This window comes from Roseburia lenta, assembly GCF_014287435.1.
Lineage (GTDB): Bacteria > Bacillota > Clostridia > Lachnospirales > Lachnospiraceae > Pararoseburia > Pararoseburia lenta.
The window spans coordinates 519,043-576,713 of record NZ_JACOPG010000002.1 but is presented as its reverse complement, the minus strand read 5'-3'; the positions used below and the strand labels follow the sequence as shown (position 1 = coordinate 576,713).

The following is a 57,671-nucleotide window of genomic DNA, read 5'->3' as shown; positions in this document are numbered from 1 at the left end:
AGAAAGACCGCTATGGCAATGAATTTCAGGCATACGGCGGTGACTTTGGTGAGCGCCCGTGTGATTACAATTTCAGTGGCAACGGCATCTGCTATGGCAAGGACAGAGATCCATCGCCAAAGATGCAGGAAGTCAAGTATAACTATCAGCCGATGGCGATCGAGATCCATGACCGGATCGCGACCATCCACAACAAAAATCTCTTTACCAACACGAATGTATATGATGCGATCGTGACGCTGGAAAAAGAGGGGCAGTTTGTGGATCAGCAGGTCATGACCATTGATGTAGAGCCATTGGGAAAGAAGAAGATCGAATTGGACGTTTCGGTTCCGACAGACGGCGAATATGTATTGACCTTATCCTTTGTATTGCGCGAGGATACCCCTTGGGCAAAGAGAGGACATGAGGTGGCATACGGACAGGAAGTGCTCGGGCATATGCCGGAGGCAGTACCGTCCGACAGACCATATCAGGTGACAAGAGGCTGGCATAATGTTGGTGTTAAGGGACAGGATTTTGAAGTTTTATTCTCTATCTTACACGGAGGACTTGTTTCCTACCGTTATGGTGGCGTAGAGTTGTTCAAGTCCATTCCAAAGCCAAACTTCTGGCGTGCCCTGACTGATAATGATGTAGCAAATCTCCTGCCATTTCGGGCAGGACAGTGGAAGATTGCAAGTATGTATTCTTCCTTTAAATATGAACACGGACGTGCAGCAACCGACTGCACGATCGATGAGGCAGAGAATCATGTGACCATCACCTATACCTACCATTTGCCGGTCAAACCACAGATGGATTGTCAGGTGGCATACAGTGTCTATGGTGACGGCGAGGTCAAGGTTGCAATGACTATGGATCCATCCGCTGAAGTTGGCGAGTTGCCGGAGTACAGCATGCTCTTTACCATGGATGCAGATTATGACAATCTGACATGGTACGGCTTGGGACCGGAAGAGACCTATGTCGACAAGTGCCATGCAAAATTGGGACTTTATAGCAATAAAGTGGCTGACAATATGGCAAAATATCTGGTTCCGCAGGAATGTGGCAACAAAGTCGGTGTCCGCTATGCAAAGGTGACAGACGAAAAAGGCAGAGGACTTTTATTCCGGGGCGATAAGTTACATTTTTCAGCCCTGCCGTACTCGCCGCATGAGTTGGACAATGCCCTGCATGCGACAGAACTTCCACTGGTACATTACACCTTTATCCGTGTCGGCTTGGAGCAGATGGGTATTGCGGGAGACGATACCTGGGGCGCATTGACGCATCCGGAATATCTGATCGACAACAGCAAAAAATTAATATTGACATTCTCTTTCCGAGGCATATAGAAAAGAGAGTTTTCAGCAAATGCTCTCACGAAGGTGGGGGCATTTGTCTTTTGGGAGAAGGAGGAATTTATGGACTTGGACAAGGTTTTATACGGAGGAGATTACAATCCGGAGCAGTGGCTAGACCGACCGGATATCTTGGAAGAAGATATCGCCATGATGCAGGAGGCGCATATCAATACGGTAACGCTGGGAGTGTTCTCCTGGTCGACCTTAGAGCCGGAAGAAGGAAAATACAACTTTGGCTGGCTGGATACCATTATGGATCGTCTGGATCAGGCTGGCATATCGGTCATTTTGGCAACGCCATCCGGTGCCAGACCACAGTGGATGGCAGAGAAATACCCAGAGGTGCTCCGTGTGAATGAGAGGCGTGAGCGTGCTCATTATGGCTATCGCCACAATCACTGTTATACCTCCCCGATCTATCGTCAGAAAGTGCGTGCCATCAATATGGAACTGGCAAAGCGCTATGGCAAAAGAAAGCAGGTCATTCTCTGGCATATTTCCAATGAGTATGGTGGGGAGTGCCATTGCCCACTCTGTCAGGAGGCTTTTCGTAACTGGGTAAAGGACAAATATAAGACCGTGGAGGCACTCAATCAGGCATGGAGTACGACTTTTTGGAGTCACACTTACCAGTCTTTTGACCAGGTGGAGAGTCCGTCTCCACTGGGCGAGACCATGTTACACGGCTTAAATCTGGACTGGAAGCGCTTTGTCAGCGAACAGACCGGAGATTTTATTGCGGAGGAGATCAAGGCGATCCGTGATGCGGGATCGGATATTCCTACTACCATCAATATGATGCATGATTTTTATGGGCTCAACTATCACCAACTGGCAAAACTGATCGATGTAGTGTCCTGGGACACTTATCCGACCTGGCACAAAGAACCGGAGATCCTGACCGCTACGGACAATGGATTTTGGCATGATTTCATGCGTTCTTTGAAGAATCAGCCATACCTGATGATGGAATCCTGCCCGTCCAGCACCAACTGGCAGTCGGTCAGCAAACTGAAAAGACCGGGCATGCTGGATGCGCAATCCATGCAGGCGATCGCGCATGGATCTGACAGTGTGCTTTATTTCCAGATCCGCCAGAGCCGGGGAGCATCTGAGAAGTTCCATGGTGCTGTGATCGATCACTATGGCGGCAGGGATACCCGCGTCTTTAAAGAAGTGACCAAGGTGGGTGAGGAATTGGGAGCCATCCGCGAACTGGTCGGATCGACCACCCATGCGGATGTAGCCGTGATCTATGATATTGAGAACCGCTGGGCAATGGAAGATGCACAGGGACCTAGAAACAAGGGGCTCCACTATGTAGAAGCCGTGCAAAAGTCCTATTATGCTTTCCGCAAACTTGGCTTAAATGTAGATGTGATCAATATGGATCATGCCTTTAAGGGATACAAGATCTTAGCGGCACCAATGGCATATATGTTCCGCGAGGGCTTTGCTGAAAGAGTCCGTGATTTTGTGGCACAGGGAGGTATCTTCATTACGACTTATCATTCCGGCATTGTGGATGCGACCGACCGCTGCTATCTGGGAGCAACACCGGCAGGACTTACAGATTTGCTTGGACTGCGCCAGACCGAGATCGACGGCTTGTATGATGGAGAGACCAATCAACTGGTGCCGGAGGACCGCAGTATTTTTGCAAACCAGATCTCATACGAGAGCAAGTATCTGTGCCAGTTGATCGATGTGACCAGCGCGCGTGTGCTGATGACCTATGGCACGGATTTTTACCAGGGACAGCCGGCTGTGACTTTCCAGCCTTATGGCATGGGCTATGGCTACTATATTGGGGCGGATGTGGAGCAGTCATGCTACGACGATCTCTACAAGCGTATCGTGGAACTTTCCCGCGTGTGCAAGCCGTTTAACTACATCCCGGAGGGCGTGGAAGTGACAACGCGCAGCAAGGAAGGATGCGATTATGTGATCCTGCAGAACTTTTCTGCCATGAATCAACATGTGGAACTTGGCGAGGGCGAGTTGCTTTTGGGTAGTCGGAGTGGTAAAATATCACCTTACGAGACTATTATCTTACGGAGGGATAAAAAGTGATCTACCAGGATGTATATATAGAAAAATCTGTCCATAGAAAGGCACCGGCGGTTACCAAGATCTACAATGTGCTTATGATCATGATCACGATCTTTATGGCACTCAATTTTGTTTTTGTAGATTACAGGGTGTTTGGTATTCCCTTGATCGTTATGATCATCGCCTGCTATTTTGTGACGCAGAATACCAAGATAGATTTTGACTATACCTATACCAATGGTATTTTGGAGATCACCAAGATCAAACGTAAGACCAAGCGACAGGAGTTGATCTCCTGCGAGATGAAGGACCTGGTTGTGGTTGCCCGTTCCAAGACAGAGCCGGTACAGCCATACATCGGACGAAATATGAAGACTTACGATTGTCTTTCCCATGACCCGGCGGTGACTTATTATACGATGATCATCCGGGATCCGGATATGGGAAATGAGATCAAGGTCTTGTTTGAGCCGGGAGAGGATCTACTGGAAGCAATGCAGCGGATCTCACCCGACAAGGTACATATATAGGCATATGAAATAAAAGCAAATGGAAGGAGAAAAAGGCATGGACGCAAAGGATTTGCGAGCAAAATTTGTAGAGATCTACGGAGACGGTGGAGATATCCGCGAGTATTTTGCACCGGGACGTGTAAATCTGATCGGAGAGCATACAGACTATAATGGAGGTCACGTTTTTCCATGTGCCCTTACCATCGGTACTTATGGTGTAGCAAGAAAGAGAGAGGACGATAAGATCCACTTCTTCTCAGCAAATCTGGAGGATTGCGAGGTTGTGGAAGTATCTTTGTCAGACCTTAGTTACCAGAAAAGATACAGTTGGGCAAACTATCCGCTGGGCGTTGTCTGGGCATTTGACGGCAAGGGCAAGAAGATGACACAAGGCTTTGATATGGCGATCCGGGGCAATATCCCAAACGGATCCGGACTTTCTTCTTCTGCATCCTTAGAGGTATTGACCGGAACCATCCTGCGTGATCTTTATGGATTTGCTGATCTTTCTATGACAGATCTGGCTTTGATCGGTCAGTATTCTGAGAATAATTTCAATGGTTGTAACTGCGGTATCATGGATCAGTTTGCCGTTGCCATGGGCAAAAAGGATTGTGCGATCTTCCTTGATACGAGCGACCTTTCCTATGAATATGCCAAGATCGCATTGCCGGATGCCAAGATCGTCATTACCAACAGCAAGGTAAAGCATAGTCTGGTGGACGGACAGTACAATAAGCGCCGTGAGGAATGTGCAGAAGCCTTGGCACAGTTGCAGACGGTCGTTGACATCCAGAGTCTGGGCGAATTGGATAACGAAGGCTTTGAAAAATACAAGGATGTTATCACTGATGAAGAATGTAAAAAGCGTGCCCGCCATGCGGTTGCAGAGAACCAGCGTACCATTGAGGCAGTTGCTGCTTTAAAAGATAACGACGTAGAAAAGTTCGGCAAACTTATGAATGCATCCCATGTATCTCTGCGCGATGATTACAAGGTATCCTGCGAGGAGATCGATATCTTGGTAGATCTGGCATGGTCTATCGACGGTGTGGTTGGATCCCGTATCACCGGAGGTGGCTTTGGTGGCTGTACCGTCAGCATTGTCAAGAATGATGCAGTAGACGCCTTTATGGAAAAAGTTGGTGCCGGATATAAGGAAAAGACCGGTATTGATGCAGAATTTTATGTGGTAGACATCGGCGACGGTGCCAGAAGAACCGTATAAAAAATTACATAGAAACTATAGAAATCCCGGACAGGTTCTTTGCCTTGTCCGGGATTTTTTAACTATATGTTTACTGATCGCTCTTATGTATGAGATAGGTGGAGATCATGAGCGCCATTTTACAGATGACGGCATCATCAAACTTGCGGATATCCAGTCCGGTCAATTGCTCGATCTTGTCCAGGCGGTAGATCAGGGTATTGCGGTGGAGATAGAGATTTCTGGCGCACTCTGCAATGCTAAGACCCGAGTCCAGAAAGGTATGGATGGTGTGCAGGGTCTCATCATCAATATCCGTCAGGTGGAGCCCGTGGAAATGATCGTGCAGATATTCTTCACAGGTCTCGACCGGCAGTTGATAGACCAGTTTGCCAAGCCCCAGATCCTGCGCCCAGTGGATGTGCTCCGTATCGGAGAAAATATTGCCGATCTCCATAGCGGAGGAGATATTGAGAAAAATACCCGGCAACTGGTCTAAGGATGTGGCGATACGGTCATAGGCAAAATGCAGGGAGATCATGGCTTCTGCCTCCAGAGTGCCCTGCATATCAAAGAGCATCTGGCGCAGTGTCTCCTGGGAGGATTCCTGCGGTAACTGGCGGATGAGCGCTATATGACATTCATCGGTCTGGATCAGAGTATCCGCACCGGAGGAGAAGAACTGGGCAAAGATAGACTGCTCCATGGATGAGATCGGTTGTCTGGTCTCCATGAGGACCGGGAAAAAGTAGCCGTTCTTTTCCAGATGAAAGCGGTGGATCCCCTCAGCGATCTCCTGATCAGATAAAAGCCCCAGCAAAAGTCCGCGCAAAAAGCCCTCCTTGGATGTACTGCTGTGCCCGGCACGGAGCATATTTTTTAAAGTGATGAGCAATTCTTCATCATCGATCTGGCTATCCGTAATGGAAAAACGGATGCCTGTCTGATTTTGTATCTGGTCTAATAATTCCTCGATATTTTCTGCGCTTGTCATGATCTCTCCTCGTTCAAAATCCTCTGTATTTTTATAGATATTTTAACGTTTGTGCAAGCACTTCGTCAACCAAGTTAAAGTGACGAACATCCCTTGTTTATTTTGGTTAGTTTAACGATGACAGGTGGAAGGGGATTTCCTATAATAAGTTCATGAGTTGGCGAATAGTGCTTATACCAATCAGAAAGGAGATTTCGTATGACTTCAGTTACTGTTAATATCAATTCTATTGACAAGGTAAAGCGCTTTGTCAGTGCAATCACATCTTTTGACAATGATTTCGATCTGGTATGCGATCGTTATGTGATTGATGCAAAGTCTATCATGGGTATCTTCAGTTTGGATCTTTCCAAGAACCTGACACTGAATATCCAGAAGGATGACAATCTGGATGCTGTTTTGGCAGCCATCGATGAGTTCATCGTAAAATAATGACAGAAGATTTTTAGTATTGAAGAGAGGTTTTTATTATGGCAAGCATTTCATTAAAGAACATCAACAAAGTATATCCAAATGGATTCCATGCGGTTAAGGATTTCAACCTTGATATCGAGGACAAGGAATTTATCATTTTCGTAGGACCATCTGGATGTGGTAAGTCTACTACCCTTCGTATGGTAGCAGGTCTTGAGGATATTTCCAGCGGTGATCTTTTGATCGACGGCAAGCGTATGAATGACGTAGAGCCAAAGGATCGTGATATTGCAATGGTATTCCAGAACTACGCTTTGTATCCACATATGACCGTATATGACAACATGGCATTCGGCCTGAAACTTCGTAAATTACCAAAGGCTGAGATCGATCAAAAGGTTCGTGAAGCAGCCAAGATCCTGGATCTGGAAGGTCTCTTAGACCGTAAGCCAAAGGCTCTTTCCGGTGGACAGCGTCAGCGTGTTGCCATGGGTCGTGCGATCGTTCGTAATCCTAAGGTATTCCTTATGGATGAGCCACTCTCCAACCTGGATGCAAAACTGCGTGTGCAGATGAGAATTGAGATCTCTAAATTACATGAGAAATTAGGCGCAACCATCATCTACGTTACACATGATCAGACCGAGGCTATGACACTTGGTACCAGAATCGTTGTTATGAAGGATGGTGTTGTTCAACAGATCGATACACCACACAACTTATACAATAAGCCACAGAACTTGTTCGTTGCAGGATTTATCGGATCTCCACAGATGAACTTCATGGATGCTAAGATCGCTGTCAATGGTGAGACTGTTACAGCACAGGTGGGAGATGCTAACATCACAGTTCCGGCTGGAAAGGCAAAGGCTTTGATCGAAGGCGGATATGACGGCAAGACCGTAGTTCTCGGTATCCGTCCGGAGGATATCCATGATTCCCAGATGTTCATTGAAGCATCACCAAACAGCGTGATCGAAGCAAAGATCCGTGTATATGAATTACTTGGTGCAGAAGTTTTCCTGTATTTCGATTATGCAGGCACACAGGTTACAGCCCGTGTAGATCCAAGAACGACTGCAAAGCAGGGCGATCATATCAAGTTTGCGCTTGATATGGAGCATGCACATTTCTTTGATAAGGAAACAGAATTAGTGATTACTAACTAATCTTTTTCTTATATATCTTCCTATCTTATATGATGATACCCTCGGAGCGATCCGGGGGTATTATTATTCTACCCACAAACATAAAAAGTGTGTTATACTATAGAACAAAGCATCATGCCATAGGTGGCTGATACAGATAAGGGAGAATATTATGGAGACAATAAAATATACCGGCAAATTGCAGCGATACTTTCGGGCACCGATCTATATGATCATCTTGTTTGTTGCCGGGGATGTCCTGGTCTACCTGCAAAATATCAAGGCGGGGGCATTGGTTTCGGTCTGCATCATCATTTATGCAGCCATTGCCCTTTGGTACTACCGTACCTGTGCTGCGAGGCTGAATGAGGAGATTATCCATTTTGCGACGCATTATGGGACGGTGCAAAAGGAACTGCTGAACAAGTTTCAGATTCCTTATGCACTTATGGATTACACAGGCAAGGTCTTGTGGGTCAACGAAGAATTCGCGCGCGTGACCGGCAGGGACAAGCATTACAACAAGTCCATTACTTCTATCTTTAAGGAGATCACCCGTGAGGAGATCCAGAAAGCGGTCAATAACAATTTTTACGTGGAACTGGAATTTGGCGACCGCAAGTATGCGGCAGATATGCAGCGCCTGCAATTCAATGAAGACCAAGATGCGGATGCCATGGAGATCATGACAGAGGCAGACAATTTCAATTCTCTGATCGCACTTCTCCTGTTTGACCAGACAGAACTGGATTACTACAAAGAAGAAAACGAAAAGCAGAAATTGGTCGTCGCTTTAGTGCATATTGACAATTATGAGGAAGTCTTTGATTCGATCGAGGAAGTCAAGCGCTCTTTGCTCACGGCGATCATTGATCGAAAGGTCAATAAGTATTTCCAGAATGTAGATGCTATTGTCCGTAAACTTGACCGAGATAAGTTTATGGTACTCTTCCAGCAGCAGTATCTGGCAAAGTTGGAGGAGGACAAATTCTCCATTCTGGAGGATATCAAGTCGACCAAGGCAGGTAATGAACTGGAGATCACACTGAGTATGGGCTTTGGTATCGGTGGCAATTCCTATGTGCAGAATGCAGAGTTTGCCCGTGTAGCGATCGATCTTGCCTTAGGACGTGGCGGATCGCAGGCAGTTATCAAGAATAATGGCGATGTCTCATACTATGGTGTGCGTGGTAAGGAGATCGAGCGAAATACCCGTGTCAAGGCGCGTGTCAAAGCACAGGCTCTGCGTGAGATCATGGAGACCAGAGAGCAGATCATCATTATGGGTCATCCGATCGCTGATGTCGATTCCTTTGGTGCGGCAGTCGGTCTGTATTGCGCGGCGCGTGAAATCCGAAAGAATGCAAGGATCGTCTTAAATACCGTGACAAGTTCCCTGCGCCCACTGGTCGAGTCTTTCTCAGAGGAAGCAGGCTATCCGGCGGATATGTTTATCAATTCCGAGCAGGCAGAGGAAATGGCAGACGCACAGACGCTTGTGATCGTCGTTGATACCAATCGTCCGAGTTATACGGACTGTTCGCGGCTTTTGGAGATCAGCAAGTCCATCGTTGTATTTGACCACCATAGACAGGGAAGTGAACAGGTCGTCAATCCAATCCTTTCCTATATTGAGCCGTATGCATCTTCTGCATGTGAAATGATCGCGGAGGTTTTACAGTATTTTTCCGAAAAAGTACATTTGAAATCAAACGAGGCAGATTGTATCTATGCCGGTATTTTGATCGATACCAACAACTTTATGACAAAGACAGGTGTGCGTACCTTTGAGGCTGCGGCATATCTGCGTCGCTGCGGTGCCGAGGTTACCCGTGTGCGAAAACTTTTGCGTGAGGATATGGCAGCCTATAAGGCGAGAGCCGAGATCATCCGCCATGCCGAGGTTTACCGGGGGCTCTTTGCAATCTCCATCTGTGAATCGCAGGAGTTGGAAAGCCCTACCGTTGTAGGAGCCAAGGCAGCCAACGAACTTTTGAATATCGTAGGCATCAAGGCATCTTTTGTACTGACGGAGTTCCAGCACAAGATCTATGTGAGTTCCCGTTCGATCGATGAGATCGACGTACAGCAGATCATGGAGCGTCTGGGCGGCGGCGGTCATCTGAATGTCGCAGGTGCACAGATCGAAAATGCCAGCGTGGAAGAAGTCAAACGCAGAATCGAAGATATTCTGGATATTATGATAGATGAAGGAGAGATCAAACTATGAAAGTGATTTTATTACAGGATGTTAAGTCTCTTGGAAAAAAGGGAGAGATCGTCAATGTAAGTGAGGGCTATGCCCGCAATATGCTTTTGCCGAAAAAGTTAGGCGTAGAAGCAAACAATAAAAATTTGAATGATCTGAAATTACAGAACCAGCATGCCGATAAAGTAGCACAGGAAAATCTGGAAGCGGCACAGGCAATGGCAAAGAAGATCGAGGACTGGCTGGTTGAGACCAAGATCAAGACAGGCGAAGGCGGAAGAACTTTTGGCTCCGTTTCTTCCAAGGAGATCTGCGCGGCAGTCAAGAGCCAGTACAATGAGACGATCGACAAGAAAAAGGTGCATTTGGAAGAACCGATCCGTGCGCAGGGCACCTATGAGGTCAAAGTAAAATTGCATCCACAGGTAACAGCAGTGATGCGCGTACACGTATCAGGAGAGTAGCATGGAAGAAGCACTGATCAAAAGAACAATGCCTAATAGTCTGGAGTCCGAACAGTCAGTTGTCGGCTCCATGATTATGGATCGTGATGCGATCCTGACGGCATCTGAAATTTTGACAAAGGATGATTTCTATCATCAGCAGTATGGCGTCTTGTTTGAAGCCATTGTAGAACTTTATAATAGCGGACAGCCGGTGGATCTGGTCACCTTGCAGAATAAGTTGCGGGAAAAGGATGTGCCGCCGGAAGTGGCAAGCCTGGAATATATCAGTGATCTGGTCGCAGCCGTGCCGGTGACGGTCAATGTGGCATCCTATGCCCAGATCGTCAAGGACAAAGCTCTGCTCCGTCAGATCATCAAGGTCAATCAGGAGATTGAAAACGATTGCTATAACGGCAAGGAGAGCGTGACGGAGATCTTGGAAAAGACAGAGCACGATATTTTTGCCTTAGTACAAAATCATGGAAATTCCGAGTATGTCCCGATCCGGCAGGTCGTTATGAATGCCATCCACAAGATCGAGCAGGCATCCAAGCAGAAGGGAACGGTTACCGGTATCCCGACCGGATTTATCGATCTGGATTATCAGACCGCCGGATTGCAGCCGTCCGATCTGATCTTGATCGCGGCGCGTCCTTCTATGGGTAAGACGGCGTTTGTTTTGAACCTGGCACAGTATGTTGCCTTTCACGAGGATCTGTGTACCGCCATATTTTCACTGGAAATGTCAAAGGAACAGTTGGTAAACCGTCTGTTCTCTTTGGAATCCCGCGTGGATGCACAGAAACTGCGTACCGGTAATCTGCAGGAGTCTGAGTGGGAAAAATTGATCGAGGGTGCTGGTATCATCGGTAATTCCCATTTGATCATTGATGATACGCCTGGTATCAGCATTTCGGAACTCCGCAGTAAGTGCCGTAAATACAAGATGGATCAGGATCTGCGTCTGATCATCATTGACTACCTGCAGTTGATGAGCGGTTCCGGTCGTTCGGAATCCAGACAGCAGGAGATTTCTGAGATTTCAAGATCCTTAAAGGCGCTTGCCAGAGAACTGAATGTGCCGGTCATTGCCCTGTCGCAGTTATCCCGTGCGGTGGAACAGCGTCCGGATCACAGACCTATGCTTTCGGATCTGCGTGAATCCGGAGCTATCGAGCAGGATGCCGATGTGGTAATGTTCATTTATCGTGATGATTATTATAATAAGGATACCGAACTCAAAAACATTTCAGAGATCATTGTAGCCAAGCAAAGAAACGGCCCGATCGGTACGATCAATCTGGCATGGTTGCCGGAATACACGAAGTTTGGCAATTTAGATCATACCCAGCAGTAAGATGTCGAAATCTTACGATTAGATTTGCTTGTCCGCCTTTCTGTAAGCGTTTATACTGGAATTATACATAGAAGAGAGCAGTATACATACAGGAAGGACTGGTTTTTTGGAAAAGGCACGTTATATGATCTCGGATGCGGCGCGCATGGTGGCATTGGAACAACATGTGCTGCGCTACTGGGAAGATGAACTGCAGTTGGATATCCCGCGCAATGAGATGGGGCATCGTTACTATACAGATGAGAACATCAAGGAAATTCTTCGTATCAAAGACCTGCGGGAAAAGGGCTATCAACTCAAAGCCATTCGCATGTATCTGAAAAAGGAAAAGCGCAACGAGGAAAAGGAGCAGGAAGCCAGAAAGAACCACGTGGACATTGATGGATTTGTCACCTTGACCTCTTCTAAAGACCTGGGGCTGGGAGAAGATATGGATGCTGAGCCTGTCGCAGATGCGGCATCGGATCCGATACATCCGGTCAGCCGGCGGGAAGACAGTCAGGTGTCTGCAGAAGCGCAGCAACAGGCACGCATCAAGATCGAGCAGTTTCAAAAACTGATGACAGAGATCGTGGCAAATGCCATGCGTGAGAATAATGACGCGCTGACGACCCATGTGGAAGAGCGCATTTTAAAAGAAATGAATTATCTGATGCAGGAGCATTATCAGTTGGAAGAAGATCATTATAAGAAATTGGACGAAGTTATCCGCAGCAGCCTAAAGCGCAAGCGGAACCGTGGTGTTAAGTGGCTGCTTCCGACAAAGAAATCAGAAAAATAGAGAAAATAAAAGGGCGGCGCCATGAGAGATCATAGCGTCGCCTCTTTGTGCTTACTGATTAGCCCTGTGCTTCTAAGAAGTTGTTGATCTCGTCTACCAACATATCAGGGTCAATACCGTGTACCATAGCAGCCTGCTCGATAGTCTCCATCTGAGATGATGGGCATCCCAAACAGTGCATGCCGATATTTAATAAAATTGGTGCTACATTCTCATCGATCTGTAACAATTCACCAATCATAGTTGACTTATTTACTCTAGCCATGATCCTTATCCTCCTTATTTTTGATGGTGTTATTATAATGCCTTTTTTTGCCTTTTGCAATTCCTAATCTTGTTTTTAAATAAGAACTTGTCTTTTTAAAATAATTGATTTATTATGTGGTTACAGCAGAGAGCTGAATAAACAACAAGGTGATTGGAGGAATTTATAATGGCATACGTAATTTCTGATTCATGTGTAAGTTGTGGAACATGCGAACCTGAATGTCCAGTAGGTGCTATCTCTCAGGGAGACAGCCAGTTCGAAATCGATGGATCTGCTTGTGTTGAATGTGGCACATGCGCAGGTGTTTGTCCTACAGGTGCTATCTCTCAGGAGTAATCCTTAGATAGTTACATAACACAGACAAAGCAAAAGGCGTCCGCGTAAGCGGGCGTCTTTTTTGGGTTCTATGAAGCAGTCTACGCAACATAGATAAAAAGAAAAGGTGGTGAATCAAAGATCCATCACCTTTTGCATTTACAGTTTCGCTAACATACCAAGAGCATCGTCCGGGATGATCAAGGTGTAGTGTTCTTTGAAGTAAGCATCCTGTCCGACAGAAAAATCTGCCTGTGAACCATACTCGGTCAGGATATTGCAGGCCTTGTTGAAATCTTCCGGTGTGTGATCGCTCTTGCTGATGATCAGATAGAAAACATCATCCGAAGGACTCTTGTATAAGGAGTTGCGTCCATGGTAAAAATCACCAAGGACATGTGACAGGCGGATCATATCATCAAGGGATGAGAATACAAACAACTTGGTGATGTCGACCGGTACGGAGATCTGGCTGGCATCCGGCAGACTGGCATCTGCGGACTTGCCGATACGGGCTGCGGCTTCTTTTGCCTTGGAAAAGAGGGACAAAATATCGTCTGCCGCGGTTGGCGGATGTGGCATGGCGTCATCATAAGAATCCATGTCAAAATCATCCGAATCCATATCCTCTGAAAAATGAGAGAACCGGGTATCCAGTTCCTCAGGGTATTCCACCTTGGTCACTATCAATAAAATGGAGTCAGCGGTAAGTGGAACGGCCTCGATCATCAGAGGAATGTCCTCCGCATCAAAGCCGAATTCGTAAGAGGCTTTCTCCATCATCTCGCGAAAAAGAGATTTGGCTTTCTCTGTGCCATAAGCGAGTTCACTTAATTTTAAGTGCCTGCTATCGAGATCTTCTCTGGTAAGGGTGCAGCGAATCTGGTTATCGTTTACTTTTTCAATTTTCATAAGATCACATCCTTTACAGAAAATTAGGTAAACTTATACCTATACACATTATAAACAATGAAAAATACAAAGTAAAGAAAGCAAAGTATTAAAAATGTCTAAAAATGTTAAAAAAGTATAAACAATGTAGAAATGTCTTGCGTTTCAAAAAGGAATTTGCTATAAAATATGCAAGAGATGCTTTTCCGGTTCTAGGGAGGAGCATATGAATGTCATATTTTCTATCTGATCGCTACGAGACGCAGGACGTTTTGTATGAGACGTCGCATACGCGGGTAGTGCTTGTCAGAGCATTAGATACCGGTGATTTACATGTTATCAAGGGTATTAGAAAGGACCCGACTACACCGGAACATTTTTTTCTTGAAGCAAGTCTGCTACAGGATCTGAGTCATCCTGGAATTCCCATTCTACTTGAAACAGAAGAAGATGAATCATATTTCTATATCGTAGAAGAATATATTTATGGAGATTCCTTAGATCAGTATTTGCTTTATCATCAAAACATTTCCCAGGATACATTTTTACAATTTGCCATGCAGTTATGTGAGATCATAAGATATCTGCATACGCATGATCCATATCCTATTTTACATTTGGATCTGAAGCCGGATCATATTATAGTATGTGGCAATCAGTTGAAATTAATCGACTTTGGCAATGCAAAGATTCTTACCAGTTCGGGAAATGATTTCCAAAATTTTGGAACAAAAAAATATGCTGCACCGGAGCAAAAGCATGGTGGTGCGGTGGATCAAAGAACCGATATATACGGTCTGGGCAAAATCTTTTCTTATATGCTTTTATTTTTGCCAATGCAAAAACGTTTGCGGTTCCTTGGACTTGTCACCCGGATGCTCCGTTATGACAAAGGCAGGCGCATCGCAGACATAAGTCGCGTGCAGGATCATCTGCAAAGGGTGTGGCAGAAAAACAAAAAAGAAAAGAAGAACAAAAAGCATCTCTTAAATCGTATCGCTGTTGTAGGAAGTGAGAGTGGTGTGGGGGCGACACACGTGGCTGTGGCACTGGTCTGTTATTTGAACCGGGCGGGGTTTTACGCGTATTATAGGAATGAAACAGAAGCGCCGACACTCGAACGCATGCTGCAATACAATATGGCTTGTATAGGACAGGATGGAATGATATATCACGAATTTTTCCGGGGCTATCTGGATGATGGACCGGCACTCGCCAAGGGCGAACCTCCCTATGGGATACAGGTCATAGACTGTGGATGCAGGACAGACGTCACGGCAGGTGCGACTATCTATGTCTGTAGTGGCAGAGTCTGGCAGAGACAAGAAAAGGTATTGGCGGAAAATATGATCCTCGTGGGAAATCATTTCTCACGGCAGGAAGCCGGGCAGTATGCAAGGGTGCAAAAGAAACGTATGTATTTGTTTCCATGGCAGAAAAATCCGTTTCATACGACACTGGCGGTACAAAGACTTTTTTCAAAAATGATAGAGAGGGAGTTGTTATGTGAAAAAAAGAAGCAGGCAGATGCCTAAAAAAGTAATGGGGTTCTTTGGCACAAGGGAGGGAGCGGGCTGTACGCATATGGCGCTGAGCGTAGCAAATTATCTGCACTCAGTGGAAAAGTGGGAGGTAATGTACTTGGAATTGGGGGATTTCAGTCATTTATATCCCATGTTTTCGGACCGAGTCGTAGAGAAAAGCGGCGATATCCTCTATGCCTATCAAGGGGTATTCTATCTGATCTGTCCCAAGGAGAAAGAGGCTTTACGCCTATTGGATGCTTTCGACGGGATGATGGTCATTGACTTTGGCAGATTCGCAAAGGAAAATCCACTTTTGGAAAGCAGATGTCAGCGCAGAGTTCTTATGGGCGGCTTACAGCCATGGGAACGCGAGGCTTATGCGACATGTATTGAAAAAAATAAAAAGAAAAGCGACATGGCGCAAATGGAATACTATAGCAGGCATGTAAATAGAAAGTCGCAGGTCTCATTTGCAAAAGAAAACGGCGTGTGGGTCAGACCCATGCCGGACATAGCAGATCCTTTTTCGTTGGAGGAAAAAGATATTTACTATTTGAAACAGTGGTTACAGAAGTGATCACACAAGAAGGAGGAGGTAAAGCACCGAACGAATAAGCAAATGACAAAATGTTGTTATCCTTATGTTTGAAAGGAAACAAGAATGCTAATACAGTAAACACGAAAAAAGATGAGGGCGTATCTGATAAAGAGGTGCGCCCTATTTGTTATGTGGCTTTTCTTGGCAGATGACATAGCACGACAAGATGTGCTATAATGAATGCAAATTTGCACACAAATGACCATTGGAGGGTAGAATGGACAAAAGAGATAGAAGAAAAGCGGGCGGCGGCAGCCGGAAGCATGAGCGAAAGAACCAGCAGATACCGAATCATATTTATCTGCTCGCAATCGCCTTTCTACTTTTGGTCGTCGTGGGGATGATCTTTGTTATCCGCAGATACACGCCGACCAAGGAGCATATGAGTCTGAGCGATTACTTTACTTTGACCGAGGAAAATCAGGCAGCCGTTATCTTAAATGGCGAATATAAAGAAGTCTCGGACAGCGATGATGCGATCTATGCCATTGCGACAGACCAGGGCGTTTATCTGGAGATCAGTTTCTTAAAATCCAATCTGGATGACGGCTATGTTTACGATACGACGGAGGGAGTCCTGCGTTATGTGACAGATCAGGATGTGGTCTCTGCTTCCTTAAACAGTGATGCCTACACGGTAGGAAAGTCCAGAGAATCTCTGGGCAAAGACGTTGTTGTTTCACAAAATGGCGCTTACTTTGTGTCAGCGGATTTTGTCAAATTATATACCGATATGTCCTTTGAACTTTTTGACAGTCCAAACCGCGTCGTGATCGAGACGGCAGGCTATGAGAAAAAGGTTGCAAGCCTCAAACGTGATGCGGCACTGCGCCGTTTCGGCGGAGTCAAGAGCAAGATCTTAAAGGATGCGAAAAAGGGCGATCAGTTGACGATCTTGGAAAACTATGGCAAATGGAGCCATGTGCTGACAGAGGATGGTGTTCTGGCTTGTGTCCAGAACAGGCGCTTATCCAAGTCGGAAAAGCAGACGGTAGAGGCGACGCTGCCGGAGCGTACTTACAATCATATCACCGTCAAGGATCCTATCGTTATGGGCTGGCATCAGGTGACATCCCAGTCTGCCAACAGCGGCGTGTCACAGGTGGTGGCTGGCACAGACCTCAATGTCATTTCACCGACCTGGTTCTCGCTCAGCGACAATCTGGGCAATATCAAGAGTCTTGCCAGCAGCGATTATGTGACTTATTGCCACCAGAACAACATTCAGGTATGGGGCTTAGTCAGCAATCTGGAAAATAAAAATGTCGACACGACAACGGTACTGAATACGACCTCCTACCGGGATAGTCTGGTCAACAACCTGATCACACAGGCGATTTCCTATGATCTGGACGGTATCAATGTCGATATGGAGGCGCTCAGTGTTTCTGCCAAGGATGGCTATATTGAGTTTATCAAGGAATTGTCCATCAAGTGCGAAAAGAATGACATTATCTTATCGGTAGACAACTATGTGCCTTCCGCATCCACTGCTTTTTATAATAGAAGCGTGCAGGCAGACTATGCAGATTATATTGCGGTCATGGCATATGATGAGCATTATGTCGGTGGTGATGAGGCGGGATCCGTCGCATCCATCGGTTTTGTGGAAAAAGGTGTAGCGGATACTCTGGAAGAAGTACCGGCAGATCAGATCATCTTAGGCATGCCTTTCTATGCCAGAGTGTGGGCGCAGTCCGATAGCGGTCTGACCAGTTCGGCATACGGTATGGAAGATATGCAGTCTTTCCTCAATCGCAATCAGGCAACGAGCACCTGGTCAGAGGAAGCAGGTCAGTATTATGCCGAATTTACGGAAGGTGACACGACCTATATGGCATGGATCGAGGATGCGACTTCACTTTCCAAGAAGTTAGACGTCATGAAAGAAAATAAACTGGCAGGTGCATCCTTCTGGAAACTTGGCTTCGAGACAAAGGATACCTGGCAGACAATAAAGACTTACTTTAAATAAAGCCAAACAGACTGTCATTACATATTTCTATTTTTGACACCATATATTATAAAAAACACGTGGTGATCTTATGAAACGAGAAATAGAAATGGTGATGGCAGTCTTTTTTATTGCGATCAGTCTCTTAGCAAGTGTCTGGGGCGTGTCGGTCGTTTCTGCAAAAAAGACGGCAAGCCACCTGAAAGTAGTGATCGACCCGGGGCATGGCGGCAGTGATCCGGGTAAAGTGGCGGTGGACGGATCTCTGGAAAAAGACATCAATCTGGCAATCGCACAGAAACTGGGGGCATATCTGGAAAAGCAGGGCGTGGAGGTCTATTACACAAGGGAGAGTGACTGCGAACTCTGCACCGAGTCCGGGGGCAGCAAAAAGGCAAAAGATTTACAAAAGCGCTGTCAGATCGTAGAAAATGTAGACCCGGATGTGACCATCAGCATCCACCAGAATTCTTATAGCGATGCCGGGATCTCCGGCGCGCAGGTCTTTTATTACAGTACCTCAGAAAAGAGCAGGCTCTTGGCGGAGCAGTTACAGGAGAAACTGATATCCATGGTCGATCCGACCAACCACAGGGCAGCCAAGGCAAACGATTCCTATTATATGCTGCGTAAGACCGTCAGTCCGACCGTGATCGTGGAATGTGGTTTTTTAAGCAATGAGAAGGAGTGTAAGAAACTACAGGAAGAAAAGTATCAGGACAAGATCGTGGAGGCGGTCTATCAGGGAATTGTGACATTTGCACAGATGCAGGAGAGCAACTAGCGTTTTTAGTTGTGTAATTTACGAAAAGTGTTATAATGAGGACTATGAAAACGAAAGTATTTGTGGCTAGAGACAATCAGATAGAAGAAGCGGAACTCAAGGAAGCCTCTGCGGTCATTCGTAGCGGCGGCTTAGTCGCCTTTCCTACGGAAACGGTATATGGATTGGGCGGTGATGCGACAAATCCGGAGGCTTCCCGCAAGATATATGCAGCAAAGGGTCGTCCGTCGGATAACCCTTTGATTGTTCATATAGCAGATTTTTCACAGTTGGAAGATATCGTGGCAGAGGTGCCACAGGAGGCGAGAGACTTAGCGGAGGCTTTTTGGCCGGGACCGCTTACCATGATCCTGCGCAAGAATGAGGTCATTCCTTATGAGACGACAGGAGGTCTGGATACGGTTGCCATCCGTATGCCGTCCCATCCGGTCGCCCGCAGGTTTTTACAGGACAGCGGTTGTATGATCGCAGCGCCGAGCGCCAACATATCCGGTCGCCCGAGCCCGACAACGGCACAGCATGTGTGGGAGGACTTACAGGGCAAGATCGAAGTCCTTTTGGATGGTGGACCGGTCGGTATCGGCATTGAGTCTACCATCGTGGATCTTTCCGAGGACCAGCCCATGATCTTACGACCGGGCTTTATTACTCAGGAGATGTTATCTCAGGTCTTGGGGCAGGTCGGTATGGATCCGGGCATTGCATCGGAAAACAGCAAGAAGCCGCCAAAGGCACCGGGCATGCGTTACCGCCATTATGCACCAAAGGCAGACCTTACCTTGGTCGAGGGACATATGGATCAGGTGATCGCAAAGATCAACGCACTGACCGGGGAGGCACAGGTCAAGGGACAGTCCGTTGGCGTATTGGCAACAGCGGAAAATCAGGATGCTTATATAGCGGATCATGTGATCGTGATCGGACAGCGGGAGGATGAAGCGGAGATCGCAAGACACCTCTTTGATGTCTTACGTCAGTTTGATACGCTTGGTGTAGATGTTATATATTCAGAGAGTTTTGCGGCTGCCGGAGTGGGACAGGCGATCATGAACCGATTGCTGAAAGCGGCAGGGCATAAACGGATTTTTGTATAAGGGAACTTTTTGGGAGAAGAAGTAACTATGGAAGAAATAAAACGTGTGATCTTTGCCGCGGGCAGTGGAACATCCCGCGCACCCATGGCGGCAGCGATCATGAAGCAGATGACGGAGGGAAAAGATATCGATGTCTTAGCAAGAGGAGTTGTCGTTTTATTCCCGGAACCGATGAATCAAAAGACGGAGGCAGTGCTGATCAGCAATGGCATTGCACCGGACAATTTTGCGGCAGAGCAGTTGACGGCAGCGGATATCGTGCCGGGTACACTGATCCTGACCATGGACGAAGCACAGCGCGTCAAGGTGATCGAGGAGATCGAGGGAGCAGATGAGGATAATACCTTTGTCTTATCGACCTATGTGGGAGATGAGATCGAGGTCGTCGATCCTTATGGGGCATCCTTACAGACCTATGGCTTATGCTTTGAAGTGCTGAAAAAGTCCATCGAAAAGTTATTGGCAAAGTTAGAGACAGATGATAAAGGGGGGCATCATGAGTGACAAAAGACAGGATTATATCAGTTGGGACGAATATTTTATGGGTGTAGCCATGTTATCGGCTATGCGGTCCAAGGATCCGCACACGCAGGTGGGAGCCTGCATTGTCAGCGACGATCATAAGATCCTATCTATGGGGTACAATGGATTTCCTATGGGATGTTCGGATGACGATTTTCCTTGGTGTCGTGAGGGAGAGCCTTACGATAACAAGTATTTTTATACGACACACAGTGAACTGAATGCCATTCTAAACTATCGTGGGGGCAGTTTGGAAGGGGCTACTTTATATGTATCACTGTTTCCTTGTAATGAGTGTGCCAAAGCCATCATACAGTCCGGCATCCGCCGTATTGTCTATGATCAGGACAAATACGAGCACACGCCTGCCGTCATGGCATCCAAGCGTATGCTGCGTGCCGCAGGGGTAGAGTTCTATAAGTATGAACATACAGGACGCGAGATCACGATCTCGTTATAGTTTTTAGGAGAAGATTTGAGAAAAAAAGAAAGCAATGAGGTGGCAAATGCTCTGGTTCTGATCGTCCAGATCGGCGTGACTATGTTAGTACCTATTTTGTTGTGTGCGATCGGTGGCGCATGGCTGGATCATAAGTTGGGAACCAGATGGATTAGTGTATTGGGGTTTATTCTAGGGGCGATAGCTGGTTTTCAGAATGTCTATCGTCTGGTCAAGAAATATCTAAAAGACACAAAATCCCCGGGTCAATTGCAAAGAGAAAAAGAAGAACAGGAAAAGGCATCATATGATCAAAGCATTAAAGAGACTGAATGAGGCTCTGCCGGGACTGCTCCTTGGCATTGCCATATATGGACTGATCGTAGAATTTGCCGGTGTGTGGTTTGTTTCCGACAAGCTGCGCTATACATCGGGCTTGTGGATCGGCATCGCCTGCGCTATGGGCATGGGAATCCATCTGGCCATGGTGATCGAGGAAGCGGTGCGCATGGGAGATACTGGAACCAAGCGCTTATCCTTTAAGTCTGTTCTGCGCTATCTGGTTGTGGTATTTGTATTTTTTATCATGATGTATTTTCACCTGGGTAATCTGGTGAGTGCATTTATAGGAGTTTTGGGGCTAAAGGTGAGTGCATATGTACAACCTTTTATGCATAAAATGATTTTTAAGGACATTGCGCCGGAAGAATCAACGAATGAACAGGAAGAGGAGGTGAAATTGTGAATGAAGCAATTCTAATGTCGGCTTCTGCTGATAACATTGACTTTATGATACATGGCTTGTTCTCATTTCAGTTATTTGGACAAGAAGTATGGATCACCACATCCCATGTATGTATTGCCATTGTTATGCTTGTGCTTGTGATCTTTTCTATTGTAGCCAATCGAAAAATAGCACATGCTACAGAAGTGCCTGATACCTTTCAGAACGTTCTGGAACTGATGGTAGAAAAATTGTCCGGTATCGTGGAAAACAACATGGGTTCCCACGCACCAAAGTTTACGAATTATATCTGTACGATCTTCGTATTTATATTGTTCAGTAACATATCCGGACTGTTTGGACTCAGACCGCCAACCGCGGACTATGGAACCACATTTGCCCTTGGTATCATTACGTTTGCACTGATTCACATCACAAAATGGAGACACCAGTCCTTCAAGAGGATCTGGGTTGACATGTGTTCTCCATTACCGCCGTGGTTTCCACTATGGCTGCCGATCAACTTGATCAGCGAGATCGCAGTGCCGATTTCCTTATCACTGCGTTTGTTTGCGAATGTATTGTCAGGAACCGTAATGATGGCCCTGGTTTACGGTCTGTTGGCGAAGATTGCATATGTCTGGCCTGCTGTATTACATGTCTATTTTGACCTGTTTTCCGGAGCCATTCAGACATACGTTTTCTGTATGCTTACCATGACATACATCACACAGTCCTATGGGGACGAAGAATAATTTATATTTCATATTAGGAGGAAAGAATTATGAATATCACAGGAGAAGATTTGATTTTAGCATGTTCCGCAATTGGTGCAGGTCTGGCAGTTATCGCCGGTATCGGACCTGGTATTGGACAGGGTATTGCAGCAGGTTACGGTGCAGCAGCCGTGGGTAGAAACCCGGGCGCACAGGGAAAGATCATGTCAACCATGTTACTTGGACAGGCAGTTGCCGAGACAACAGGTCTGTATGGACTTCTTGTTGCCATGCTCTTACTTTTCGTAAAACCATTAGTAGGCTAATGCGTGTAGTTTGGAATTTCCCGGGAAAGGAGGAACTACAGGAAAGTTATGACAAGATTATTTGACTTAGATTTTCAGTTGCTGTTTGACTCTGTTTCACTCGGCATTTCTGTCTTCTTTCTATTCCTGATCATGTCGTATTTTCTGTTCAATCCGGTAAGAAAACTCTTGCAGGATCGACAGGAAAAGATTCGTCAGGATATTGCCAGTGCGGCGCAGGATAAAGAAGACTCCGCCAAAGTCAAAGCAGAGTACGAAAAGCGTTTAAAAGATGTTGATAAAGAGGCTGAGACAATTCTTTCAGAAGCCAGACAAAAGGCGCTTAAGAACGAAGCCAAGATCATAGCGGATGCCAAAGAGGAAGCGGCACGTATTATTGCAAGAGCCGGAGAAGAAGCGGCTCTGGAGAAGAAGCGTGCAGCGGATGAGATGAAGCAGGAGATGATCTCCATCGCTTCTGTCATGGCTGGCAAGGTCGTGGCTGCCAATATAGACACCACGATTCAGAATGAATTGGTGGAAGAAACGCTAAAGGAAATGGGTGATGCTACATGGCAAAGTTAGTTTCAAATGTGTATGGTGAAGCATTGTTTGAACTGGCAATGGAGCAGGACCGTCTGGATGCCTATCTGGAGGAGAGCCAGGGAGTTCTTGATGTCCTTAGGGACAATCAGGAATTTAGTCAGATGATGACTCATCCCAACATCATAAAAGAAGAAAAATTGCAGATGGTAGAGACTGTTTTTAAGGGCAGGATTTCCGATGAGATGGTCGGGCTGATGCGGATGATCGTGGAGAAGGATCATTTTGCAAAGATGCCGGAGGTATTGACCTTCTTTATCGACAAGGCATTGGAAGAAAAGAAAATCGGGATCGCCTATGTAACGACACCGATGGAAGTTACCGATGCCCAGAAAAAGCAGATCGAGGACCGTTTGCTAGAGACCACTGCATACCAGTCATTTCGTATGCATTATGCGGTGGATGCCGACCTGATCGGCGGGATGGTAATCCGTATTGGGGATCGCGTTGTGGACAGCAGTGTGCGCACCAAGATCTCAGAACTATCGAGAGAATTATCCAAAATACAGTTGAAAGTAGGTGAAAGCGCTTCATGAATTTAAAACCAGAAGAAATCAGCTCTGTGATCAAGGAGCAAATGAAAAGATATGCAGCGCAGCTTCAAGTGGCAGACGTCGGCACCGTTATACAGGTGGCAGACGGTATTGCACGTATACATGGATTGGAAAATGCCATGCAGGGAGAACTTTTAGAGTTCCCTGGAGAAGTGTATGGTATGGTACTCAACCTCGAGGAAGACAATGTCGGTGCGGTTCTGCTTGGCAATAACCGCAATATCAATGAGGGAGATACCGTAAAGACAACAGGACGTGTAGTAGAAGTGCCGGTTGGAGATGCAATGTTAGGACGTGTCGTCAATGCGCTGGGACAGCCAATCGATGGCAAGGGACCGATCGAGACAGACAAGTTCCGACAGATCGAACGTGTGGCATCCGGCGTTATTTCCAGAAAGTCCGTTGATACCCCGTTACAGACAGGTATCAAGGCGATCGATTCCATGATCCCGATCGGACGTGGACAGAGAGAGTTGATCATTGGTGACCGTCAGACAGGTAAGACCGCCATCGCGATCGATACGATCATCAACCAAAAGGGACAGAACGTCAAATGTATTTATGTAGCCATCGGGCAAAAGGCATCTACCGTTGCTACGATCGTAAATACCTTGGAAGAATTCGGTGCTATGTCTTATACCACGGTAGTTGCATCTACCGCCAGTGAGTTGGCACCGCTACAGTATATTGCTCCGTACGCAGGATGTGCGATCGGAGAAGAATGGATGGAAAACGGAGAGGATGTGCTTGTTGTTTATGATGATTTGAGCAAGCATGCAACGGCATACCGTACCCTTTCCTTGCTGCTCCGTCGTCCACCAGGACGTGAGGCTTATCCGGGAGACGTATTCTATCTGCATTCCAGACTTTTGGAGCGTGCAGCACGTTTGAATGATTCTCTTGGCGGCGGATCACTGACAGCCCTGCCGATCATTGAGACGCAGGCGGGCGATGTATCTGCTTATATTCCGACTAATGTTATCTCGATCACAGATGGTCAGATCTATCTGGAGACCGAAGCCTTCAACGCAGGTTTCAGACCGGCGATCAATGCCGGACTTTCCGTATCCCGTGTTGGTGGTTCCGCACAGATCAAGGCGATGAAAAAGATCGCAGCCCCGATCCGTGTGGAGTTGGCACAGTACAGAGAACTGGCGTCTTTTGCACAGTTTGGTTCGGAACTCGATGCAGACACGACAGAGAAGTTGGCACAGGGTGAGCGTATCCAGGAAATGTTAAAGCAGCCGCAATACAAGCCGATGCCGGTAGAATATCAGATCATGATCATATATGCGGCAACCAAGAAATATCTTTTGGATATTCCGGTCGAGGATGTACTGCCGTTTGAGGCAGCCCTCTTTGCGTATGTGGATACCAAATATCCGGAGATACCGGAATCCATCCGCACCGAAAAAGTGCTGACAGAGGATACCGAAAAGGCGCTTATTCAGGCGATTGAGGAATGTAAGAAAAGCTATAAATAGCAAAGGCGGTGAGATGAAATGGCCTCAATGAGGGACATTAAAAGAAGAAAAACAAGTATTTCAAGTACGCAACAGATCACAAAAGCCATGAAACTTGTATCTACCGTAAAACTCCAAAAAGCCAAGAATAAGGCAGAAGAAACGACACCTTACTTCCGGTATATGTATCAGACAGTGTGTTCCATGCTGGCAAAGGCAGGGAATATCGATCATCTCTATTTGCGGGAGAGCGCGTCGGATCAAAAGGGAATCATTGTGATCACATCCAACCGTGGTCTTGCAGGCGGCTACAATTCCAATATCATCCGTCTGATCACGGGCAGTGACATCCCGCTGGAGAGCGCAAAGATCTACACAGTGGGGCGCAAGGGGCAGGAGGCTCTGGCGCGCAAAGGCTATCACATGGAGTCCGACTATTCGGATGTCATGGAGGCTCCTACTTATGAGGATGCGCAGGCGATCAGTAAGGAAGTCTTAAGTGCCTATGCAAAAGGCGAGATCGGTGAGATCTACTTAGCATATACACATTTCAAGAATACAGTCAGCCATGAGCCGACCCTGCTTCGTTTGTTACCGGTACAGGTAAAGGAAGAAGATCTTGCAGCAAATGACGCGGACCTTCTCATGAATTTTGAACCAAATGAAGAAGAGGCTCTGGATATGATCATTCCAAAGTACATTACCAGTCTGATCTACGGCGCGCTGGTTGAGGCGGTAGCCAGTGAGAACGGTGCGCGTATGCAGGCGATGGACTCAGCGACCAGCAATGCTGAGGATATGATCAACGACTTATCACTGAAATATAACCGTGCAAGACAGGGTTCCATCACACAGGAACTGACAGAGATCATTGCCGGTGCGGAAGCCATTTCCTAATCTTTACCAAGGGAGAAGGCAAAAACAAAGTTTTGATGAATTAGGAGTGACAAATATGGCGAAAGAAAATATAGGAAAGATCACTCAGATCATTGGTGCGGTACTTGATATCAAGTTCTCCGAAGGCGAACTGCCGGAGATCAATGATGCTATCAATATCCCAACAAAAGATGGCGGGAAATTGGTAGTCGAAGTAGCCCAGCATCTGGGAGACGATACTGTGCGTTGTATTGCCATGGGAACGACCGACGGATTGGTACGTGGAATGGAGGCACACGCTACGGGGGCACCGATCAGTGTTCCGGTTGGCGAGCAGACCTTAGGACGTATCTTTAACGTATTGGGCGAGCCTATCGACGAGATTGATGCACCGCAGGACGTGGAATATATGCCGATCCACAGAAAGGCACCTGCTTTTGAGGAGCAGGCAACTTCCACAGAAATGTTGGAGACCGGTATCAAGGTCGTAGATCTGCTCTGTCCTTATCAAAAGGGTGGAAAGATCGGACTCTTTGGTGGTGCCGGTGTAGGAAAGACGGTACTTATCCAGGAGTTGATTCATAATATCGCTACCGAGCACGGTGGATATTCTGTATTTACCGGTGTAGGAGAGCGTACCAGAGAGGGAAATGACCTCTACTATGAAATGAAAGAATCCGGGGTTATCGACAAGACCTGCATGGTCTTTGGACAGATGAATGAGCCACCTGGAGCAAGAATGCGTGTCGGTCTGACCGGTCTTACCATGGCAGAATATTTCCGTGATAAGGGTGGCAAGGATGTATTGCTCTTTATTGACAATATCTTCCGTTTCACCCAGGCTGGTTCTGAGGTGTCCGCCCTTTTGGGACGTATGCCGTCAGCCGTAGGTTACCAGCCGACCCTGCAGACAGAAATGGGCGCTTTACAGGAGCGTATTACATCAACCAAGAGCGGATCCATCACATCTGTGCAGGCAGTATATGTGCCGGCGGATGACTTGACAGACCCGGCTCCGGCAACCACGTTTGCCCATCTGGATGCCACCACGGTATTGGAGAGATCCATTGCCGAACTTGGTATTTATCCGGCAGTAGACCCATTGGCATCTACTTCCCGTATTCTGGATCCTCGTATCGTAGGACAGGAGCATTTTGAGGTAGCGCGTGGCGTGCAGGAGATCTTACAGAAGTACAAGGAATTACAGGATATCATCGCGATCCTTGGTATGGATGAATTGTCAGAAGATGACAAGTTGGTTGTCAGCCGTGCCAGAAAGATCCAGAGATTCCTGTCACAGCCATTCTTCGTAGCGGGACAGTTTACCGGATTGGAAGGAAAATACGTGCCGATTGCAGAAACCATCCGCGGATTTAGAGAGATCCTGGAAGGCAAGCATGATGATGTGCCGGAAGGACATTTCCTGAATGCAGGAACCATTGATGAAGTACGCGCCCGGATGCAGTAAGGGAGGCGACTATGGCAGATAATTTGTTTCAAGTCGAGATCATAACGCCTGACCGCATTTTTTATAGGGGGCAGGCAAGCATGATCGAGTTTACAACGACCGAAGGAGAAATCGGTGTTTTTAAGGATCACATTCCGCTGACGACAGTTCTGGCACCGGGGATCGTGACGATCACGGAGGCAGACGGCGCAAAGAAGGCCGTGGTGCATGCCGGATTTGCGGAGATCTTGGGGGAGAAGGTAACACTTCTTGCCGAGGTGGCTGAATGGCCGGAAGAGATTGATCTGGAACGTGCGAGAAAGGCGGAAGACCGGGCAAGGGAACGTCTGAATCGCAAGGATGCTGATCTGGATGTCGCGCGGGCAGAACTGGCATTAAAGCGGGCGCTGGCGCGCCAGGATATTTTGGCATAAGAATTGACCCACCATGGAGTCGCGATCTCATGCGGCTTTCTATTGGTGGGTTTATTTTTGACAAGAATTACGCTATACTAATACACTGAATGTAGACTTTTGTTGCGCAGAAGAAAAGTCACATAGAAAATCTGGTGGATATATAAGAAAAGATAGGAAGATAATGAAAGAAATTACAATAAAACTGAAAGGGAGAGATTCCTGGATCTCCGTGATCCTGGGAATCTATGGTGCCCTAGGTGCCTTTATCTCTCTTTCGCGGGAAGCAACCATAGACAACAGCCCGGATATTGATCTGGAGAGTCAGATCATGTTATATACGCGGACCATGTACCGGTCTTTTTCGTCCAATCGTCTGCGGACTTTTTTATTTGCACTTGTGATCGGCATACTGGTCTATATGGTCCTGCAATTCAGCCGAACTTATAAAGAACGTCTGGCAGATCTCTTATTCAGTCTTCTGTTTGCGTCAGGGCAGTTGGTTGCCATGATCTTTAAAAAGTGGGGCGGCTGGTACGCCATGATGGATGCCATGGAGGAGAGCGGCGTGGCAGAGATTCAGATGTACCGCATTTTCTTGAAGTGGTCTGCCTATGTTCTGATCTCCTATTTTATCGTGGCTGCCATGATGCATTTCTTCCGAAATTTTGCGGAGCAACAGGAGATCAGAGGACAAGCGGGACGAAAGATCCCACCGGTATTGCAGATTCTTTTGATGGCAGTCTGTATGTTTGTGGCGTGGCTTCCGTATTTTATTTATTTCTACCCGGGAACCAGCAACGAAGATACGGTCATTATGATCATGGAGTATAACGAGATCCCGTCTTATATCCAGACCATGTCAGCGGTGCAGGCGGATGATATCTTCATCACAAATCATCATCCTTATATCCTGACGCTAGTGTTTTCCTGGTTTATTAAATTAGGATTGCATTTTGGAGACATCTGTATTGGCGTGGCAGCCTATGTTATCTTGCAGATGATTGCTCTGTCACTGGTATTTGCCGGATGTCTGTATTATATCCGCACTTGTGGCGTGACGACAAAGCGCATGATCGGAGCCCTGCTGATACTGATGTTCTTACCGATCTTTCCTATGTATGCCATCTGTATGCTAAAGGATACGGTCTATGCCACCTTTTGTCTGATTTTTATTATGATGATGCACTATGTGGCAAGGACAAAGGGACAGGCTTTCCGCAAGGTCTGGTTTGATCTGGCAATGTTTGCCGTAGCCTGTATGATGGTTTTGACCAAGGTATATGCAATGTACATTTTGCTGATCGTTGGCGTGGTATATCTGGTCAAATATCGACGGACTTTTGCCCAGATCATCACGTCGGTTATCCTGCCGGTTATCTTATATAAGGTGGTATTCTGCGGCATCCTGCTTCCGGCACTGAATGTAGCACCGGGAGGCATCCAGGAGGCGCTGTCCGTGCCGTTTCAGCAGACGGCGCGCTATGTCACGGAATACGGCGACCAGGTGACAGCGGCAGAAAAGAAAGCCATCAATAAGGTGCTCCCTTACAAAAAACTGGCAAAGAAGTACAACCCGGAACTTTCGGATCCGGTCAAGAAATATTACAATCAGGAAGCGACAAAGCAGGATCTTAAGAATTATTTTAAGGTCTGGTGGCAGATGTTCCTAAAGCACCCGGAAGTCTATGTGGAGTCCGTGTTGCATAATACCTATCAGTATTATGACATCAATAAGATTTCCAGCCTGGTGTATTATAAGTTTAATGATTATCTGCAATTGCACGATAAAGAAGGGCAATATACCTATCTTTATGTGGAGAACACAGAAGAGTATCTGGAACAGCGCTACGCGATCAACCAATTGGTTCTTTTTTCGGAAAAAGTGCCAATCGTGAATATCTTTGCCTCGATCGGATTGTGGCCGTGGCTGTTTTTGTTTGCCCTGCTCTACAATCTGAAATGGAAGAAAAAAGAAGCGCAGGCGCTGCTTCTGGTGCCACTGATTACGATCGCAGTCTGTATGGTGTCGCCGGACAATGGAAATACACGTTATGTGATGCCGCTTTTATATACACTGCCGTTTTTGATCCCTTTGGAACTTCTGCCGGAAAAGGCAGATGATAAAAAGGGCATGGAAACAGCGGAAATAGCAGAAGATCAGGCATAGCCTGGGAGGAAAATACAATGGATATGGAGAGACGACTTGAGGTGGAAAGCCTCACGAGAGAATTACAGGTCTTAGAACGGGAAGAACAAGAGTTAAGAGAAAAGATCGACATGATCGCGATCAAGAAGGGCGATCTGCTCAAAAGGATTGCAGATTATTCGGATGAAAAATACGAGCAGGATGCACTGACACGCTTGTATGAGCAGAGAAGGGGCAAGTAATGCAACAAAAGACAGAGAGAAAACTTGTCTGGACTAATACAGCCGTAGTATGTCTGGTCGCCCTTTTGTGTTGCTTTTTGTGGGGCAGTGCTTTTCCGGGCATCAAGATCGGTTATGGGATTTTTGACATTTCGGGGGAGCAGACCGGATTACAGATCATTTTTGCCGGAACTAGATTTTTCCTGGCAGGAATCATGGCGGTGGTGATCGGAAGTTTTGCCCATAAACGTCCGCTTTTCCCAAAGAAAACGTCCTGGTTGCCGATCCTGCATCTGAGCCTTTTACAGACGACTCTGCAATATTTTTTCTTTTATATCGGCCTGGGAAAGACCAGTGGCGTCAAGGCATCCATTATCGAGGCTTTGAATGTCTTTGTGGCATTGTTTGTGGCATGCCTTCTTTTTAAACAGGAAAAATTAAAACAAAATAAAATTATTGGATCTATCCTTGGATTTGCAGGAGTCTTTCTTGTAGAGATCTGGGGAAGCCGGGGGACGGGAAGCAGTCTGGGTGGTATTGGCATAGGAGAGATCTGTGTCTTTATCTCCACGGTCGCTTATGCTTTTTCTTCGGTCTATCTGCGGAAGTATTCCGAACAGGAAGAACCTTTTGTATTAAGCGGATATCAATTTATCGTGGGCGGGATCACATTGATCCTTCTGGGATTTTTGATGTGCATCTTCCTGCCGGCGAGTCTGGGATCCGGCTATGCGGCTATGACGACAGGACAGGTGCTGGGAGCCGTTGCAAGCCATATGGCGGGCGGGTTTTTCAGTCTCAAAGGATGCGGTATCGTGCTCTATCTGGCAATGGTATCGGCGGTGGCATATTCGCTCTGGGGTGTCCTCTTAAAGTACAACCCGGTATCAAAAGTGGCGGTATTTGGCTTTACCACGCCGATCTTTGGCGTGCTCTTATCCGCGATTTTATTGCGGGAGGCGGACACCTTGCGCATAGGCGTTTTGGTGATCTCTTTGATCCTGGTATCCATAGGAACACTTATGGCGCAGAAAAACTGATTTCTGCGCCATTTTTATCTGTTTATCCATATAAGATTCTAGTATCTGCGGATCTGGTCATCCTCATCCCCGACATTGCGGTCGATCTTTTTGATGACAACATCATAGGAAAAGGACGGATCCACCTGTACGGTCGCGGTCTCGCCAACCTTTTTACCACGGATGGCTTTGCCCAGAGGTGATTCAATGCTTACCATATCACGCAGGGAAGAACTGCGGATGGAGGTGACCAGTTTGTAAGTCTCCTCGCAGTCTTCATCCGGGATGTAGAGGGTCACGATCGTATTGATACCCACCTCATCCTCAGAAGTATGGTCCTCAATGATGGTCGCATTCTTTAACATGCGCTCCAGATAACGGATGCGGCTTTCGTTCTGGTTCTTGTCCTTTTTTGCGGCATAATATTCAAAATTCTCGCTGAGGTCGCCCTGTGCCCGCGCTTCCTTTACGGCTTCAATGGCTGCCTTTCTGACAACCAGTTTGCGGTGGTCGATCTCTTTTTGTATCTTTTCTACATCTGACGGTGTTAAACGTTCTCCCATAGTTATACTCCTTATTCTGCCTGAATTTAAAATGTGAGACGCGGTCTTTCTTTCAAGTCTGACCGCATATATTAGTATAGCACAGGGCGTCAAAGAGAGAAAGTCAGACGGCATCAGAAAAAGATATAGCAAAAATTGGGCATTGATGGTAAAATATAGCGGTATATGTGTAAAAACTGTCTTTGGACAGTAGGAATCAAGGAAGGAAATCGGCATTATGGGAATTAGCCTTGTGTTGTTGGCATATAAGGAAGAAGATAATTTACGTGTTCTTTTGCCACAGATCATTGAAGAAGTAGAAAAGTGTAATGAGGAATATGAGATCCTTGTTGTAGATACAGCCAAGCCTTTGGATAACACCAAGGGTGTTTGTCAGGAATATGGCGCAAGATACATCAATCAGGAAGAACCGGGATTCGGAGGGGCTTTCCGTACTGCGATCAAGTATGCGAACAAGAGCAAGTTTTTGATCATGGACAGTGATGGCTCCCATCCGCCAAAGAGCATTCCGGCAATCCACAAGATGTTTGTCGAGGAAAAATGCGATGTTGTTATCGGATCACGTTATGTCAAAGGCGGTGTGACAAATGATGCCAAGTCGTCACAGATCATGTCGCATATGCTCAATTTTGCATTCCGCGTCTGTCTGGGACTGCATGCCAATGACCTGTCTACAGACTATCGCATGTATCACACAAAACAGTTGAAAAAGGTCAAACTGACCTGTGAAAACTATGATGTTCTGGAAGAAGTTTTGCTCCGCTTAAAACTCAACAAGCGTGACAAGAAGTTAAAGATCGGGGAAGTGCCGATCAATTTCCAGAAGCGTATGTACGGCGAGTCCAAGCGCCAACTTTTGAAATTTATCATCAGTTATATCAAGACACTTTTCCGTCTTATGGGCGTGCGTATCCAAGATGCACTGCATAAATAAGAGACCGATAGAAAGATGAAATGTGATCGGAGAGATCACAGGAAGGTAGTATTAGATGAAAAAGTTAATTGACCAGATCTTAAAATTTGGTGTGGTAGGAATCATTTCTTTTATTGTGGACTTTGTCATTACCATGGCAGTATCGACCGGACTTCGTCAGGGCGCGGGCATGGGGACATCACAGGCGGCGTTGATCGGTGCCTTTTTCGGTTTTGTCGTATCGGTCATTGTCAATTACATCCTTTCTATGAAGTATGTGTTTGAGCGCAGGGATGATCTGGATCGTAAAAAAGAATTCATCATCTTTGTTGTGCTCAGTGTATTCGGTCTGGGCATCAACGAACTCATCATTCTTTTCTGCATTGATATTGTCTATGCAAACTGGGCATGGCTTCATGCACTGGTTGGTGCTACCCTTGCAACAGCGGGCGCTAAGATCGTGGCAACGGCAGTTGTTATGGTCTACAATTTCGTGACCAGAAAGATCTTCTTAGAAAACAAAAAGACGGAAACTGAGGGAGAATAGGATATGAAAAGAATGCTTATCACCGGATTTTCCGGTTTCGTCAGCCGTCATTTTTTAAATTATCTTGTAGAAAATAATCTGTCCTATGAGGTGCTTGGCGTAGATGTCAATCTGCCGAAATTTGCCATGGAGGACTATGCGCCAACACTGGCTATGTCCTTTGAGCAGGTAAATCTCCTTGATAAAGAGGCAGTGGAAGATATGATCGCAACTTTCCGACCGGACTATATCCTGCATCTGGCATCTTTTTCCAGTGTTGCCTATAGTTGGCAGCATCCGGCAGACTGCTTTATGAACAATACCAGCATCTTTTTGAATGTGACAGAGGCATTGCGCAAGCATGACTTGTGTGACTGCCGTCTTTTGTCGGTGGGATCTTCGGAGGAATACGGCGATGTCAAAAAAGAGGAACTGCCGCTGCAGGAGGATATGCCTTTAGTTCCGGTCAATCCTTATGCGGTTGCCAGAGTTTCCCAGGAAATGATGGCAAAGGTATTGGCAGACAGTTTTGGCATGCAGATCATGCTGACCCGGTCTTTTAACCATATGGGACCTTTTCAGGATGAACGCTTTGTGATCCCGAGTTTTGTGCGCAGAATCTTAGATATTGCAGAAAGCGGTGCAAAAAGCGGCGAGATCGAGACCGGAGATACTTCCATTGTGCGTGACTTTGTGGATGTACGCGATGTCGTGCGTGCTTACTACCGTCTGCTTTTGGACGGAAAAGCGGGAGAAGTCTATAACATCTGTGGCGAAAAGGGCGTGTCTCTGGCAGAAGTCGTGGATCAGATCGCAGATATCGTGGGCGTTTCCGTGACAACCCGCGTCAATCCGGACTTTGTGAGACCGGGCGACAATCAGGTCGTGATCGGCTCGGCAGAAAAGATCCGACAGGATATCGGCTGGACAGCGGAGATCCCACTGCGTCAGACGCTTATGGATATGATAGGACACATGTGTGCATAGAGCGGTGCCGGAGAATTAGATGGAAAAATACTACGGGATGAACATAAGAAAAAGATTACAAAATCCATACCTGATTTTTGTACTAGGTTGTCTGCTGGGCAGCCTAGTTTTTGTATGTATCTATGGTCTGGCTGTGGTAAATGTCACAAATGTGGCGTGGCTGACGGACTCCTCACAGGCAGAAGGGCTATGGGATCTGACCCAGCATTATCTGGGCTGGGTCTTCTACCGGAAAAGTCCATGGCACTTTCCACTGGGGCTGGTCGAGGGGATTTACAGCCAGCCGGTGTCTATCGTCTATACAGACTCCATCCCTCTCTTTGCCCTACTTTTTAAAATACTATCGCCCCTGCTCCCGGCTAATTTTCAGTATTTTGGCTTGTTTGAACTCTTGTCCTATGCCCTGATGGGGGGCTTTGGGGCGCTGTTTGTGCGGGCATTTTCAAAAAGAAGCCAGATCTGTCTGCTTTCTTCTCTCTTTTTTGTCCTGTCACCGGTCATGTTGAAACGGACTTTTTATCATACGGCGTTGTCTGCCCACTTTTTGATTCTGGCGGCATTTTGTCTCTGGGTCTGGAGAGGTAGCCTTTTGCCGGAGTATGCATCGACAGAGAGGGAAACAACGGGACAGATCGTCAGAAGGCGCTGGCGTTATGCCGGGCGTTGGATCATCCTTTTATGTCTGTCGGCTCTGACCAATGCCTATTTTACGCCTATGATCCTTGGCATCTGGCTCTGTAGTGATCTGCAGGAGTATCTGGCGAAAGCGGGAAAGAAAGACAAGGGGCTTCTTGTAATCTATCTGGTGGAAGTACTCGTTGCCGGACTGATCCTTTTTGGGATCTGTTATATCATGGGCTATTTTTATGGGGAGGTGTCTGTCTCTACGACAGGACTGGAAGAATTGTCTTTTAATCTGTTACAGTTTTTTGATCCGAGCAATGATCTTTGCGTCATTGATCACAGGAACTATATTTTCAGTAAACAGAATTATTCCTCACTTTTGCCGACCCTTCCGACTGTATCCGGTTGGCAGGAAGAAGGCTTTGCTTATCTTGGCTTTGGCATGATCTTTCTCCTTGCCTGCCTTGTGGTCTATGGAAGCATTCGCTGGATCGCAGGTAAATATAGAAAAAGACATGAGGGGGAGAAGGCGCAGATAGGGCAGGCACAAAAAACCAACCGGCGATCTTGGATCATCAGCATTCTGGTCGGTTTTTTGGTTTTTACCTTTCTTGCCCTGTCACCGCGGGCGAGTCTTGGCAGCAGGATCCTGTATCAGATCTCCTATCCGCAGGTCATCTATCAGGCGCTCAGTGTCTTTCGGTCGACGGGGCGCCTGATCTGGCCGGTCTACTATGGACTGCTGGCATTGGGGATCTATGGCATGGTTTTCCTCTTGGAAAGATCCAGGGGCAGGTTTTCTCTGGGATTTTTGATCGGTCTTTTAGTATTACAGGTCTATGATCTCTATCCGGGTGTTTCCTACAAACATCAGGCATATACCTATGCGGCAGAGACCGGCGGCGAAAGGGATGCGTCTCAAAGCCGGGATACCATGACAGCGGCATACAAAAAGTATTTGTCGTCGGATGTCTGGGATATGCTGGGAGACCAGATGGATGAGATCGTCTTTTATCCGCCGACCCAGTTTGGGATCGAGTGTGATCCAAAGACATCCTGCATTTTTGAGGAATATGCGCTTGCCCATGCTATGTCTTTGAACGTGACCTACATGAGCCGGGATATGAGCAGGACAGCGGATCAAAAGACCTATGCGCATTTTGAAAAGCGAAAAGAGGGAGAGAAATTTACGCATACCCTCTATATCTTTTTTGATATTTCAGATATACCACCGTCTGAGGAGACGCACTTGCAGTATTATCAGGTGGACGGCTATGTGATAGGGGTAGAGAAATCCCTGATTTTATGATATGATACAAGTATTTTATGAGGACAAAGGAGACAAGCAATGAGCAAAAATGTAGCACTTATTACAGGTATCACCGGACAGGACGGTAGTTACTTAGCAGAGTTTTTATTGGAAAAGGGATATGAGGTGCACGGTATCATCCGTCGTTCTTCCGTATCGACCACAGAGCGTATCGATCATCTGATCGCTGAGAATGCCATTACCTTACATGATGGAGACCTTTCGGATTCTTCTTCCATCATCCGTGTGGTAAATGAAGTCCGCCCGACAGAGATCTACAATCTGGCAGCACAGAGCCATGTAGGCGTGTCTTTTGATGCAGCAGAATATACAGGAGACGTGGACGCGCTTGGCGTTCTTCGTATCCTTGAGGCAGTACATATGCTTGGCATGGATAAGACCTGCCGTATTTACCAGGCTTCTACTTCTGAGTTGTACGGAAAGGTTGAGGAAGTTCCGCAGAACGAAAACACACCGTTCCACCCATTCAGCCCATATGCGGTTGCAAAGCAGTATGGCTTCTGGATGATGAAGGAATACAGAGAGGCTTACGGCATGTTTGCCTGCAACGGTATCCTCTTCAATCATGAATCTGAGAGACGTGGTGAGACCTTTGTTACCAGAAAGATCACCCTTGCAGCAGGACGTATTGCCTGCGGATTACAGGATCATCTGGAACTCGGCAATCTGGATTCCCTGCGTGACTGGGGCTATGCCAAGGATTATGTAGAATGTATGTGGCTGATCTTACAGCAGGACCAGCCGGACGACTATGTTATCGCAACCGGCGTTCAGCATACCGTCCGTGAATTTACAACACTTGCCTTTGCCAATGACGGTATCGAACTAGAATGGCGTGGTGAAGGCATGGAAGAAAAGGGTTATGACAAGGCAACCGGCAAGATGCTGGTATGTGTCAACCCACAGTGGTTCCGTCCGACAGACGTTGTCAACCTCTGGGGAGATCCGACCAAGGCAAAGACCAAACTCGGCTGGAATCCACAGAAGACCAGTTATGAAGAATTATGCCGCATCATGGCACAGCATGACTTAGAACTTGCCAAGAGAGAGGCAAAGTTAAAGGCAGAATAAATGACGCAGGAGAAAAAAGAACGGCAATCCAACTTTGAACTGCTCCGTATTCTTTTGATGCTGACGATCCCGGTTTACCATCTGATGCTCTATAATGGTGTTTTCTATATGGACTATCATAAGAATGTGGCACCGGGATTGTTCCTCTCCAGTGGGGGAGCAATCACGGCGGATTATGCCTTTATCGCTCTGACATCCTATTTTCTGCTGGAAAGCAAAGACCGCCCAGTAATCCGGCGGTTTTTGACGTTTGGCGCACAGGTGCTGACGCTTTATGTCATCCGTTTTATTGTCATTCGCGGGCTTTGGGGATTCCATTCAGGAAACTGGTTTGTAGAAGACTATATTTTGGGTGGAGCATGGTGGTTCGTAGCACCTTATATGGTCCTGCTCCTGGTCTATCCGTGGCTGAACCGGCTGATGGAGAGGCTGTCCCGCGGCTGGCATGGGATGCTTTGTCTGGGCTTGGCTATCTGGTTTGTCATCAATGGCATGACCCTACAGATGAATTTTGTCAATGATCTGGTCGCTTTTCTGCTTACCTATTTTGTCATGGGTTATCTGCGCAGGGACGATTACAGGCGCTGGATCTTTCCGACAGGGAAGAAATGGATGGCTGGCATTTATATGACAGGCTTTCTGTTTACGTTTTTTTACGCCTGGTATGTCAAGATGCCGGGAGTCATGGCAAATGACGATGCCGCCAATCTGGTCGTAAAGCATCTGATCGGCAAATATGCGCCTTTGCAATTTGTCATGGGACTTGCTGTGTTCTTTTTCTTCCGGGCATTGCGGCTCCGCCAGTCGCCGCTTATCAATCGTATGGCAAAGAGTGTATTCTTTGTATTCCTTTTGCATGAGACAGTCATGGGCGTCTATTGGTATTTTGGCAAGATCAATGGGCAGTATCCTTACTATTCGGTGGCAGGATTTTGGGGCTGGCTGGTCGTCTATGCGGCAACCTGTCTGCTTGTAGGAATAGTGGCGCAGAAGTTATACACCGGATTTCTGGCACCGCTCTGGAAGCGGGGCATTGATGCCTTTTGCAAAAAATGCGGATTTCAGTAGTGTTAGGAAAGCCGATGGATCGAGAGATAAGAAAATGACCAATACAAGAGCAGAAAGAAAACAGTATCGCGCGATCGATATCGCAAAATTTGTCATGGCAATTCTTGTCGTGGCGATTCATGTGCGTCCTTTTACAGGACAGACAGCCTTTGTCTATGATGACATTATAGCGCGTATCGCAGACCCTCTCTTTTTTCAGATTACAGCATTTTTATTTTTTGAAAAGATATTTGCACAAATATCCGGCGATCTGAGACAGGGGATGTCCTGGTGCATGCTGGGACATTACATGAAGCGTATTTTGGCTTTATATACCGCATGGTTTGTTATTTATGCGCCTGTCGTTTTGCCGCGGACATGGCAGGAGTGCGGAAATATCCGCGGGATGCTTTTGGCACTGCTTAAAAAATACTGGCTGAGCGGTTATTATGGGGCAATGTGGTTTATGACAGCCCTCCTGCTGGCTATGCCTCTGGTCTTTATCCTGACAAAATATTTAGGATCGCGACTGTGTCTTCTCTTATCGGCACCATGGTTTTTGCTTACGGTGGCAAGGATGGAATATTGCAGTATCACCGATGGCTGGCAGGTGGCGGGTTATTTTGACTCTGCCATCTACGGTATTTTTGGCTGGTATGGAAATGGTCTGACTTACGGATTTTTCTTTTGCGCTCTGGGCATGTGGATCGCTTATAAACGGACACTGGGAGGACAAAAAAACGACAGCAGGGATTTTGCCCTGCCGAGTCTGATCAGTTTTTTACTCCTGATCATTGAATCCTATGTCATCCGTGACAAGGGACTGGGACAGAGTTTTGGGGCTATGTTCTTTTTGATCCCAACTTCTTATTTCCTCCTGCAGTGGCTTTTGTCTGTGGACATCTTTGAAAAAATGGGAGAGCAGAGCAGGAAACGGTTGGATTGCGCCTGTGCGCATATGCGCAGGCTTAGTATTTTGATCTTTACCATACATTATGGGGTCATGGAAGGCTTGCAGTATTTGCTCGGAAAATATACCGGGGCTGTCTGGAATATGACGGGCTTGTATTTGTCGGTATTGCTTGTGACCATAGGGCTGGCAGAACTTATCCTGCTGGCACAAAAGAAGATAAAATGGCTGCATATCCTGTACTGACGATGGCAAGAGGCTGTTTGCAGAAAATCTGACAGAAAACATAGATCAAATGAAATGAGTTATAAGAGATGACACAGAAAAGACGAAATGAGATTACAGGCCTGCGGGGCTTGAGTGCCTGCGCGATCGCCTATATCTTTCACTATACAGAATTGTTTCATACCATGCCGGAACGTTTCCCCATACAGGCGGCTGTCATGGGATTTTTGGCACGCTATGGTGTCTGCATGTCTGAGATCTTTTTTATGCTCAGTGGTCTGCTTTTGTACTGGTCCTATCAGAAACGTCTGTCCGAGGGCGAATTGCGGCTGGGTAATTTTATCCTGCCAAAGATGAAAAAGATCTATCCTATGATGATGGCATCTGCTTTGGTAACTTGGCTTTTGCAGAAAGTCGGCTATGCTATCTATGGTGTCTATATCCTGCATCCGGATGGAGCCGGGGTGCGAAATTCCCTCAAGGCACTCCTGGTATCGCTGCTGGGCTTGCAGACAGGATGGATTTCTGACAATGATACGCTGGCGGTCAACGGACCGAGTTGGTTTGTCAGTGTTTTCTTTGTCTGCTATGCCATTTACTATCTGCTGACGCGCTATGTCAGAGGACGTTTGTGGCAGAATGTATCCTATATGGGTATGATGGCATTGGGGATTTTCCTCATGATTCATCCCTTGGGACTGCCTCTTTTATACTGTACGAGTGGCAGAGGTTATTTTAGTTTTTTTGCCGGCATTATACTGGCACAGATCATAGAAAAGACCAAGGAGCGGGGCAAGACGTTTTCTTGTATATTGGCAAGTGTGGTATTGATCGGCAGTCTGATCTTGGCAGAAACTCACGAGAACTTGCGGACTTTGTGGTATGTCAGCGCTTTTGTGTGGACAAGTCTGATCTATCTGGCATGTCAGGTGGATATCCTGCGAAAGATCTTTGGGGCAAAACCTTTTGTCTGGCTGGGAAATGTCTGTATGCCGATCTTTTTGTGGAACATGGCGACTGATCTTGGGATGGAACTCATCAACCGTCTGTGTCATCTGGACTTAAATTACAGCAGTCTGACGGTATGGAGCATGCACCTTGTCATTTCTCTGTTGGTCGTATGGATTATGAATGAGGGAGATTGCCTGTTCCATCAAAGGCACTAAGGTGTTCGTGATGGCAGGGGTAGAAGTGTGAAAGATATGAAAAAGTATGCGTGTATGGAGTTTGTAGCATGGGAATAGAAAAAACAATGAGCCAAATGCCAAAAAAGAAGCAGATCAGCCGTTTTATGTGGCTTTTGATCTTGTTGTCATGCGCCATTTTCTTTTTGGACTATGACGAGAGAGTGCTGCCTTACAATTCGACGATCCTGGCATTTTCTTACAAATATGGTTTTATATCGCGAGGTCTTGCGGGAACGATCTATCAGTGGATAGACCATATCCTGCCGGTCAATATGATCGATTATGCTATGGTGCTCCGCTTTACGCTGATCGTGACGCTTGCTTTTTATGTGCTTTTCTTTGCTTTTTGCTATCAGTGCATGAAGCGGTGTCAGGAAGAGTATCTGGGCAGGTTTTTGTATCTGATCCTCTTTTACGCTGTTTTTGTTGTTTCCATGTTTGCCTACAAGCGCAATTTCGGAAGACTGGATCTCTATCTGATGGCGCTGACCGTCATCGGGACCATGTGTCTGATCGCAAAAAAGGCAGAATGGCTGATCGTGCCGCTTTCCATGATCAGTGTTATGTACCATCAGGGCTATGTCTTTATGTTTTACAATATCCTGCTTGCCCTTTTGGTTTATCGGCTTTTGTCGGAAAAGGAAAAAAAGGCACGCATTTATTATGGCGTCATTCTTCTGGTCAGCCTGATCGGATGTTCTGCCCTCTTTTTGTGGTTCGAGTTCTTCAGCCATACGGATGGAGTGCGTTATGTGGATGAGATCATCGCTAATGCTAAGGCGATGACAAAGCCTTTTAACTGCATGACTTACCATGATACCCTGATCGATCACGAGATCCTGGGAATTGATCTGTCCGATGTGGAATATCCTTACCGCGTGATGAACTGGATCGAGATCCCGTTTTTTATAGCCATCATCTCGCCTTATATTGTTCTGGCGGTGAAACTATTCCGGCGGATCCAGGCGCGGGCTCAAGGAAAAACAGAACGGCTCAAATACGGCTTTCTTGCCATTGCCGCAGGAACGCTTTTGCCCCTGTTTTTGATGAAATGCGATTATGCGCGCTGGGTATTTGCCCTGATCTCCTATTACTGTATGATCTTTCTGGCACTGGTTGCCATGGGAGACCGGATCGTGGCGGAGGAGTTGACCGGCATTTTTACAGAGATCAAAGAAAAATATCCTTTTGCCATCCTTTTGCTTTTGCTGCCGGCGCTTTTGACACCGTTTTGGGATGTGCATATCAATGGGCTGCTGCGAGGAATCAGCAACCCGATCAATGAGACATTTTTGAATTTATGGTAGATAGACTGAGGTAGAAATGACAGAGCAATTTGATAAAGTTGAGAAAAAAAGATACAGGCAGTTTATCGGAGCCATGCTGGCATTTGCGGTATTCTATTATCTGCGTTATTTTAAGCACACCATGACAGAGTACAATACGACGCTCTTTGCCATGTCCTATAAGTATGGCTTCATTTCCCGCGGTATGTTGGGGACGATCTGGGCAGGCTTGGATAAGATCCTGCCACTGGATCTGATGACCTATGAGGCGGTCTACTGGTTCAACTGGGGGATCACCTGGCTCTTTAGCCTGCTGGTAATCGTCTTTTTGGGAAAATGCATTCGAAAAGTCAAAGCTGAACATCGTCATAACATGTATTATATGGCGATCGCCTGTGCCATCTATTTCTTCCCTATGTTCTGGTCGGAAGAAATGTTTGGCAGACTGGATGTATATCTCTATATCCTGACCTTTATCTGCCTTTTTGCCCTGCTTGATGAAAAAGCCGAGTGGATCATCATTCCTATTGGCATCCTTTGCATGTGTATTCATCAGGGCTTTGTTTTTACCAATGCTAATCTGATTCTGGTGCCGCTCTTTTATAAGATCATGACGGAAGAAGGGAAAAGGCGGAAAAAATATATCCTTCTTTTTGCAGGATTTTTCCTGACCATTTCTGCCTTGTTTTTATACTTTGAGTTTTTCAGCCATGGCAATGGGGCATCCATCTATAAAGAGGTCGTAGCCGCTGCAAAGGCACTTTCGGAAAACGGAAAAGGCTACAATAAATCCGTGATCCAGCATGAGATTCTGGGAAAAGATGTTTATGACTCAGAGGCGCGTTATCATGCACTGAACCGGACGGAGTTCCCGGCATTTTTGGTTTTGTATGCGCCATATCTGCCGATCGTGATTCACTTTTTCAAAGGCCTGTTTGGACGGAGCAAGGATGCACGGAGCAAATGGGCGCACGCGGCATTTTTGCTGGGCGCATGTACGATCCTGCCGCAATACCTCCTAAAAGTAGATTTCGGTCGCTATGCCTTTACGACTTTTACCTATTATATCGTTATGGCCATGATCCTGATGGTCATGCAGGATAAGGCTGTCGCAGACCAGTTGGAGACGACCAAGGAAAAGATTAAGGCAACGATTCCGGTGCCTTGGATCGTTCTTTTGTACCCTATGTTTTTGATGCCTTTTTATGATGTGATCATTTCCGGGGCGACATCCAAGTTGCGGACGCTGGTGATGGAAGTGCTGGGTATGCAACTGCCGGGCTAGGGAAGAATCTGAAAATGGAAACGGGCTTACTTTTAAACCGAAGAAAACGGATGGATAGAAAATGGAAGAAAAGAATCGTAAAATAAAAGAATTTGTTCTGGTGGAGATCTTATTAGGGGCACTTTTGTTCCTACGTTATTATGAGGCGTGGGTACACCGAATCAACGGGACCATGATGGCATTTTCCTATAAATACGGCTTTATTTCCAGAGGTCTGATCGGAACCATCTATCAGGGACTGGATAAAATATTGCCGGTCAACATGATGACCTATCAGGCTTGTGTGGGCTATACGCTTGTTATCACGATGCTTTTTTATGCAACGGTGCTGGGGCTCTTTGTCCTGTGTTTAAAAAGAGCCAGGGCAGAATATCTGGATGTCATGCGCTATCTGATGCTCTTTTTGACGATCTTTACCGTGCCTATGTTTGCCAGTCATTACAATTTTGGCAGACTGGATATTTATTGCGTATTCTTAAGCCTTCTTGGGGCTATGCTTTTGATCCAAGGTAAGGCAGAGTGGCTTCTGATCCCGATCTCAGCCCTTGGCGTTATGGTGCATCAGGGATATGTCTTTATGTTTTTTAACATCATTTTAGTCCTGCTCATGTATAAGATACTGTCGACAGAGGGCAAAGAACGCAAAAAATACATTACTATCTTTGCTTTGTCCCTACTGGTGGCATGTATTCTCTTTTTCTGGTTTGAACTTTTTGCTCATGCCAATGGCAATGGTATCTATGATGAGATTGTGGCAAGTGCCAAGAAATTGTGTAAAAACGGGAAAATCCATCAGGACGTTGTGGATAAAGAGATTTTAGGGATCGATCTAACAGGTCGTGAGGTAAAATACCACCGTATGAATGCGGTGCAGTTTCCGATATTTATTCTTTTGATGCTGCCTTATATCCTGCTTATGGTGCGCTTTTTTAAAGGATTGATCGCACAGGCGGCAGAGAAAAAAAATAAGATAAAATATATCTTTGTTGCCATCGGGGCAGGAACCATCCTGCCAGACCTGCTCTTAAAGGTGGATTTCGGACGCTGGATGTATGCGATCATCGCCTATTATTGCGTTGTGTTGCTGGCACTGTTTGCCATGGGGGATGAGGCGGTCGGCAGGCAGTTTGTCCTAGCGGTGGAGCGCATCAAAAAACATGGATTTGCGGCTCTTGTCATGCTCTTGTATCCGCTGATCTTCCAGCCGCTTTGGGATGTGGCAATCTGCAGCGTCGTTGCCAAACTTGCCGGTTATATCAATACCGGGCTGGGCTTGGGTTGGTGGTAGGCTTAGGGAAGGGTGCGTTCCTTCAGCCAACTGCAAAATTGCGGTGACCGGACCGGATAATATAAGGTACGAGGGGCTATGCGTTTGCATAGCCTTTTATAAGTTGCCATGGTCTCGGTGTATTGCTTCTGATAATGATTGCGATGTCTGGCATCTTTTAAGACATGGATGTCATCAAAGATCACATCAAAATAGAAGTTGTAGGCTCTGATATAGGCTTCCGGAAAATCCTTTTCCAGAAAATCCAGGATCTTGTCGTATGCTTTGTATGCCAGTGGCTGCCGGTCGATGATGTCCGTGTCCTTGTGGGTCAGACTGCCAGGCAAAAACATATAATGATACAGGATATGAGGCATGATAAGGGCAGAGGAAATCCGTGCACCGGCTTCCAGTACCCAGAGTTTGTCCTCGTAGATGGTAAGTGACTCATCATAAAAAGGCAGGGAACCGTCCGCATCCCGCAAGGCAGAGGTACGCCAGATCTTATTCCAAGGATAGCCGCCGCCATAATGGATATTGTCAGAGGCGATTTCGGTCAGAAGTGTTTCACGGTCACAGACAAGAGGCTGATTGCTTTCTTTCGAGCGAGGGAGTGATACACGCTTTTGACCGGAAGCAAGTGTTTCTTCTATTGGCGTTATGTGTCTCATGACTTCTAAATGTTTGGCAATAGTGGACATAGAATAGTCTTGCGTAATGCAGTGGTCGACCAGAGTGCCATCGGCAAGATGATCCTGCCAGCCGAAGCAGACCAGATCGGAGTCGTGGCTTTGCATGGATCCTATACAGAGCGACCAGGCGTGAGAGTCTAAATAGTCATCAGAATCCATGAAAGTCAAAAATTCTCCTGTTACTTTGCTAAGTCCCAAATTTCGGGCAGAACTTACGCCTCCGTTTTCCTTATGAAATAAGTGGATGCGGTTATCACGAGTAGCAATTTGTTCCAGAACAGCGCAGCAATCTCTGCTAGACCCGTCATCCACCAAAATGATCTCGGTATTTGTATAGTCCTGCTGCAGCAGGCTGTCAATGCAGCGGTTCAGGTGTAAGGTCGGTGTGTTATAGACCGGCACAATGACACTGATTTTTGCGTTTTTTACGTTTGTTTCCATAAAACCCCTCATTTTCCTGCAGAAATCTGCCATATTTCCCATATATACTTAGGATAATCATACCCAATGTTGAATTTTACATCAAGATAAAATATAATTTAATAATATGCTAGGAGCATTGTGTCCGGGCATACAAGGATAGGTGAAATGAGAACAAAGAATACTTTTTTAAATGCTCTGGCAAATTCGGGCTCTTATATTGTGAATTTGATACTTTCTTTTGTGGCACGTACGATCTTTATCCGCGTCCTGTCACAGGAGTATTTGGGCGTGCAGGGATTGTTTGGCAATATCCTTTCCGTGCTTTCTCTGGCAGAACTCGGTATCGGAACAGCCATGATCTACCATATGTATGGCCCGATCGCGCGCGAAGATGAAAAAGAGATCACGGAGCTGATGAACCTCTACCGCAAACTCTACTCTTATGTAGCAGGCTTTATCACGGTAGCAGGACTTTGCCTGGTTCCTTTCTTAAAATATTTTATTGCAGACGATCCCGGGATCAGCGGGCTGACAGGGATTTATCTGCTCTATCTGTTGAATACGGTCGTGTCCTATTTATGGGGCTATAAGAGAGCGCTGATCGACGGACATCAAAAAGGCTATATCAGTACGCTTTATGTGACAGCCTTTATGACCATCCAGTTCATTGCGCAGATCATTGTTCTTTTGGTATTTGAAAATTTCATCATATATCTTTTGATGCAGATCATATGCAATATCCTGACCAATCTTTCAATCGCCTGGAAATGCGACCGGATGTATCCGTATCTGAAAAAGGATCGCAAGTCTCTGCCATCCAAGGAAACACAGAAGAGCATCTTTAAGAATGTCAGTGCCATGTTCATGCACAAGTTGGGTGATGTCATGGTCAACAATACGGACAGTCTGATCATTTCTGCCTTTGTCGGTCTGGTGACAGTTGGTATTTTTGACAATTACCGTATGCTTCTGGGAAGTGTCAATACAGCCATCAATGGCATTTTGGGTTCCTTTGTCGCAAGTATCGGAAACCTTAGCGTCACGGATGACAAAGAACGCGTTTTTCATATCTATAAGACCTTGAATTTTATCGGCTTTTGGATCCATTCCTATGCGGCAGTGACCTTTCTTGTCATGTTCAATCCGTTTATCGAGGTCTGGGCGGGCAAAGATTATCTTTTCCCGATGAGTGTTGTGTTTTTGATTGTACTGAACTTTTATATGAGCGGTATGCGCAAGGTGACATTGAATTTCCGTGATGCGATGGGACTGTATTGGTACGATCGTTACAAGCCGATCTTTGAAGTGATCGTAAACCTTGTGGTTTCTATTGTTCTGGTCATCAAGTATGGTCTGGTCGGTGTTTTGATCGGTACTTTTGTATCGACGGCTGGTGTCTGCTTCTGGGTGGAGGCACTGGTCACCTACAAGCACGGTTTTGAAAAGAGCGTCAGCCATTACTTCAAGATGTTTTCTATCTATACGGCATCTGCGGTGGCAGTCGGTGGATTTACTTATTTTGTCTGTAGTTTTATTGTCATGGGCGGATTGCTGGAGATCTTCTTAAAACTTGTCGTTTGTACGGCTATGTATAATATCCTGCTGATGCTGCTTTATGGCAGAACGGTAGAGTATAAAGAGTTCATGGAAAAACTGATCGGTCTGATCGAGGGCAGGATGGGACGCGAGCTGACAGGGCTGCGCAAGGTATTGATGCGGTAGAGGTTATGGAAAAAGTTATGCAACAAAAGACGAGTCGAATTGTATATTTGGATGTGTTAAAAGGTGTCAGTATGCTCCTGGTGATCTATTGTCATGGCGTTTTGCTGCCCTATCATTCTGTGGTAGGAAATTTGATGATGACCTTAGCCTGGGGAGCCGTTCCCTGTTTCGTTATGGCATCGGGGGCAGTACTGCATCAGAGCCGACATTTTACATGGCAAAAACACGGGAAACGCCTTGGATCTATGTATATGACTTTGGTCTGCTGGCGTTTGCTGTATTTGGTGGTTTATAGGATTGCAGGAAAGATCACCGGGATTTCCCTTTGGACATGCATCAAGTATCTGTTCTTTTTACAGGATTACGAGGGCGTGGATACAGGTCTTATGTGGTATATGATCGCCTATTTGGGGCTTATGATCGTATATCCTATTACCTATTTCCTGTTTACCGGCGGTACACTGGGAAGGCAGATTACATTCTTTATCATGATCCTATCCGGTCTGACAGGTATCCTTTTTCCATCTGTGAATTGGCTGGTTGGACAGATCATACATGGAAGGGAACTGCCATTGCAGGCATGGAATAGCATATTGACTTTTGGCAACAATAATAATTTGCTGTTTTATTTCCTGTTGGGAGCATTTTTACTGGAATATCAGCAAGGCGTTGATCGAAAAGAATGTGGGCGGATCTATAGATGGCGATTGCCTTTATCGGGGATATGTCTGGTAATCGGACTTATGGGGCTTATGTTTATCAAATACCGTGAGACCGGCTTACTGATATGGGGAGACACTTATCTGAGTTTTGGCTATGTCAGATTATCTACAGCCTTGGTTACAATAGGGCTGTATGGTATATGTGAGAGTTTGTTTTCTGACCGCGAGAATTTGGCAAGTAAAATCATAGGAGAATACATAGGACAAAATACACTGGGAATTTATTATTCGCATTACATATTACTGGCGGTATTTTCGTGGACAACCTGTTTCCCATGGCTGCAGACCCATTATTTTGTTGGCATGAATTTGATAAAAGCGTTCGCAGTAACGTTTGCATGTTACGTTGTGGTTGGTCTGGTGAGCAGGGTACCGCTGATTCGGAAAATGTTTTTGCAAATGTGAGTGATATGGATGAAAGATAAAAATGAAAAAGAAAAGAATTTTATTTATTGATTATATCCGTGCGTTAGCAATCCTGATGGTTATCATGTGTCATGTGATTGATGTTAACTGCCTGTTTTGGCTGGGGTATCAGGAGATGTCTGGTGCAAGACAGATCATCCTATATACTTTGCTGATCTTTGGCAGATGCGGCGTGCCGCTCTTTCTTATGATTACAGGTTATCTGCTGCTAGATCGAGACTATAGCGATGGAAAATGGAAAAGTTTTTATTTACATAAATGGTTATATTTGTTGCTGGTAACAGAAATATGGTTTGCCATTTACGAAGTATTTGCTGTTTGCGTGCAAGGGAAACCTTTTGTATGGAAAGATTTTGTTCTTAGATTATTATTTATAGAGGAACCAGTTTTGTCACATGCCTGGTATCTGCCGGTTATATTGGGGTTATATTTGCTCTTGCCTGTTTTTGCACTGGTTTGGAAAAAACTTTCCAATCGGGGATGCCTCATTACCGTCATTTTGCTATGGGCACTTGTATTGTTGCTGCAGAATTTTGCCCAAGAGAGTATGGCGCAACATATAACCTATGCCATGTATATGCTGATTGGCGGAGCATACAAGAGGTGGCATACAGCGTTGGTAGAACACAAAAAAGCTGCTTACACCATATACAGTCTGGCAGGCATTTTCGCTTTGGCTGGATGTGAGGGCTATTTATGGCTCCAGCACAGAAGGGGAGAAAACGTGAGTCTTTGGTATGACCACGCGGGGATTGTTTTGCTCAGTCTGGCACTGTTTGGTTTTGCGATGTTTCTTGTGCAAAAGAATTGTTCCTTCGTGGAGCGTCTGTCACAGGATTCTTTTGGCATTTACCTTATACATAATATGATCGCACTCATGATGATGCCGTGGCTTAGTCAGTGGAACAGCAATCTATATTTGAAAATGATTCTTACCTATCTGTTGGTTTGGGGAATTGCCTGGGGGCTGGTCCGTCTGATCGGGAAAATACCATACGTTGGAGACTGGATTCTTTATAAGAGGAGATTGAAATAGATGAAGATAAAAGAAAATAAATTTACATGGGCAATGATCCTCTTTACCTTTGTACTATTCTGGAATAATTTTGCGGGAACGACAAGCAATATCAATACGACTATGCTTGCTTTTCATTATGGGTATGGCTTTATTTCCCGTGGGCTACTAGGGACGATTTATGGTGTTTTAAACCGGATCCTGCCTTGGGATTTATATACTTTCGGCTGGGCAATGCTCTTTTTTGAAGGATGTTTTCTGGTCTTTGTTGTATTACTTTTCCTCTTTTGTATGAAGTGTCTGAGAATGAGCGACGAAAAGGTAAAGCAGAGTGCCCGGTATTTTATCATCTTATATTTTATTGCAGCGATCCCTATGTTTTCCAGTGAGTATAATCTGGGAAGATTGGACATGTATTGTGTCATGTGCAGTATGCTATCTGTGCTTCTTATGGTCTATGGAAAGGCAGAATGGCTGGCGGTGCCGCTCTCTGCCATTGGCGTGATGTTCCATCAGGGACATGTTTTCATGTATATGGGAATGGTGCTGGCGATGCAATTATATAAAGCACTGGATGCGGTCAAGGGACAGGAAGACTTGAGGGTTATCTTTTCAAATAAGACCAGCCGGAAATATCTGGGCATGTTTTTGGCGACCATGCTTACGGTGTCTGCTTTATTTATCTGGTTTGAGGGTTTTTCACATATTGATGGAGAAAAATTCGCGGATCACTTGATCGATACGGCATGCAGTATGGGACCGGATGCTGATTATCATATTGAAGTTGTGGATCATGAGATCCTGGGTGTGGACCTATCAGCCAAGGAATGGGAGTATCACAAGCAAAATTTTGTGGAATTTCCATTATACTGCCTGTTTATGCTGCCTTATATTTTGATCGCGCTAGGCTTTGCGCGGGAACTGCTTGGCTTGGCAAAAACAAAGATTGACAAGGTAAAGTATATCATTGTGCTTGCCGGTGTCCTGACGATTTTACCGGATATGATACTAAAAGTAGATTATGGCCGCTGGATCTTTTCCATCATCAGTTATTATGCCGTCGTATTATTGGCACTGCTTGCAATGCGCGATACGGCAGTGACAGAGGTGAGCCGGCAGACAGTAGACAGGCTAAGAAGCAAATATCCATATGCGGTCTTATTGTTGATATACCCGCTTTTGTTCCAGCCGCTCATGCATATTAGCATCTGTCCGCTGACAGAGAGGATCGTTAATATCCTGAATATGCATCTGCATATATGGATTCCGTGGCAATAAAAATAGGAAACGCAGGAGAAAAGAGGAAAATGAAAGAGAAACTTGTAAAGGCAAATTACAATATCAGACAGTTTATCATGATGCTGGCTTTTGTGGATTTGGCAACCTTTGTTACAAATTACAGAGGCTGGGTCAGATCCTACAATACGACCATGCTTGCGCTGTCCTATGAATATGGATTTACATCAAGATCCCTGCTTGGAACCATCTACCATATTCTGGATGCGGTGATACCGGTAGATATGATGCAATATCAGAATGCCTTGGTATTTGCCAATGTGGTAACGGTCCTGTTTATCGTATTCCTTTTATTTTTTTCCTATCATGTTTTAAAGAAGAGTGATATGGAAAATGGCATGGTGACAAAGGCAGAGCAATACATCTTGCTGACCTTTCATATTGCCATGGTAGCAACCTTTACCTATGCATACAATTTCTTGCGTGTAGATTTTTGCATGGTATGGATGATGTTATTGGGCTTTATGGCATTGATGAATGAAAAGACAGAATGGTTGTCCCTGCCATTTGCGGCATTGGGTATCATGTTCCATCAGGGCTTCGTCCTCATGTATTTTAATGTGATCCTGGTGATCCAGTTTTATTATATGATGACACGAAAGAATAAGAAAAATACCATTTTGTTTTTCCTGACCTTTCTGATAGGATCCGGTATGTTTTTGTGGTTTGAGTTGTTCAGCCGCACCAATGGCAATGACATTTTTGAGACTGTTTTGCGGGATGCGACCAATGTCTCCTATCAGGGAATCTATCATACAACCCTCTTGTACCATGAGGTCTTAGGCATTGATGTTTCCGGTGCGGAGACGGATTTTGTATATATGAACCATGTGCAATTAGTCCTTTATCTGCTGATACTTTTGCCGGCAATCGTTGTTCTGGCAAGGGCTTTTGTAAGGATCATCAAGAAAGCGGACGACCTGTTTGCCAAGTTAAAATATCTTGCGGTAGCGGTCGGTTCCCTGACTATTTTACCGGATATGCTCTTGAAGGTAGATTATGGTCGCTGGATTCTGGCAGTGGTTACTTACTATCTGCTTATTATTCTGGCAATGTTGATCTTGCGGGATCCACTGGTTACGGAAGAAACAAAAGTTGTCGTAGATAGAGTAAAAAAACATCCTGCATGGTTGGTATATTTTACTCTGGTAGTATTGACTGTCCCTTATATGGATGTGGATATTGACATGTTAGTCAAGGGCTTACAGCGCTTTATGCAAAGTAAGGGCATATTGTTCTACTAGAGGATGAGGTGATTTGGATGAAAGATAAATTACAAAAAAAAGATATGACCTTTCTGCTTGCTTTGGCAGGTTTTGGTTTTCTGTGTGTCTTGCGTTATTACAATGAAAATATGATGCAGCACCTGTGGGCACTATCCATTCTGGGGAACCGACGTATCATACAGGGGATGACGGCAGTATTTTTCCTTATTTTGATCGGAGTGGCTGGGCAGGCGCTGCGCAAAGTCAGTAAAGAAAATAGAAGCGGGATCTATTATATGGCAACGCTGCTTGCCGTATGCCTGATGCCGATGTTTATCTGCGACAGTTATATGGGATCACCGGATCTGTACGCGTGGGTCATCATACTCTTATGCATTGTGGCACTTTTGAACGGAAGATGTGATGGTATTGTCCTGCCGGGCATCCTGCTTGCCGCATATATCTGTCCGATGATCGTATTTTCCGGTGGAGCATTATTGTTCGCGGCAGTATTGGCAAAGGGCATGTGTGAGGATAACAAGAGAAATATGGTGCAGGCGGCAGGGATGGTCGTTATGGCTTTCGTGGCATTTGTTCTGGCAAAGGAAACTTATGGATTTGCAGCAGATGTGCAGGGGCGTATTTCAGGGAAACGCTTCCTGGTCATTGTTCTTTTGTTTCTGCCATATACTTATGCCATCTTTCAATTTTTTGCCTCTCTGATAAAAGAACAGACAGATGGACGGCACAGACTGGCTTATCTTTTGTGTGGTCTTGGCTCCGTTCCGGGCTTTTTGCTGTGGGCTTATCTGGGCGATTATTGCCGGGCGGTCATATATGCTTTTGTATATTACCTGTTACTGCTGTTGATCCTGTATTGTCAGGAGCTGGCATTTCAGACATCATGGAATACATTTCGACTGTGGATCAAAGAAAAAGTGGTTTTAGAGCCGGTTGTTGTGATCTATCCATTGATCATTCTGACATTCTGGATGGTATCCAATGACTTCATCGATGCAGAGTCGATCATAGAATTTACGAGGTAAAGAAATTGAAAGAGTGGATCAAAGATTATGTCAAATCAATAGGGCTTGTGATAGGGTGTGCCATCGCAGCAATACTCTTGCTGACGCTTGCGTATATGATACCGCGCGATCTTTTTGTAAAACATATAGAGGAGTCAGAAAATCTTTTATATGCCCTGTGCGATGACAATAATATCAACGCGAATATAGACGGGTATGTATATGATACCAAGACCAATATCATTACCTTAGAAGAGGTGATCGCGCCGAGAGAACACACGGCTTTCCAGGATGCCTTGCTGGCACCGAGTTCCAATTATATCCGGGATTTCTTTGGAGACTGGGTCAATACTCTGCAAAATGATGCACATGCGAAAGCCTATAGTGAGGATAATAAATTGACCTATCCGCGTTATTGGCACGGTTTTGTACTGTTCTTGAAACCCATGTTTGTTTTCTTTAACCTGAATGAGATTTATCAGATCAATACCTTGATCTTATGTGGCTTGTGTTTTGCCACTCTGCTTTTGATCTATAAAAAAGAAAAAGCATACGTTGGACCGTTTCTTGTCCTGCTTGCACTTTTTAATCCGCCTTATATTGCGAGGTCATTTCAACTTTCGAGTGTCTTCTATGCGATGATCCTTACATGTATAATGGTACTTTGCTGGGATGACAAGGAAAAAAGGGAACATCTTTTCCTGTATGCCTTTGTGATCGATGGTATTATTCTGGCATTTTTGGATTTCCTTACTTATCCGCCGGTGGCATTCGTGGTTCCTCTTTGTTTTGTGCTGGTATTCTCAGAACAAGACCTGTTACATAATCTGCTTGCGAGTATCCGTTATGGTATAGCCTTTTTATTAGGCTACGCCGGAATGTGGGTAAGCAAGTGGATCCTGGCATCTTTGTTTACGGATGAGAACGTGATCGCCGAGGGCATTGAAAGTGTCCTGCACCGAACAGGAAAAGGCGCGATGTCGGATGTGGATAGCGCTTTTAACGTGGAGATCAGTCCGGCAGCAGCCATGCGTGAAAATTTACATGCCTTTGGCACAAGACCGGTCAGGATTATGGTCTTCCTGCTCCTATGTGCTGCGGTTGTTCTGGTCATTTATATGATCCGGCATAAGGCTGGTTTTACGAAGCGAGCAGCGGGAATGTTTGTGATCTTTGCATTACTGACAATCATTCCGATTGTGTGGATCGTGGCATTGAATAACCATTGCTCCCTGCATCCACATCTGGAATGGAGAGAATGGCTGGTGGCAGTTTTTGCACCATTAATGTGGCTGGCATGGTTCTGGACAGATAGAAGAAAGAAAGCAGTGGAGTGCAGATAAGATGAAAGTGAAGCAAAACATCCAAGTATTGATTAAAATGATAGGGATTGTAGTCATTAGCAGTATAGTATTGGTGGGGCTTTTATGCCTTGTCTATAAATTGCCAAGAAATCGCATGGTAGAGCATGTTATCGAATCAGACAATACGATCCGTTTGCAAAATGATGATTACAATATGAGTATTTCCAATTTTTATGATACTTACGATACAGACACCAACATTATTATGTTATTAGAAGCCATCGCACCGGATTTCAACGGTTCATTGCAGGATGCCCTACTGTGTCCGTCCGGGGCATATCTGGAAAATCAGTGGGGAGATTGGGCAGATACCTTGATGAACTATGCAAATGATGCGCAAGGCGATCTGTCTTATGTCAACTATGCCAGATATTGGCATGGCTATCTGGTATTTTTGAAACCGCTTCTGATGTTTATGAATGTGCAGGACATCTATTATCTGCATGCTATGCTTATGGTCTTTTTGACAGGATGGATCTTCTGCCTGCTCTATAAGAGATTGGGAAAATATTGTATTGCGTATGCGGTAACTATCATTGCCATGAATCCGGTTGCGATTGCGCAGTCCTTTCAGTTGTCTACCATCTATTATGCCATGCAGTTGACCATGCTCTTACTTTTGTATTGCAAAAAGGAAAAACAGATCCCTTACATATTCCTGATCGATGGTATGCTGGTGGCATTCTTTGACTTTTTGACCTATCCGCTGGTTGCCTTTGCCATTCCGGTTCTGACTTACTATCTATTATATCGTGAGGACGGATTTTTACAGAATGTAAAGAAGATCGTGGGCAAGGGAGTTTCCTTTTTGATCGGCTATGCCGGATTGTGGTTTATGAAGTGGATCTGGGCAACTGCCTTTACCCATGAAGATATTTTAAGAGACGGCTGGATCAATGTACTGCGAAGAACAGGAACCGGTGACAACTTTGGAGACAATCAGTATGGGATGGCGATTGGCCCTATGGCGGCACTCCGCATTAATTTTCATGCTTTTGTCGGATGGACGACAGTCCTGCTTGGAGTGATCTTCCTGGTCGGTGTGATCGCCTATATGTTGTATAAAAAGCAAAAACCGTTCTTTCAAAAGATAACAGTCCTTATTTCATTTCTCGTAGCATGTTCGCCGATCCTCTGGTATGTGGTTGTCAATAATCATGCATCTTTGCATCCACATCTGGAGTGGAGAGAATGGGTAGTCAGTGTGTTTGCCGCATGTGTTTTGGTCTTGAGTTTACTAAGGGAGAAAACAGATGAAAGAATATCGGTTTGAAGAAATAAGTCTGGGTCTGAGTGAATCTTTTCAAGTTGAGATCACCCGGGAAATGATGGATAAGTTCCGGGATATATCCGGTGATGTCAATCCTTTACATAACGATACAGAATTTGCCAAAGCCAGAGGATATGAAGATCGTGTGGTTTATGGCATGTTGATCGCATCGCAGATATCTACGCTGGGAGGTGTCTACCTGCCGGGGAAATACTGCCTGATCCATGGCGTGGAGATTGATTTCGCACGTCCGGTCTACATAGGAGATAAGCTGACTATTAGTGGCACAGTGAAGGAAATACATGAATCTGTCAGACGTCTGACAATCAAGTTTGTGATCAGGAACCAGACAGGTAAGACAGTTTCGAAAGGTATTTTGAAAGCGGGGTGCATGCTATAATGAGCAGAGAGAAAAAAGTCTTATTTGTCACGGGGGCATCATCCGATGTCGGGCAGGCATTGATCCTGCAAATAGCAGATCAGTATGACACGATCGTAGCACATTATTGTCATAGTCATGAGAGTATCGACGCTCTTGCGCAAAAGTTCCCGGGCAAGATCCAAAAGGTCAAAGCAGATCTGGCAGATCCCAAAGAAGTACAGGCGATGATCGATGGGATGATAAAAGAACAGTGGCTGCCGGACCATATCGTGCATCTGGCAGCGCCAAAGACTACGAATGAGCGGTTTCACAAGATGGATTCGGTCAGATTAGATCAGGCATTTGAAGTTTCGGTCAGATCTATTTTTCATATACTACAGAGTTTTATGCCACATATGAGTAAACAAAAGTATGGCAGGGTTGTATTCATGCTGACATCCTATTGTCTGGGACTGCCACCTAAGTATCAGAGTGCTTATGTGACATCCAAGTATGCCCTGTTGGGGCTGATGAAAGCTCTGGCAACAGAATATGATAGCAAGGGGATCACAGTCAATGGCATTTCCCCGGAGATGATCGACACCAAATTCCTCAGTGATCTGCCGGATTTGATCGTGGAAGAAAATGCAGCCAAAAGTCCCTTGAAACGCAATCTGCAAGTGGATGATGTGGTGCCGATGCTGGCATATCTCTTGTCTGATGCAGCAGAGGCGATTACCGGACAAAATATTGCCATTACCGGTGGCATGAGATAAAGAAAAGGAGAACAAACAGATGAGTAGAGAAGAAGTGTTTGAAAGATTACATGAGATTTTTTGGGATGTTTTTGATGATGAAGATATTCGATTGACCGATGCGACCACATCGGATGATATTGAAGATTGGGATTCCCTGGAGCATATCAATCTGGTAGTTGAGATTGAAAATCAGTTTGGCATGAAGTTTACCATGGGTGAAGTACATGAAATGAAAAATGTAGGTGAGATGGTAGATATTATCATCGAGAGAGCGACTAAGTAGGCGGGGAAGGACATGGCAATCACGTCACTTAAATTTTTTGCCTTTTTGGCAGTCATATATTTGCTGTATTGTCTGGTGCCGCGGCAAAAACGCTGGTTTGTCTTGCTTGGGGCGAGTCTGTTCTTTTATGTGGTCTGTGGATCACTCCGTTTGTTTGTCGTCACACTCTTACAGATCCTCGTGGCATATGGCGCGGCAATCCGGACGGACAAGCAGCAGAGGGAGGGTGTTTCTACAAAGATAAATACCGCAGGGATCCTTACCTGTCTGGCAGTGCTTTTTCAGATAGGCGCTTTGCTTTATTACAAAGAGATGAACTTCTTTGTGACCAATGGCAATATCCTGCTTCATCTGCTGGGAAAGGAAAGTACCTTGTTCCTTTGGCAGATAGTAGCACCGCTGGGGATTTCTTATTATACATTAAGTTATATCGCATACATTTTGGATGTCTATTGGGGCGTTGTCAGCCCGCAGAGGAATTTTTTGAAGTTTTGCCTTTTTGGCATTTACTTTCCGATCATGATCTCTGGTCCGATCA

The 57,671-nt window shown here is 45.7% G+C and carries 59 protein-coding genes (2 of these 59 only partly in view); 54 read left to right on the top strand and 5 right to left on the bottom strand.

The features are described from left to right. The 4 genes from H8R94_RS06750 to H8R94_RS06735 all read left to right on the top strand — a co-directional run. Positions 1 to 1,340: the 3' portion of a glycoside hydrolase family 2 TIM barrel-domain containing protein gene (locus H8R94_RS06750; protein WP_186854213.1), read on the top strand. Its footprint begins 1,681 nt before the window's first position; the window shows 1,340 of its 3,021 coding nt (coding positions 1,682-3,021); its start codon lies off the left edge, out of view; the stop codon is at positions 1,338 to 1,340. A 69-nt stretch (positions 1,341 to 1,409) separates the two neighbouring features. Beyond that, the gene (locus H8R94_RS06745) at positions 1,410 to 3,422 is read left to right on the top strand and encodes a beta-galactosidase (RefSeq protein ID WP_186854212.1); all 2,013 of its coding nucleotides are present in this window, start codon (positions 1,410 to 1,412) and stop codon (positions 3,420 to 3,422) included. Then, entirely contained in the window at positions 3,419 to 3,931 is a 513-nt protein-coding gene (locus tag H8R94_RS06740; RefSeq protein ID WP_118280558.1) for a hypothetical protein, read from the top strand. The genes H8R94_RS06745 and H8R94_RS06740 overlap by 4 nt, the downstream gene beginning before the upstream one ends. 37 nt (positions 3,932 to 3,968) lie before the next feature. Then, a complete protein-coding gene (locus H8R94_RS06735; RefSeq protein ID WP_186854211.1) occupies positions 3,969 to 5,141 on the top strand; it encodes a galactokinase in 1,173 nt (390 codons plus the stop codon). 70 nt (positions 5,142 to 5,211) lie between these two features. Here H8R94_RS06735 and H8R94_RS06730 read toward each other — a convergent pair whose 3' ends face one another. Then, entirely contained in the window at positions 5,212 to 6,114 is a 903-nt protein-coding gene (locus tag H8R94_RS06730) for a PucR family transcriptional regulator (protein ID WP_186854210.1), read from the bottom strand. Between the two features lie 198 nt (positions 6,115 to 6,312). Between H8R94_RS06730 and H8R94_RS06725 the strand changes: the two genes are divergently transcribed. From H8R94_RS06725 to H8R94_RS06700, 6 genes are all read left to right on the top strand, one after another. Beyond that, positions 6,313 to 6,546 carry an HPr family phosphocarrier protein gene (locus tag H8R94_RS06725; protein WP_118280555.1) on the top strand — a complete coding sequence of 78 codons (234 nt, stop codon included), beginning with the start codon at positions 6,313 to 6,315 and terminating at the stop codon, positions 6,544 to 6,546. Positions 6,547 to 6,584: 38 nt separating this feature from the next. Continuing rightward, positions 6,585 to 7,697 (top strand): ABC transporter ATP-binding protein, encoded by a 1,113-nt coding sequence (locus tag H8R94_RS06720; RefSeq protein WP_118280554.1) that lies wholly within the window; start codon positions 6,585 to 6,587, stop codon positions 7,695 to 7,697. A 151-nt stretch (positions 7,698 to 7,848) separates the two neighbouring features. Beyond that, complete coding sequence (locus H8R94_RS06715) at positions 7,849 to 9,906, top strand: DHH family phosphoesterase (RefSeq protein ID WP_186854209.1); 2,058 nt, start codon at positions 7,849 to 7,851, stop codon at positions 9,904 to 9,906. Next, a complete protein-coding gene (gene rplI, locus H8R94_RS06710) occupies positions 9,903 to 10,349 on the top strand; it encodes a 50S ribosomal protein L9 (RefSeq protein ID WP_118280552.1) in 447 nt (148 codons plus the stop codon). The genes H8R94_RS06715 and rplI overlap by 4 nt, the downstream gene beginning before the upstream one ends. Before the next feature lies 1 nt (position 10,350). After that, complete coding sequence (dnaB, locus tag H8R94_RS06705) at positions 10,351 to 11,688, top strand: replicative DNA helicase (RefSeq protein WP_118534980.1); 1,338 nt, start codon at positions 10,351 to 10,353, stop codon at positions 11,686 to 11,688. 106 nt (positions 11,689 to 11,794) lie between these two features. Beyond that, positions 11,795 to 12,469: a helix-turn-helix domain-containing protein gene (locus H8R94_RS06700; RefSeq protein ID WP_186854208.1), complete on the top strand. Its 675-nt coding sequence runs from the start codon at positions 11,795 to 11,797 to the stop codon at positions 12,467 to 12,469. Positions 12,470 to 12,527: 58 nt separating this feature from the next. On the opposite strand, the gene H8R94_RS06695 is transcribed toward H8R94_RS06700, so the two are convergent. After that, positions 12,528 to 12,734, bottom strand: a complete 207-nt coding sequence (locus tag H8R94_RS06695; protein ID WP_118280549.1) for a DUF1858 domain-containing protein — start codon at positions 12,732 to 12,734, stop codon at positions 12,528 to 12,530. A 168-nt stretch (positions 12,735 to 12,902) separates the two neighbouring features. Here H8R94_RS06695 and H8R94_RS06690 point away from each other — a divergent pair, with 168 nt between their 5' ends. Further along, on the top strand, positions 12,903 to 13,073 hold the full coding sequence (locus tag H8R94_RS06690) for a DUF362 domain-containing protein (RefSeq protein ID WP_118280548.1): 171 nt from the start codon (positions 12,903 to 12,905) through the stop codon (positions 13,071 to 13,073). Between the two features lie 138 nt (positions 13,074 to 13,211). Here H8R94_RS06690 and H8R94_RS06685 read toward each other — a convergent pair whose 3' ends face one another. After that, on the bottom strand, positions 13,212 to 13,964 hold the full coding sequence (locus H8R94_RS06685) for an adaptor protein MecA (RefSeq protein ID WP_118280547.1): 753 nt from the start codon (positions 13,962 to 13,964) through the stop codon (positions 13,212 to 13,214). A gap of 209 nt (positions 13,965 to 14,173) precedes the next feature. Between H8R94_RS06685 and H8R94_RS06680 the strand changes: the two genes are divergently transcribed. From H8R94_RS06680 to H8R94_RS06585, 20 genes are all read left to right on the top strand, one after another. Then, entirely contained in the window at positions 14,174 to 15,478 is a 1,305-nt protein-coding gene (locus H8R94_RS06680; RefSeq protein ID WP_186854207.1) for a serine/threonine protein kinase, read from the top strand. Beyond that, positions 15,471 to 16,046: a hypothetical protein gene (locus H8R94_RS06675; protein ID WP_118534985.1), complete on the top strand. Its 576-nt coding sequence runs from the start codon at positions 15,471 to 15,473 to the stop codon at positions 16,044 to 16,046. The genes H8R94_RS06680 and H8R94_RS06675 overlap by 8 nt, the downstream gene beginning before the upstream one ends. 238 nt (positions 16,047 to 16,284) lie before the next feature. Next, positions 16,285 to 18,042 carry a glycosyl hydrolase family 18 protein gene (locus H8R94_RS06670; RefSeq protein WP_186854206.1) on the top strand — a complete coding sequence of 586 codons (1,758 nt, stop codon included), beginning with the start codon at positions 16,285 to 16,287 and terminating at the stop codon, positions 18,040 to 18,042. A gap of 70 nt (positions 18,043 to 18,112) precedes the next feature. Further along, positions 18,113 to 18,805 (top strand): N-acetylmuramoyl-L-alanine amidase, encoded by a 693-nt coding sequence (locus H8R94_RS06665; protein ID WP_186854205.1) that lies wholly within the window; start codon positions 18,113 to 18,115, stop codon positions 18,803 to 18,805. Between the two features lie 44 nt (positions 18,806 to 18,849). Beyond that, the gene (locus H8R94_RS06660) at positions 18,850 to 19,899 is read left to right on the top strand and encodes an L-threonylcarbamoyladenylate synthase (protein ID WP_186854204.1); all 1,050 of its coding nucleotides are present in this window, start codon (positions 18,850 to 18,852) and stop codon (positions 19,897 to 19,899) included. 27 nt (positions 19,900 to 19,926) lie between these two features. Next, the gene (locus tag H8R94_RS06655) at positions 19,927 to 20,403 is read left to right on the top strand and encodes an arsenate reductase/protein-tyrosine-phosphatase family protein (RefSeq protein WP_186854203.1); all 477 of its coding nucleotides are present in this window, start codon (positions 19,927 to 19,929) and stop codon (positions 20,401 to 20,403) included. Further along, a complete protein-coding gene (locus tag H8R94_RS06650; RefSeq protein ID WP_118280540.1) occupies positions 20,396 to 20,881 on the top strand; it encodes a deoxycytidylate deaminase in 486 nt (161 codons plus the stop codon). The genes H8R94_RS06655 and H8R94_RS06650 overlap by 8 nt, the downstream gene beginning before the upstream one ends. 15 nt (positions 20,882 to 20,896) lie before the next feature. Further along, the gene (locus tag H8R94_RS06645; protein ID WP_243238470.1) at positions 20,897 to 21,196 is read left to right on the top strand and encodes an AtpZ/AtpI family protein; all 300 of its coding nucleotides are present in this window, start codon (positions 20,897 to 20,899) and stop codon (positions 21,194 to 21,196) included. Beyond that, the gene (locus tag H8R94_RS06640) at positions 21,168 to 21,605 is read left to right on the top strand and encodes a hypothetical protein (protein WP_118280539.1); all 438 of its coding nucleotides are present in this window, start codon (positions 21,168 to 21,170) and stop codon (positions 21,603 to 21,605) included. The genes H8R94_RS06645 and H8R94_RS06640 overlap by 29 nt, the downstream gene beginning before the upstream one ends. A gap of 14 nt (positions 21,606 to 21,619) precedes the next feature. Next, positions 21,620 to 22,339 (top strand): F0F1 ATP synthase subunit A, encoded by a 720-nt coding sequence (atpB, locus tag H8R94_RS06635; RefSeq protein WP_118280538.1) that lies wholly within the window; start codon positions 21,620 to 21,622, stop codon positions 22,337 to 22,339. A 29-nt stretch (positions 22,340 to 22,368) separates the two neighbouring features. Then, on the top strand, positions 22,369 to 22,626 hold the full coding sequence (locus H8R94_RS06630; RefSeq protein ID WP_118280537.1) for an ATP synthase Fo subunit C: 258 nt from the start codon (positions 22,369 to 22,371) through the stop codon (positions 22,624 to 22,626). A gap of 48 nt (positions 22,627 to 22,674) precedes the next feature. Then, complete coding sequence (gene atpF / locus H8R94_RS06625; RefSeq protein WP_118280536.1) at positions 22,675 to 23,190, top strand: F0F1 ATP synthase subunit B; 516 nt, start codon at positions 22,675 to 22,677, stop codon at positions 23,188 to 23,190. Continuing rightward, the gene (gene atpH, locus H8R94_RS06620) at positions 23,178 to 23,744 is read left to right on the top strand and encodes an ATP synthase F1 subunit delta (protein ID WP_178010173.1); all 567 of its coding nucleotides are present in this window, start codon (positions 23,178 to 23,180) and stop codon (positions 23,742 to 23,744) included. Before atpF ends, atpH begins: the two co-directional genes overlap by 13 nt. Beyond that, positions 23,741 to 25,246: a F0F1 ATP synthase subunit alpha gene (gene atpA, locus H8R94_RS06615; protein WP_118280534.1), complete on the top strand. Its 1,506-nt coding sequence runs from the start codon at positions 23,741 to 23,743 to the stop codon at positions 25,244 to 25,246. Before atpH ends, atpA begins: the two co-directional genes overlap by 4 nt. An 18-nt stretch (positions 25,247 to 25,264) precedes the next feature. Continuing rightward, on the top strand, positions 25,265 to 26,122 hold the full coding sequence (atpG, locus tag H8R94_RS06610) for an ATP synthase F1 subunit gamma (RefSeq protein ID WP_186854202.1): 858 nt from the start codon (positions 25,265 to 25,267) through the stop codon (positions 26,120 to 26,122). A gap of 55 nt (positions 26,123 to 26,177) precedes the next feature. Beyond that, positions 26,178 to 27,569, top strand: coding sequence for a F0F1 ATP synthase subunit beta (gene atpD / locus H8R94_RS06605; RefSeq protein ID WP_118280532.1), 1,392 nt, complete (start codon positions 26,178 to 26,180; stop codon positions 27,567 to 27,569). A gap of 11 nt (positions 27,570 to 27,580) precedes the next feature. Then, positions 27,581 to 27,982: an ATP synthase F1 subunit epsilon gene (gene atpC, locus H8R94_RS06600; protein WP_118534990.1), complete on the top strand. Its 402-nt coding sequence runs from the start codon at positions 27,581 to 27,583 to the stop codon at positions 27,980 to 27,982. A 163-nt stretch (positions 27,983 to 28,145) separates the two neighbouring features. Next, positions 28,146 to 30,131, top strand: a complete 1,986-nt coding sequence (locus H8R94_RS06595) for a DUF6020 family protein (protein ID WP_186854201.1) — start codon at positions 28,146 to 28,148, stop codon at positions 30,129 to 30,131. Positions 30,132 to 30,154: 23 nt separating this feature from the next. Beyond that, positions 30,155 to 30,352 carry a hypothetical protein gene (locus tag H8R94_RS06590; protein ID WP_147403524.1) on the top strand — a complete coding sequence of 66 codons (198 nt, stop codon included), beginning with the start codon at positions 30,155 to 30,157 and terminating at the stop codon, positions 30,350 to 30,352. Further along, a complete protein-coding gene (locus tag H8R94_RS06585) occupies positions 30,352 to 31,371 on the top strand; it encodes a DMT family transporter (protein ID WP_118280528.1) in 1,020 nt (339 codons plus the stop codon). Before H8R94_RS06590 ends, H8R94_RS06585 begins: the two co-directional genes overlap by 1 nt. Positions 31,372 to 31,409: 38 nt before the next feature. Here H8R94_RS06585 and greA read toward each other — a convergent pair whose 3' ends face one another. Further along, a complete protein-coding gene (gene greA / locus H8R94_RS06580) occupies positions 31,410 to 31,913 on the bottom strand; it encodes a transcription elongation factor GreA (RefSeq protein WP_118280527.1) in 504 nt (167 codons plus the stop codon). A gap of 217 nt (positions 31,914 to 32,130) precedes the next feature. Between greA and H8R94_RS06575 the strand changes: the two genes are divergently transcribed. The 11 genes from H8R94_RS06575 (at position 32,131) to H8R94_RS06525 (ending at position 44,592) form a co-directional block, all read left to right on the top strand. Continuing rightward, positions 32,131 to 32,847 (top strand): glycosyltransferase, encoded by a 717-nt coding sequence (locus H8R94_RS06575; protein ID WP_118280526.1) that lies wholly within the window; start codon positions 32,131 to 32,133, stop codon positions 32,845 to 32,847. Between the two features lie 55 nt (positions 32,848 to 32,902). Then, entirely contained in the window at positions 32,903 to 33,373 is a 471-nt protein-coding gene (locus H8R94_RS06570) for a GtrA family protein (protein ID WP_118280525.1), read from the top strand. Between the two features lie 3 nt (positions 33,374 to 33,376). Then, complete coding sequence (locus tag H8R94_RS06565) at positions 33,377 to 34,339, top strand: GDP-mannose 4,6-dehydratase (protein WP_118534992.1); 963 nt, start codon at positions 33,377 to 33,379, stop codon at positions 34,337 to 34,339. Between the two features lie 19 nt (positions 34,340 to 34,358). Beyond that, positions 34,359 to 36,272: a DUF6311 domain-containing protein gene (locus tag H8R94_RS06560; RefSeq protein ID WP_186854200.1), complete on the top strand. Its 1,914-nt coding sequence runs from the start codon at positions 34,359 to 34,361 to the stop codon at positions 36,270 to 36,272. Between the two features lie 39 nt (positions 36,273 to 36,311). Further along, entirely contained in the window at positions 36,312 to 37,364 is a 1,053-nt protein-coding gene (gene gmd, locus H8R94_RS06555) for a GDP-mannose 4,6-dehydratase (RefSeq protein ID WP_118534995.1), read from the top strand. Beyond that, positions 37,365 to 38,432 (top strand): acyltransferase family protein, encoded by a 1,068-nt coding sequence (locus H8R94_RS06550; protein WP_118280521.1) that lies wholly within the window; start codon positions 37,365 to 37,367, stop codon positions 38,430 to 38,432. A gap of 34 nt (positions 38,433 to 38,466) precedes the next feature. Next, on the top strand, positions 38,467 to 39,567 hold the full coding sequence (locus H8R94_RS06545; RefSeq protein ID WP_186854199.1) for an acyltransferase family protein: 1,101 nt from the start codon (positions 38,467 to 38,469) through the stop codon (positions 39,565 to 39,567). A 68-nt stretch (positions 39,568 to 39,635) separates the two neighbouring features. Beyond that, on the top strand, positions 39,636 to 40,712 hold the full coding sequence (locus H8R94_RS06540; RefSeq protein WP_186854198.1) for an acyltransferase family protein: 1,077 nt from the start codon (positions 39,636 to 39,638) through the stop codon (positions 40,710 to 40,712). 68 nt (positions 40,713 to 40,780) lie between these two features. Then, a complete protein-coding gene (locus H8R94_RS06535) occupies positions 40,781 to 42,040 on the top strand; it encodes a hypothetical protein (RefSeq protein WP_186854197.1) in 1,260 nt (419 codons plus the stop codon). Positions 42,041 to 42,056: 16 nt separating this feature from the next. Then, positions 42,057 to 43,304 carry a hypothetical protein gene (locus H8R94_RS06530; RefSeq protein WP_186854196.1) on the top strand — a complete coding sequence of 416 codons (1,248 nt, stop codon included), beginning with the start codon at positions 42,057 to 42,059 and terminating at the stop codon, positions 43,302 to 43,304. 61 nt (positions 43,305 to 43,365) lie between these two features. Next, the gene (locus H8R94_RS06525; protein ID WP_186854195.1) at positions 43,366 to 44,592 is read left to right on the top strand and encodes a hypothetical protein; all 1,227 of its coding nucleotides are present in this window, start codon (positions 43,366 to 43,368) and stop codon (positions 44,590 to 44,592) included. 2 nt (positions 44,593 to 44,594) lie between these two features. On the opposite strand, the gene H8R94_RS06520 is transcribed toward H8R94_RS06525, so the two are convergent. Beyond that, entirely contained in the window at positions 44,595 to 45,704 is a 1,110-nt protein-coding gene (locus tag H8R94_RS06520; RefSeq protein WP_186854194.1) for a glycosyltransferase family 2 protein, read from the bottom strand. A gap of 147 nt (positions 45,705 to 45,851) precedes the next feature. On the opposite strand from H8R94_RS06520, the gene H8R94_RS06515 reads away from it, so the two are divergent. The 12 genes in view from H8R94_RS06515 to H8R94_RS06460 are tightly spaced (at most 29 nt apart) and all read left to right on the top strand, a layout consistent with a single transcriptional unit that may run on beyond the window. Further along, the gene (locus H8R94_RS06515; protein WP_178010147.1) at positions 45,852 to 47,408 is read left to right on the top strand and encodes a lipopolysaccharide biosynthesis protein; all 1,557 of its coding nucleotides are present in this window, start codon (positions 45,852 to 45,854) and stop codon (positions 47,406 to 47,408) included. 5 nt (positions 47,409 to 47,413) lie between these two features. Next, complete coding sequence (locus H8R94_RS06510) at positions 47,414 to 48,535, top strand: acyltransferase (protein WP_186854193.1); 1,122 nt, start codon at positions 47,414 to 47,416, stop codon at positions 48,533 to 48,535. A gap of 22 nt (positions 48,536 to 48,557) precedes the next feature. After that, positions 48,558 to 49,592: an acyltransferase gene (locus H8R94_RS06505; protein ID WP_186854192.1), complete on the top strand. Its 1,035-nt coding sequence runs from the start codon at positions 48,558 to 48,560 to the stop codon at positions 49,590 to 49,592. After that, the gene (locus H8R94_RS06500) at positions 49,593 to 50,849 is read left to right on the top strand and encodes a hypothetical protein (protein WP_186854191.1); all 1,257 of its coding nucleotides are present in this window, start codon (positions 49,593 to 49,595) and stop codon (positions 50,847 to 50,849) included. Between the two features lie 29 nt (positions 50,850 to 50,878). After that, on the top strand, positions 50,879 to 52,111 hold the full coding sequence (locus H8R94_RS06495) for a hypothetical protein (RefSeq protein ID WP_118280510.1): 1,233 nt from the start codon (positions 50,879 to 50,881) through the stop codon (positions 52,109 to 52,111). Positions 52,112 to 52,128: 17 nt separating this feature from the next. Beyond that, positions 52,129 to 53,118 carry a hypothetical protein gene (locus H8R94_RS06490; protein WP_178010140.1) on the top strand — a complete coding sequence of 330 codons (990 nt, stop codon included), beginning with the start codon at positions 52,129 to 52,131 and terminating at the stop codon, positions 53,116 to 53,118. 5 nt (positions 53,119 to 53,123) lie between these two features. After that, complete coding sequence (locus H8R94_RS06485; RefSeq protein ID WP_118280508.1) at positions 53,124 to 54,440, top strand: hypothetical protein; 1,317 nt, start codon at positions 53,124 to 53,126, stop codon at positions 54,438 to 54,440. A gap of 1 nt (position 54,441) precedes the next feature. Next, on the top strand, positions 54,442 to 55,734 hold the full coding sequence (locus tag H8R94_RS06480) for a glycosyltransferase family protein (protein WP_186854190.1): 1,293 nt from the start codon (positions 54,442 to 54,444) through the stop codon (positions 55,732 to 55,734). Then, positions 55,715 to 56,131: a MaoC family dehydratase gene (locus H8R94_RS06475; protein WP_118280506.1), complete on the top strand. Its 417-nt coding sequence runs from the start codon at positions 55,715 to 55,717 to the stop codon at positions 56,129 to 56,131. The genes H8R94_RS06480 and H8R94_RS06475 overlap by 20 nt, the downstream gene beginning before the upstream one ends. After that, entirely contained in the window at positions 56,131 to 56,868 is a 738-nt protein-coding gene (locus H8R94_RS06470; RefSeq protein ID WP_186854189.1) for an SDR family NAD(P)-dependent oxidoreductase, read from the top strand. Before H8R94_RS06475 ends, H8R94_RS06470 begins: the two co-directional genes overlap by 1 nt. A gap of 19 nt (positions 56,869 to 56,887) precedes the next feature. Further along, positions 56,888 to 57,133: an acyl carrier protein gene (locus H8R94_RS06465; protein WP_118280504.1), complete on the top strand. Its 246-nt coding sequence runs from the start codon at positions 56,888 to 56,890 to the stop codon at positions 57,131 to 57,133. A gap of 12 nt (positions 57,134 to 57,145) precedes the next feature. Next, on the top strand, positions 57,146 to 57,671 hold the start of the coding sequence (locus tag H8R94_RS06460; protein WP_186854188.1) for an MBOAT family O-acyltransferase. Its footprint extends 995 nt past the window's final position; 526 of the gene's 1,521 nt are visible here — the first part of the coding sequence; the start codon lies at positions 57,146 to 57,148; its stop codon lies beyond the right edge, outside the window.

What these genes read in the sequence shown, in the direction of transcription:
- H8R94_RS06745 (WP_186854212.1), top strand. Translation starts at nt 1,410, where the DNA reads ATGGACTTGGACAAGGTTTTATACGGAGGAGATTACAATCCGGAGCAG.
- H8R94_RS06735 (WP_186854211.1), top strand. Translation starts at nt 3,969, where the DNA reads ATGGACGCAAAGGATTTGCGAGCAAAATTTGTAGAGATCTACGGAGAC.
- H8R94_RS06730 (WP_186854210.1), bottom strand. Translation starts at nt 6,114, where the DNA reads ATGACAAGCGCAGAAAATATCGAGGAATTATTAGACCAGATACAAAAT.
- H8R94_RS06725 (WP_118280555.1), top strand. Translation starts at nt 6,313, where the DNA reads ATGACTTCAGTTACTGTTAATATCAATTCTATTGACAAGGTAAAGCGC.
- H8R94_RS06720 (WP_118280554.1), top strand. Translation starts at nt 6,585, where the DNA reads ATGGCAAGCATTTCATTAAAGAACATCAACAAAGTATATCCAAATGGA.
- H8R94_RS06715 (WP_186854209.1), top strand. Translation starts at nt 7,849, where the DNA reads ATGGAGACAATAAAATATACCGGCAAATTGCAGCGATACTTTCGGGCA.
- rplI (WP_118280552.1), top strand. Translation starts at nt 9,903, where the DNA reads ATGAAAGTGATTTTATTACAGGATGTTAAGTCTCTTGGAAAAAAGGGA.
- dnaB (WP_118534980.1), top strand. Translation starts at nt 10,351, where the DNA reads ATGGAAGAAGCACTGATCAAAAGAACAATGCCTAATAGTCTGGAGTCC.
- H8R94_RS06695 (WP_118280549.1), bottom strand. Translation starts at nt 12,734, where the DNA reads ATGGCTAGAGTAAATAAGTCAACTATGATTGGTGAATTGTTACAGATC.
- H8R94_RS06690 (WP_118280548.1), top strand. Translation starts at nt 12,903, where the DNA reads ATGGCATACGTAATTTCTGATTCATGTGTAAGTTGTGGAACATGCGAA.
- H8R94_RS06685 (WP_118280547.1), bottom strand. Translation starts at nt 13,964, where the DNA reads ATGAAAATTGAAAAAGTAAACGATAACCAGATTCGCTGCACCCTTACC.
- H8R94_RS06680 (WP_186854207.1), top strand. Translation starts at nt 14,174, where the DNA reads ATGTCATATTTTCTATCTGATCGCTACGAGACGCAGGACGTTTTGTAT.
- H8R94_RS06675 (WP_118534985.1), top strand. Translation starts at nt 15,471, where the DNA reads ATGCCTAAAAAAGTAATGGGGTTCTTTGGCACAAGGGAGGGAGCGGGC.
- H8R94_RS06670 (WP_186854206.1), top strand. Translation starts at nt 16,285, where the DNA reads ATGGACAAAAGAGATAGAAGAAAAGCGGGCGGCGGCAGCCGGAAGCAT.
- H8R94_RS06665 (WP_186854205.1), top strand. Translation starts at nt 18,113, where the DNA reads ATGAAACGAGAAATAGAAATGGTGATGGCAGTCTTTTTTATTGCGATC.
- H8R94_RS06660 (WP_186854204.1), top strand. Translation starts at nt 18,850, where the DNA reads ATGAAAACGAAAGTATTTGTGGCTAGAGACAATCAGATAGAAGAAGCG.
- H8R94_RS06655 (WP_186854203.1), top strand. Translation starts at nt 19,927, where the DNA reads ATGGAAGAAATAAAACGTGTGATCTTTGCCGCGGGCAGTGGAACATCC.
- H8R94_RS06650 (WP_118280540.1), top strand. Translation starts at nt 20,396, where the DNA reads ATGAGTGACAAAAGACAGGATTATATCAGTTGGGACGAATATTTTATG.
- H8R94_RS06640 (WP_118280539.1), top strand. Translation starts at nt 21,168, where the DNA reads ATGATCAAAGCATTAAAGAGACTGAATGAGGCTCTGCCGGGACTGCTC.
- atpB (WP_118280538.1), top strand. Translation starts at nt 21,620, where the DNA reads ATGTCGGCTTCTGCTGATAACATTGACTTTATGATACATGGCTTGTTC.
- H8R94_RS06630 (WP_118280537.1), top strand. Translation starts at nt 22,369, where the DNA reads ATGAATATCACAGGAGAAGATTTGATTTTAGCATGTTCCGCAATTGGT.
- atpF (WP_118280536.1), top strand. Translation starts at nt 22,675, where the DNA reads ATGACAAGATTATTTGACTTAGATTTTCAGTTGCTGTTTGACTCTGTT.
- atpH (WP_178010173.1), top strand. Translation starts at nt 23,178, where the DNA reads ATGGCAAAGTTAGTTTCAAATGTGTATGGTGAAGCATTGTTTGAACTG.
- atpA (WP_118280534.1), top strand. Translation starts at nt 23,741, where the DNA reads ATGAATTTAAAACCAGAAGAAATCAGCTCTGTGATCAAGGAGCAAATG.
- atpG (WP_186854202.1), top strand. Translation starts at nt 25,265, where the DNA reads ATGGCCTCAATGAGGGACATTAAAAGAAGAAAAACAAGTATTTCAAGT.
- atpD (WP_118280532.1), top strand. Translation starts at nt 26,178, where the DNA reads ATGGCGAAAGAAAATATAGGAAAGATCACTCAGATCATTGGTGCGGTA.
- atpC (WP_118534990.1), top strand. Translation starts at nt 27,581, where the DNA reads ATGGCAGATAATTTGTTTCAAGTCGAGATCATAACGCCTGACCGCATT.
- H8R94_RS06595 (WP_186854201.1), top strand. Translation starts at nt 28,146, where the DNA reads ATGAAAGAAATTACAATAAAACTGAAAGGGAGAGATTCCTGGATCTCC.
- H8R94_RS06590 (WP_147403524.1), top strand. Translation starts at nt 30,155, where the DNA reads ATGGAGAGACGACTTGAGGTGGAAAGCCTCACGAGAGAATTACAGGTC.
- H8R94_RS06585 (WP_118280528.1), top strand. Translation starts at nt 30,352, where the DNA reads ATGCAACAAAAGACAGAGAGAAAACTTGTCTGGACTAATACAGCCGTA.
- greA (WP_118280527.1), bottom strand. Translation starts at nt 31,913, where the DNA reads ATGGGAGAACGTTTAACACCGTCAGATGTAGAAAAGATACAAAAAGAG.
- H8R94_RS06575 (WP_118280526.1), top strand. Translation starts at nt 32,131, where the DNA reads ATGGGAATTAGCCTTGTGTTGTTGGCATATAAGGAAGAAGATAATTTA.
- H8R94_RS06570 (WP_118280525.1), top strand. Translation starts at nt 32,903, where the DNA reads ATGAAAAAGTTAATTGACCAGATCTTAAAATTTGGTGTGGTAGGAATC.
- H8R94_RS06565 (WP_118534992.1), top strand. Translation starts at nt 33,377, where the DNA reads ATGAAAAGAATGCTTATCACCGGATTTTCCGGTTTCGTCAGCCGTCAT.
- H8R94_RS06560 (WP_186854200.1), top strand. Translation starts at nt 34,359, where the DNA reads ATGGAAAAATACTACGGGATGAACATAAGAAAAAGATTACAAAATCCA.
- gmd (WP_118534995.1), top strand. Translation starts at nt 36,312, where the DNA reads ATGAGCAAAAATGTAGCACTTATTACAGGTATCACCGGACAGGACGGT.
- H8R94_RS06550 (WP_118280521.1), top strand. Translation starts at nt 37,365, where the DNA reads ATGACGCAGGAGAAAAAAGAACGGCAATCCAACTTTGAACTGCTCCGT.
- H8R94_RS06545 (WP_186854199.1), top strand. Translation starts at nt 38,467, where the DNA reads ATGACCAATACAAGAGCAGAAAGAAAACAGTATCGCGCGATCGATATC.
- H8R94_RS06540 (WP_186854198.1), top strand. Translation starts at nt 39,636, where the DNA reads ATGACACAGAAAAGACGAAATGAGATTACAGGCCTGCGGGGCTTGAGT.
- H8R94_RS06535 (WP_186854197.1), top strand. Translation starts at nt 40,781, where the DNA reads ATGGGAATAGAAAAAACAATGAGCCAAATGCCAAAAAAGAAGCAGATC.
- H8R94_RS06530 (WP_186854196.1), top strand. Translation starts at nt 42,057, where the DNA reads ATGACAGAGCAATTTGATAAAGTTGAGAAAAAAAGATACAGGCAGTTT.
- H8R94_RS06525 (WP_186854195.1), top strand. Translation starts at nt 43,366, where the DNA reads ATGGAAGAAAAGAATCGTAAAATAAAAGAATTTGTTCTGGTGGAGATC.
- H8R94_RS06520 (WP_186854194.1), bottom strand. Translation starts at nt 45,704, where the DNA reads ATGGAAACAAACGTAAAAAACGCAAAAATCAGTGTCATTGTGCCGGTC.
- H8R94_RS06515 (WP_178010147.1), top strand. Translation starts at nt 45,852, where the DNA reads ATGAGAACAAAGAATACTTTTTTAAATGCTCTGGCAAATTCGGGCTCT.
- H8R94_RS06510 (WP_186854193.1), top strand. Translation starts at nt 47,414, where the DNA reads ATGGAAAAAGTTATGCAACAAAAGACGAGTCGAATTGTATATTTGGAT.
- H8R94_RS06505 (WP_186854192.1), top strand. Translation starts at nt 48,558, where the DNA reads ATGAAAAAGAAAAGAATTTTATTTATTGATTATATCCGTGCGTTAGCA.
- H8R94_RS06500 (WP_186854191.1), top strand. Translation starts at nt 49,593, where the DNA reads ATGAAGATAAAAGAAAATAAATTTACATGGGCAATGATCCTCTTTACC.
- H8R94_RS06495 (WP_118280510.1), top strand. Translation starts at nt 50,879, where the DNA reads ATGAAAGAGAAACTTGTAAAGGCAAATTACAATATCAGACAGTTTATC.
- H8R94_RS06490 (WP_178010140.1), top strand. Translation starts at nt 52,129, where the DNA reads ATGAAAGATAAATTACAAAAAAAAGATATGACCTTTCTGCTTGCTTTG.
- H8R94_RS06480 (WP_186854190.1), top strand. Translation starts at nt 54,442, where the DNA reads ATGAAAGTGAAGCAAAACATCCAAGTATTGATTAAAATGATAGGGATT.
- H8R94_RS06475 (WP_118280506.1), top strand. Translation starts at nt 55,715, where the DNA reads ATGAAAGAATATCGGTTTGAAGAAATAAGTCTGGGTCTGAGTGAATCT.
- H8R94_RS06470 (WP_186854189.1), top strand. Translation starts at nt 56,131, where the DNA reads ATGAGCAGAGAGAAAAAAGTCTTATTTGTCACGGGGGCATCATCCGAT.
- H8R94_RS06465 (WP_118280504.1), top strand. Translation starts at nt 56,888, where the DNA reads ATGAGTAGAGAAGAAGTGTTTGAAAGATTACATGAGATTTTTTGGGAT.